This window comes from Legionella wadsworthii DSM 21896 = ATCC 33877 (assembly GCF_000701265.1).
Classification (GTDB): Bacteria; Pseudomonadota; Gammaproteobacteria; order Legionellales; family Legionellaceae; genus Legionella; species Legionella wadsworthii.
Genome location: NZ_KL370761.1, coordinates 57,672 through 115,342, shown reverse-complemented (window position 1 = coordinate 115,342; position 57,671 = coordinate 57,672). Strand labels below are relative to the sequence as shown.

The following is a 57,671-nucleotide window of genomic DNA, read 5'->3' as shown; positions in this document are numbered from 1 at the left end:
AGATCACATAACCATTTACCCAGGAAGTAATTTTGATTTGTTTATCAGAAAAGAAGAGTTTATTGCACCTAAAAATTGCATTGGAATGGTATATCGTCTAGAAACGGATAAGTTGAATGAGCAATCTATAGATCCTTTCATTAAAGTAGCTCAAAGGAAACGCGAAACGAAAGTAATTATTGTGGGAGGCGGAACATATCTTGATCTATACATCAATAAAGTAAAAGAGGCTCAAGTTGAAGAAAATTTTGAATTTACTGGTTATGTGGATTACACATCTTTGCCAGAACTATATTCCCGGATGGACTTATTTGTTGCCCCCGTTTGGAAAGAAAGCTTTGGACAAGTAAGCCCATTTGCAATGAACATGGGAATTCCAGTAGTTGGATATAATGTAGGTGGAATAGCTGAAATTTTAAATAATCATTCTGTTTTAGCCCCCCCTGGCGATTCAGAAAAACTGTCCGAAATAATTATTAACTTATTGAATGATCCTCAAGAATGTGCCGCCATTGGCAAAGAAAATCAAAAGCGCGCTCAAGAATTATTTTCCCTCGAATCCATGATAGGTGCATATAGGGAAGTTTATTCAGAATTAATTGGATAGAAAATGAAAATAGTTTTTTTTGTACACTGTTTTTTTCCAAATCATTTTTATGGTACGGAAACTTATACTCTAGAGTTGGCTAAAAATTATAAAATTATGGGTTTCGACGTGCATGTAGTATCTGGTATTTTTACAGGAGAAGCGGCTGCACCAGAGACAATCTCTCACTATACATTTCAAGATATACCTGTCACTATAATTGATAAAAATAAATTACCAAATTCTCGAGTAAAAGATACTTATTATCAGGTTGAAATGCGTCCCATTTTGGAGCAGGTTTTAAAAACTATAAAACCAGATATAGTACATGTAACCCATTTAATTAATCATACCGCTGCTCTATTGGAGGTAACTTCGGAGCTTGGGATTCCAACTTTTGCAACGTTCACAGATTTTTATGGTTTTTGTTTTAATAACAAGCTCGAAGCTTCAAATGGTAGTTTGTGCTCCGGTCCCTCACGGAGCCGCAATAATTGCATTGCATGTTACATAAAGGACGCGAATTACATAGAGAGTGATAATAAATTATTACAATGGCTGATAAAAAAGGGACAATTTCCTCGTGCAGCTCAATTATCAAATTTACTAAGAAAACATCCAAACCTACGTCATGGTTCATTTGATGGGTTAATTGAGGATCTAATACGTCGGCCTGATACGCTGTTGTCCTTGTATTCGACCTATAAAACTGTAATTGCTCCCACCCAATTTTTATATAGTGCCTACAAAAATAATGGTTTTTTAAATCCAATGCAAAAAATCTCATTTGGAGTAGATATAAACCGCAATTCTAAATCAGAAAAAGAAAAAGATACAAAACCTATTTTTGGTTATATTGGCCAAATAGCCCCTCACAAAGGAGTCGATATATTAATTAATGCATTTTGCAGGTTGCCCAGGGGGAGTGCTGAACTTCGAATCTATGGCCCAAAAGATCAGGACGCGGAATATATGGAGACGTTGTTTACTAAAGCGAAAGGACACAACATTCATTTTCTGGGTGTATTTGAAAAAAATAAAATGGAGGAAATTTTTAATCACTTGGATTTGTGCATTATCCCTTCTCGTTGGTATGAAAATAGTCCTTTAGTACTTTTAAACTCGCTCGCCACTCATACTCCTGTCGTTGTTTCCGATGTTGCAGGAATGACAGAATTTGTTGATGTAGGAACTAATGGATATGTCTTTGAACGGGGTAGTGTTGATGATTTAGAAAGAGTATTAAAAAAAATTATCAAGAATAAAGATAATTTAAAAGAGCTGTCACTAAAAACCAATTATTTTAACACAACAAAAGCTATGGCAGAAAAAACGATTGAGGTTTATGATGCAATTTTATGAAAAAATTAATTATTTCATATCATATTATCAAAATTTATAAATGAATTTTTCTGAAATTGCATAATTATATTGGAAAGGTTAATGTATTAAATACCATTTAAATAAGAATTCACAACAATGTAACGTCAACTTACTACAGATTTTTATTTGGTGTAAAAATCCATTAAAAGCTAGCTGACGAAAATCCATATTTAAATAATAGGGAAGTAGTACACGTATGATGTATTGAATTGTATAAGGATGTAAATGAGGAAAAAGATTAAGAAAGCAGTTATAAATTTTTCAAATTTCATGACAGCTCCAAAAAAAACGTTTCATCAAAAAAATGATTTTTTACCGGAAGAGTATCCGTGCGATTTTGATGAAGATTATTATTTAAAAATATATCCTCATATTGCAGTTGCTAAAATAGATCCTTATTTTCATTTTATAAATTATGGTAAAGCGGAAGGTAGGAGAGCAAGTCCTTATAATTTACATAAAAAGGTAGCCCCATTTTGCAATACAAGGGAAACAATTCTATTAGTTAGCCATGATGCATCTAGAACAGGAGCTCCAATTTTAGCTCTTAATATCGCACGAGAGTTAAAGAAAAAGTTCAACTTAGTTATCTTACTATTAAACGGCGGAGCACTTACTCCATTTTTTGAACAACTGAGTAATGCAATTATAAGTATTGATAATTCAATACTCTCTGATGCTATTTTCATCGATAATTTAGTAAATAACCTTATTGAAAAATATCCTATTAATTTTTCTATTGTAAATTCAATAGAATCATTCTGGGTATTGAAACCGTTAGCAAAGAGATTTATACCTAATGTGTTGCTTATTCATGAGTTCTCAGCATATACGCGACCTTATTATAAATTTTCAGAGGCCTTTCATTGGGCTGGAACAATAGTTTTTCCTGCTAAAATTGTCCAAGAGAATGCAATTAATGATTTGTCAAAGAATGTGATCCCATTAACATACGTTTTATCACAAGGTAAGTCTCATTTGCCTCTAGATAACGATTCGTTAAAACAGTGTAGTAAAGTGAAAGAATGGATTAAATTAATTAGTAAATATAGGAATGCATCAAAAACTTTTCTAATTTTAGGCGCTGGTGCAATACATTATCGTAAAGGAGTCGATTTATTTATAGCAACAGCAGCTGAGCTTAAGCGCAGTTATCCTGAATTTAATATTAAAATGATATGGGTGGGTGCCGGTTTTGATTTAGAAGGCGATGTTTCCTACTCATGTTATCTGGCGGAACAAATTGAACGATCTAACCTTGGTGATTCTTTTGAATTAATTGATGAACTATCCGATTTAGTTCCCTTATATCAACAAATAGATCTATTCTATTTATCTTCTCGTTTGGATCCATTACCGAATGTAGCTATTGATGTAATGATGTTGGGTAAGCCAGTTATTTGTTTTGATAAAGGAACAGGAATAGCTGAAATTTTGGCGCTAGATACCATAACTTCAGAATGTATTGTTTCTCATTTAAGCATTATAGAATCAACGCAAAAAATTATAAAATTTTATCAATCACCAGAATATTATTCCTTAGTTTCTTCGAAAATTAGAACATTAGCGCGAAAATATTTTAATATGGAGAATTATATATCATGTCTACTGAGTTTTTTGGGACGCCAAAAAAAATGCGCTCATCAAGAAGAACTGGATTGTCTTATTTTAGAATCATCCATTGATTTCAAAGAAGATTTTTTTGGAAATCCAAATTTCGAGAGGCGAGAGGCGATCCGCAAATATATAAGATCCTGGCATAGTAAGGTCAATTTATTAAGAAAACCGGCTCCTGGTTTTAATCCAAATATTTATGCTATTTATCATGGTTGTCGTAATGAATATGCGGAACCATTTGCTGATTATCTTTATTCTGAAAAACCAGAAGGGCCTTGGCAGGAAAAAATAATCTCGCCCAATAGTAATTTAGTACCTAATGATAAAGAACTACGATGTGCCCTTTATATTCCAGTTTTTTCTCTAAATTTTTTACATGAAATTTTAACTCGAATTCAAGAAAAAAAATCGTTTTTCAATGTTTATATTTCTACGAATAAATCATTATATAAAAAAATATTAAATGAATTATCCAATTTTAAACATATAAATTATAAATTAAAAATTTCATCAACAGAATCCGGCCCATTATTGAATGAATTCCAAACTGAGTTACAAAAATATGATGTTATGGGATATTTTTATATAAAAAAAAGTATTGAAACAAATATGTCATACCGCAAAATCTTTCTTTTCCATGTAGAAAATTTACTAGGCGGTCAGTATCAAATGATCGATTTCATTTTAAACGAGTTTAAAAACAATCCAAAACTTGGCTTAGTATTTGCCGATGACCCTAATTTATTAGATTGGGGAGATTGCAGCGCATTTGCAGAGGAAATAGCTCGACAATTGAAATTATCTAATTTGCCAGAGCATCATTTTAGTTTTCCTTCAGGAAATATATTTTGGGCGAGACCGGAAGCAATTAAACCACTGTTTGAAAAAAAATTTTATTTGGATTGGGAAACCCCTAAGGAGGCTTCTGTTTTGAATGCAATAGAAAGGTTAATTCCTTTCATTACTGCAAATCAGGGGTTTTCAAAAATGGTTACTCATATACCTGGACTAACACTTTAAAGTTAAAATTATAATGAAAATATCAAATCTAAATATTTTAGTTTTAGGCGGTAATGGGTTCATAGGCTCACACTTAGTAGATACCCTTGTCGAGCAAGGATGCTTTGTTAAAGTTTTTGACCGGTCGAATACAAATATCCAATCTAAGAACTATCAATTTATTAAAGGTGATTTTTTAAATGATACAGAGATAGCCGAAGCAATGCAGGGATGTGATATTTGTTTTCATCTAGTTTCTACGGTCTTGCCCAAGACTTCTAATTTAGATCCTCTATTCGATGTAGAAACTAATCTATTAGGAACAATTAGGTTATTAAAACATGCTGTAAATTTTGGAATTAAAAAGGTTATTTTCCTCTCATCAGGGGGTACAGTGTATGGAACTCCAATGCAGCTTCCCATTAATGAAAACCATGCAACAAATCCAATTTGTTCTTACGGTATAATAAAGCTTGCTATCGAAAAATATCTAAGTCTGTTTCACCAAATTTACAATTTGGAGTATTCCATTTTAAGGTTATCGAACCCATTTGGAGAAAAGCAGTCGATCAATTCAGCACAAGGAGCCGTAGCCGTTTTTTTAGGTAAAGCTTTGCGAAGAGAACCAATAGAAATTTGGGGTAATGGGTCCGTAATAAGAGATTACATACATATTTCTGATGTTGTTCTTGCTATGATCCAATCCATTTTTTATAAAGGAGAAGAACATATTTTTAATATAGGTTCAGGACAAGGGATTAGTTTAAATGAAGTCCTTCAGGAAATAGAAGTGGTTGTTGGATATGAATTAGAACGGAAATATACAGAAGGAAGAACCTTCGATGTGCCAGTAAGTATTCTTTCAATAGAGAGGGCAATGAAGGAATTAAATTGGAAACCTCGAGTCAAATTTTCTGAGGGATTAGAACGCATGATGAATTGGATTAAGAATTTACAACCATGTTGATATAACATCTTGTATAAAGATTATAAAACTAGGTCTATTTGCCATGAGTAAATCGGTTTTAGTAATTTTCTTAAGAGTTTATTGAATAAGCAATTGAAATATTCATCATAGGGAATTGAATTGTGTATCCTTCAAATAAAATTCATTCTGTATACAGGGCAGATATAGATGGTTTGCGTGCTGTTGCTGTTTTATGGGTAGTTGCGTTTCATGCATTTCCAGAAATATTCAAAGGTGGTTTTATTGGAGTAGATGTTTTTTTTGTAATATCAGGTTATTTAATTACTTCTATTATTTTTGAAAATCTTGATAGAGGGAGTTTCAGCTTTAAAGAATTTTATATAAGACGTATAAAACGTATATTTCCTGCATTAATTGTCGTCTTAGTTTCTTGTCTTATTTTTGGTTGGTTTGCATTATTACCAGATGAATACAAACAACTGGGGAAGCATATAGTTGGTAGTACCGGTTTCGTTCAAAATATAATTTTATGGGGTGAAGCAGGATACTTTGATAATTCAGCAGAAACAAAGCCATTGCTTCATATTTGGAGTTTAGGTGTAGAAGAGCAGTTTTATTTTGTTTGGCCCTTATTGATTTGGTTTGCATGGAAACAAAAGTTTAACTTGTTCTTAGTTACATTATGTTTAGCTCTTATATCATTTATTCTTAACGTTAGAGGGATAAATGATGATTTTGTTGTTTCCTTTTATTCCCCCCAAACACGATTTTGGGAATTGCTATCAGGTGGGTTACTTGCCTTGATTAATCGCTATAAGAGAGATAAATACCAAAAATTTGAAATAAAAATTGATACAGTTTTGTCACAAATTTTATATAGAGCTCATTTAAATGAGAAAGGAACATTTTTTATCAATTTTCTATCTATTTTTGGTTCTTTTATTTTAATTTATGGTTTTTGTGTCATTAGTAAAGATTCAAGTTTTCCTGGAAAATGGGCAGTTATCCCAGTTTTAGGTACAGTCCTTATTATTTATGCTGGGTCTAATTCATGGATTAATAGAGTAGTTTTATCCAACAATCTTTTAATATGGTTTGGATTAATTAGTTTCCCTTTATACTTATGGCATTGGCCAATCCTATCGTTCCTGAGAATTATTGAAAGTCAAACTCCAAGTTGGATTATTCGAATAGCTGCTGTAATTCTTTCTATTCTTCTTTCATGGATTACCTACAAACTAATTGAATGTCCCATACGATTTGGAGAGCGTGGTAGAGGTAAAGTGATAATTCTATTGCTCATAATGATCCTTATTGGATTTTTTGGATATCAAGATTATATAAGAGAAGGATTTGGATCTAGATTTTCTAACCTTGTGAAGGAACAGAGTCACAATCGAGACACTTTAAATCTTGCCTATGAAGAAGCTCTTAAAAACTGTAAAAAAATCTTTCCTCAATGGCAAACCATAACTGATAATCCCTGCTTACTGCAAAAAGAGGCACATAATTCAATTGCAATTATTGGTGACTCTCATGCAGGACAACTTTTTCCTGGTATGAGTAAATACCTTGATTACAAAAGCAGCAGTGTTGCAGTATTTTCTGCAAGCTGTGCAGCACCTCTACTGGGTGTTTCTTCAGGCATAAATTTAGCGAATACTTCAATTTTAAAAATACGTAAAGATGCATATAAACTGATTGATACTGCCTATAATTATATACTTAATGATCAGGAAATTAAGACAGTTATCCTGGCACATAATCCCACATGTTCGTATAATGATGCAGTAGACGTAGCAAATCCAGAAGATAAAGATTATCGTCATGTTCTAAGAGAGGGCATGAAAAGAACTTTTTCAAAGCTCATTAAATCTGGAAAAAAAATTCTTGTTCTGTTTGATAATCCTTCTATTAATTTTGATCCCAAGAAATGTCAGTGGCGTCCGTTAAGAATAACCAAAAACGACATCTGCTCTTTTTCTAGAAAGAGTTTTGACGACAATCCAGCATATGATAGTTATCGCTCTTTAGTTAAAGAAATTTTGAAAGATTTTCCACAAGTTAAAACATTCGATCTTTCTGAGTTACTCTGCGATAAAAAGAAATGTTATATAATAAAAAATAATCAAGTTATTTATGATGACTCAAATCATCTTAATAGCTATGGTTCAGAGTTTATAGCGCCTTATTTAATAATGGCTATGAACAAAATCTAAGAAATTTCAAAAAGAAAATGTTTTTAATTAATTATTTATTTATTAAATAAATTTCTTTTTACCCAACTCTAAAGGTTATAATTATTATTTTGTTAATGGATTCCTAAGAAAATTCTATTTATTAAATAGCTAATGCTTTTCTATAAACCTCTTCATATCTAAGAACCATATTTTCAAGACTAAATTTTTCAGCAGCTAATGGAACCCTCTTTAATAAAGAGTGATAATAATCGTGATTGTTGGCGAGTTTTGTCATTGATTCTGCTAATGCTTTTACAGGTATTTTCCAGTTTGTAAGATCAAATAATTCTCCAGCAAATCCCTCTTCAGTAAGAAGCATTTCCTCTATTTCTCCAATATTGCTTGCAAGGACCGGTTTGCCAGAAAATAAGCAATCGATTAAAACTAAAGGAAAGGACTCCCCTTTAAAGCGGGATGGGATGAGACCGAGATCGGAGGTTGCGAAATAATCCCTTACATTGGATTTGAATCCTAGAAAATGAATGAATTCAGAGGCATACCTGGTACGTAGGCGGTTGTATTCTCTCCCATTTCCCACAATTAAAAGCTGAATCTTACGATGGCTTCTTTTTCTCGCGAGCGCTACAGCGGCAATCGCTTCTGCCCAACCTTTTTCGGGAATGGCTCGGGATACCAAACAAATGAGGAAATCTTCTTCAGGTATTCCAAGTTCTGCCCGGGAAACTGGGTTAATTTCATGCACAGGTAAAGCATTGTCTATGCGAATCGATTTATCTTTCAATGAAGGAAGGGTTATGGGTGTGATATTTTTTTGTGCGGTATAAACAATTTGATCAATGTGCTTCTCTAGGTGAGCTAATACTTCAGGGAGATGACGCGGTTGTACCATTTCATACATTCCATGCATGGTGATGACTCTTCGTACATGGGGATGATCTACAGGAAAACCCAGATCCACAGAGGCATGATGAGAATGGACAAGCTCTATACCTAAATCCTCAATCAAATCGGCATTCAAGGTAATCTTATCCCTTTCGAGTACAGGGATTAATGGAGAAAGCATGTTGCGAACGCCTGATTCTGTTTTATCGCCGCACCAGTTAAGAAATGTCACAGCATGTCCTTTTAGCTTTAATTTATTCGCAAGAAAAATGGGAAATGTTTCCCCTCCGCCTGACGTTATTGCATAGGCAGCCATTAAAATATTAGATTTTCTGGTCGAGCATTCAGGCGTTATACGATCTAGATTATACAACTTCGAAAATTCATCTCGTGTACTGTTCCCTCTGTGTTCCTTCCAATGTTTATAAACTTCCATTGCTTGGTGTTGGAGCGCTTCATGGCTTACTTTGTAAAGTTGACACATGATTTGGCTTGTTATTTCTTGCTCACGATAATAAATATCCAATTGCTGGATTTTTGTTGCGGTGTTATTCGGGTGTTGACGATAAAAATTGGTTACATGAGGGCTATAAGCTACCAATCCACCCTGGATTAGTTTCAAATAAAAAATCCAATCCCCATATAATTTTAAAGTACTCCATAAATGTTCCAGTTGAGAATCAATTTTTTTAGGATTCCTAAAAAGGGCGCTGCTCACATTAGGAACAATATTCTTGATGGCCCAAGCATCATTCACTAATTTGTGGGCTGATTTTATCCAAGTATTTTTCCAATCTATTTTAAATGAGGATAGGTAATGCTCTGTAGTCCAGATTTTCTGAGGGGGTGAGCCTGTGACGAAGTCTGTCCTACAAAAAGCGAGCATGACTGCTTCATTGATAAAATATTTAACCAGCTCTTCAAGAAAATGGTCTGAGGAATAATCATCACTTTCTGCAATCCAAATGAAATCGCCTGTAGCTAATTCAATTCCTTTTTTCCATTGATGAAAGACACTCCCGGAATTTTTTTCATTGACATGATAGGTTGTATTTTGCGGAAAGCGGTGCAGGTAATCTTTTAAAATTTTATCGCTTTCATCCGTAGAACAGTCATCAAGTAATAAGACTTCGAAATTGGAATAGGTTTGAGAATATATTGAATCTAACCGGGCTTTTAAAAAAGGTGCATGGTTGTAATTGGGTACAATAATGGAAATTTTGGGTTTGAAATCTTGAGGTATTGCTCTAGGGATCTCGTAGATGCTCTGTGGTTCCGAAGCAATTTTCCCTTTAAATTTTCTCGAAATGTGATGAGCAATACTGGTAAATGGTTTTATAATTTGATGAATCATTATATATCTAGTGAATAAATATCCTGCCTAATATAGATCATTATTTATCAGAGAGATAGGAAAAGTAAATTACTTTTAAGGCTTATTTAATTCGTATCAAAAAGGTTTTAATGACACTTCATTTTGTTTATTATAATTATTGGTTTTTGGAGATTTTTCTACAGGGTAGTTCATGAATATAATAGACACAAAAATACCGGAAATAAAAATTATTGAACCACGTGTTTATGGTGATGATCGTGGTTTTTTTTACGAATCTTTTCAAGCAGTACGTTATAAAGAATTGATCGGCATCCACGATAATTTTGTTCAAGATAATTTATCACGCTCAAGTCGAGGTGTTTTACGGGGTTTGCATTATCAAAGCCAGCAAGTTCAAGGTAAATTAGTTACTGTTTTAGCTGGGGAGGTTTTTGACGTTGCGGTGGATATTCGAGTAGGTTCCCCTACCTTTGGCTCATGGGTCGGAGTCGTTCTTTCTGGAGAAAACAAGCGTCAAATTTGGATTCCCAAAGGTTTTGCTCATGGATTTTACGTGTTAAGCCCCACTGCTGATTTCTTTTATAAATGCACCGATTATTATCATCCTGAAAGTGAACTTTCCATTCATTATTTGGATCCCCAATTAGATATTGATTGGCCAATAGAAGAATCACTCCAACTATCGGAAAAAGATCAGCACGCAAGTCCTTTGGATGTAATCAACCCTCAATTTCTACCGAGATATCAATGAAAATTCTTGTAACAGGGGCTAAAGGCCAAGTTGGCTCTGAAATTACCAAACTCTTTTTTGTCGCAAATCATGAGGTTGTTGCCGTATCCAGAAAAGAACTGGATTGCTTTCATTTAGATAAAGTCCATGCCACATTAGAAAGAATCAATCCAGATTTGATTATTAATGCAGCTGCTTATACGGCAGTAGATAAGGCAGAAGATGAAGCCCAGCTTGTCCATGTGGTTAATACTGAATTTGTGCGGTATTTAGCTCAATATTGCAGCCTAAGGGAAATACCTTTAATTCACTTATCTACAGATTATGTTTTTGATGGGTTAAAAGAAGAATCATACACTGAAACAGATACGCCAAACCCTCAAGGAGTCTATGCGCAATCAAAGTTTGCTGGCGAGCAGGCCATCTTATCGCAGCTTAAGGAACATATCATTTTGCGTGTCAGTTGGGTCTTTGGAATATACGGCTCTAATTTTGTAAAGACAATTTTAAACTTAGCATCCACCAGAGAAGAGTTAAGAGTGGTTTCCGATCAGTGGGGTAAACCTACTGCTGCCCGGGATATTGCCAGAGCTCTTTTGAAAGTAGTAGAGAAGATGAGCCAGCCCGGTTTTTCAGAGTGGGGAATATATCACTATGCCGGTGAAGGGAAGACGAACTGGTATGAATTTGCCAAATTTTTTATTCAAAATGCAGAAGAAAAAGATGCTGTTTTGACTTTAAAAAATTTAATACCTATTAAGTCAGAAGAATATATAACTAAAGTGAATAGGCCCGCAAATTCAGTTCTCGATACCACTAAAATTCAAAAAATCTTGGGTATTCAACCCCATCACTGGAGAAATTATTTAGCAGAAGTTATAGATCAATTTATTCTACGGACTAGAGAAACAGCATCGGTATAGGCTTACAATTATCCCTTTTTTACGGATTTTGGGCATTTAGAAGCTGGCGGAACTCAAACTCAATTACGAGTTTCGCCTCATAATAGTAATATTTTAGAAATGTTTATTTGCTTGGAGTAAATCCAGCAAATAAGTTCCATAATTGTTTTTACTAAACTTATTCCCAATTTCTTCAAGTTTTTCTGGACTGATCCATTGGTTTTTATAAGCAATTTCTTCTAAACAAGCTATTTTTAACCCTTGCCGATGTTCAATAGTTTGGACAAAAGCCCCTGCCTCTAAAAGGCTTTCGTGAGTACCTGTATCGAGCCATGCGAAGCCACGTCCCAGCAGTTCAACGTGAAGGTTTGAGCATTCGAGATAGTACTGGTTAATACAAGAGATTTCTAATTCTCCACGATAGGATGGGCGTACTTGTTTGGCTATCTCTACCACTTGATTGTCATAAAAATAAAGCCCTGTTATGGCATACTGCGATTTAGGTTGTTTTGGTTTTTCTTCTATTGAAATTGCTTTCATTTGATCATCAAACGTGACAACCCCAAAACGCTCAGGATCTTTGACTTGATATGCGAAAATAGTGGCTCCATTTTGACGTGACACAGCTTCCTGAAGTTTTTTTATAAATCCATGTCCGTAAAAAATGTTATCCCCAAGTACCAAACAGACACGGTCCTGGCCTATGAATTCTTTTCCAATAACAAAGGCTTGGGCTAATCCATCAGGGCTAGGTTGTAAGGCATATTGTAAATTGATACCAAATTGTTCCCCGCCGCCCAAAAGACGTTGATATGCCGGACAATCTTCCGGGGTGGTAATGACAAGGATGTCGCGAATACCTGCCAACATCAAGACAGATAAGGAGTAATAAATCATTGGCTTATCATAAATAGGAAGTAATTGTTTTGATATGCCTTGTGTAATTGGGTAAAGACGTGTACCTGAGCCTCCTGCGAGCACAATTCCTTTCATGCGGATAATTCCTCTTCCTTAATTTTTTGCTTATGCATTTTATTTAAAATAATTTGGCACCAACTTTGATTCTGAAGATACCATTCCACTGTCTTTCTCATTCCTGATTCAAAAGTTTCTTTTGGTTTCCATCCTAATTCCCTTTGAATCTTTGTTGCATCGATTGCATAACGTTTGTCATGTCCAGGTCTATCTTTAATATGGGTAATTAAATCCCGATAAAAAGTAACGTGAGAGGGTTTTCCAGGGAATAAATCTTCTAATAAATCACAAACCGTGTAGGCTACCTCAATATTTTGTTTCTCATTATGACCCCCTATGTTATAGGTAGAGCCTACCTCTCCTTTTTTTAATACCAAATAAAGGGCATGAACATGATCATTAACATAGAGCCAATCTCGAATTTGTGTCCCATTTCCATATATGGGTAAGCTTTTTCCGGCAAGGGCATTATGAATTAGAACAGGGATTAATTTTTCAGGATATTGATAAGGACCATAGTTATTAGAGCAATTGGTGATTATCGTAGGCAATCCATAGGTTCTATGCCATGCTCTGACTAAATGATCAGAACTTGCCTTACTTGCGGAATAGGGTGAGCTCGGGGCATACGGAGTTTTTTCAGTAAAAAATTCATTTGTATTGTCCAGGTCCCCATAAACTTCATCGGTAGAGATATGATGAAAACGAAAGGTCTCTTTTTGCGCTGGGGATAAGGACTGCCAATAAACTCGTGCTGTCTCAAGTAAATTATAAGTACCCACAATATTGGTTTGGACAAAGTCAGCGGGTCCGTCTATAGATCGATCGACATGGCTTTCTGCTGCCAAATGCATGACTGCATCGGGTTGGAATGTAGAAAAAACGTGATTCAATTGATCATGAGACCGTATATCTACTTGTTGAAAAATATGACGCGGATTATTTGAAATACGATGAAGGGACTCTAAATTTCCTGCATAGGTCAGCTTGTCTACATTGATTACAGTATCTTCAGTATTCTCAATAATAAAGCGAACTAATGCGGAACCGATAAAGCCGGCACCCCCTGTAATTAAAATTTTCATATAAAAATTTATTTTCCTTTAAAAGTCCCTTATATGACTTAATATTTAATTTTATTAGTAGTCATTTTATATTTATCCTTTGAATTATTCTCAATGAAATAGACTCATGTCAAGAATAAATTGAATAGGTTTTAACTTAATTTTTTTGCGAAAAAGCTTATTTACAGAAAAAATCTCTGTCGCAAAACACCCTTGATGAACAATAATATTTTTAATTTAACAAGATAGGATTTAAAATGCACCTTTACCAGATTTAAAAAATCGCCTAATCTTAAGCCAAAAGAAAACTCCAAGGGTAATACAATCCCAAGTTTCAGTGTTTTAGGTTATCTATTTTAGGAGAGTCATTCATGCGTAAATTAGTACTCTGGGGACATAGTGTTGACGAATATCGTGAGATGTTTGATTTGTCTCAAGAGGATATGAATTCCCGAATTTTGGAATACGGATGCGGACCCAGTGCAGTAAACGCGCAACAGTTCCAGGAAGCACATGAAGCTGTAAGTTGTGATCCTTTATTCGTCTTGGATAAAGACACATTATCTTCCAAAGCAGTTATGATTTTTGCACAAATGGCAGAAGATGTTCGTCGTCACCAAGATCAATTTGATTTTGGTCGTAATGGAAGTCTGGAGCAATTACTTGAGCATCGGCGTCATGGAATGAAAAAGTTTTTTGAGGATTATGAACAAGGCAAAGCGGATGGGCGATATTATGGCGCAGCCGATTATCATTTACCTTATCCTGATTTTTCTTTTGACTTTGCATTGAGTGCGAACTATTTGTTTGCAGATTTAGAAGATCAAACAGTAGAATTCCATCTTAATGTCATTCGGGAGCTTGCAAGAGTTGCTAAAGAGGTTCGAATTTTTCCGTTAAATGATATGGAAGGAAAAACTTCTGAATTTTTAGGCCCTGTTTTACTTGAATTACAAAAAGAAGGTTTTGGTGTAGAGATTAGAGAAGTAGACTACCATCTACATAAGTCTGAAAACGCGATGCTGCGGGTATGGGCTCAAAAATGTGATCTTTAATCAAAAAAACCTGGGAAACCAAGTGCATTCAATAGCTTATTGACAGATTCCCAGGTAACAAGGTTTTTTATGTACTCAAAATTACGTCCTTTACTTTTTAGTATGAATCCTGAAAGTGCCCATGCTTTTAGTTTGTCTGCATTACATTACATCCCTCAGTTTTGTTTTAAAAAGATACAATCCAATCCAATTCACGTTTTAGGGCTCCAATTTCCCCATGTTGTGGGTTTGGCAGCAGGTTTGGATAAAAATGGCGAACATTTAGATGCCTTGGCAAAATTGGGTTTTTCGTTTATTGAGCTGGGTACGGTTACCCCAAGGCCACAGATAGGTAATCCAAAACCTCGATTATTTAGATTACCGGCAGCTGATGCCATTATTAATCGGATGGGATTTAATAACCAAGGCGTTGATGCCTTAGTCGCGCACGTAAAAAGAGCCCGTTACAAAGGTGTTTTGGGCATTAATATTGGCAAAAATAAAGAGACCCCATTAGAGAATGCAGCGGATGATTACATCCAATGCCTCAATAAAGTTTATGAATTTGCTTCTTATGTAACAATTAATATTTCCTCTCCAAACACACCTGATTTACGTCAATTGCAGCAAAAAGAATATTTTGCCAATTTATTGTCGCAAATTCAGACAGAACAAATTAAATTATCCGATCAATTTCAACGACATGTACCTTTAGTCGTTAAAATATCACCGGATGAAAATTCCGAAACCCTGAAGCAAATGACAGAAGTTATTTTAAATTATGGTATAGAAGGAATTATAGCGACGAATACTACCTGTTCTCGTCACGGTGTGGCTGAGTTACCTTCTGCTGATGAATCTGGTGGATTAAGTGGTAAACCGCTATGGGAATTATCAACTCAGTGTTTGCGCTTATTAAAGCGTTATGTCGGAAATGATGTCACTTTAATTGGGGTAGGAGGCATCGACAGCTGCAGCAGTGCCCGCGCAAAATTAAATGCAGGGGCTTCATTAATCCAGATATATACTGGGTTAATTTACCAAGGACCTCATTTGGTATATGAATTAGCTCAGGGATTAAATTAACGTATCAAGAATATTTAAATTACAAGGTTATAGGACCAATGAAGTGTGTCACCAAAAATCTTGCAGCTGAAATGGAGTCCTGCATTAAAAAAACGCATATTGCAGTCACTCAACAGTATTCTAATGGCAGCATCTTTGAGCTGAATGGAGGCGCGGCTTGTTTTTCAGGCTTTGATTCTTACCTGTCTCAGGTTGTAGGATGGGGATTTGCTACAAAAAACAAATACTTTAAATCAGAAATAGAAAGTATTGAACAATTTTACAAAAATTTGAATCATCCGCGTGTAGATATCGAATTATGTCCTTTTGTAGGAAATGATCTCACAGTATTTTTAAGTCAGCGCGGTTATAACATCAGTGAATTAAATAATGTTTCAATTCTTAATGTAAAAACATACCAAATTTTAGAATGTGTTACAGCACCTTTTACAATCAGGAAAATAAATCCAAGTGAAACAAGGGATTGGGCGAAAAAGGTAGCTCTTGGCTTCAATGCCCCTGAAGCAGAGGATCAGTTTTTTCGTTATGCTCAATCGAAAGGTATTATTGCTTACGCGGTTTATGATAAAAATACAATAGTAGCTGGAGCCACAGTTGCAATACATGGTGATTTCTGTGATTTAGGTGTTACCAGTACTTTACCTGCTTATCGTGGACAGGGAATACAAAAAAATTTATTAAAATCCCGATTAAATGACGTAAAGCATTATGGATTATCTTGGGCCATGGTTACTACAGAACCCGGAAGTATCTCTGATTGTAATGTACAAAAAGTAGGTTTTCATTGTGCTTATACCCGTATCAAAATGACCCTGGAATAAAAATGGAGCACCGAAAATAACTTTTTTCTGCATAAAGCGGTATAAAATGAACTCATATTGATTCTGTACTTGTTTTAAACTGTTCAATTTAGAAATATCATTTTAGCCTGGATGCCGCGCAGTGGCATCCGGATCTTGAGACGCCTGAATTCCACTTTCCACGAATATTAGCACTTCAAGGTAATTACAGTTACAATAACCCATTTTTCGAATGTACCATTTGAGTCATGACAAAGAATCTTTCTGTGAAAACCGGCATTTTATACAAACGTTTACTGGCTTATGTAAAACCATTTTGGCCTATATTGGCTTTAGGTATCTTTGCCAACATTTTGTACTCCCTTATAGACGCTGGCTTCACCTACATGATGCGTCCTTTTTTTGATAAAAGTTTTATCAATGTGGATATGAATTTTATAAAGAAAATTCCTTATATTGTGCTCATTGGGATTACTTTGAGAGGTCTTGTTAGTTCTTTGGGTAGCTATTGTATGACTTGGGTAGCGCGCTCTGTTGTCAAAGCACTCCGAGAAAAAGTTTTTAAACATATTCTTCATTTACCTGCAGATTTTTACGATGAGGCCACTTCAGGTCAAATGCTGTCTAAGATTCTTTATGATGTGGAGCAAGTGGCTCAAGTGAGTGCAGATGCTCTAACCGACATTGTTCAAAATACCTGTTTGATAATCGGTTTTCTTACGGTCATGATGGTGATTTGTTGGCAATTGTCGCTCATGTTTTTATTAACGATTCCCTTTGTTGGTTTTATTGTGAATTATACCAACAAACGTGTGCGTCGAATAAGTCATAAAGTACAAAAAACGATGGGTGAGGTTACTGAAATAGCCAGTGAGGCAATCGAAGGATATAAAGTTGTACGCATTTTCGGGGGGGTAGGTTATGAATCCGGAAAATTCAATCAAGCCATTGAGCATTCGCGTCAAAATGATATGAAAGTTGCTGCAAGTAAGGCGCTTAACGTATCCGGAGTGCAGATTGTCATTGCTATCGGGATTGCAGCAATCATTGCCGCAGCAATTCAACTGTCTACAGTAGTGATTATTTCTGCCGGATCTTTTTTAGCAATTATCGCGGCGATGATCCAATTAATAAAACCTATGAAAACTTTAACTACGCTTAATGCAGTAATTCAAAAGGGATTGGCTGGCGCCGAAAGTGTGTTCAATATGCTAGATATACCTATTGAACAAGGACAAGGGATGGTTTTATCACAAAGAGCAAAGGGTGCAATAGAATTTAAAAATGTATCGTATGCCTACAGGCAAGGCGAGTTGGTATTACATGATGTGAGTTTCACTGTTGAAGCAGGAAAAACGGTTGCCCTGGTAGGTCATTCTGGAAGTGGGAAAACAACTATAGCCAGTTTATTACCTCGTTTTTATGAAGTGAGTCAGGGAGTAATCACACTGGATAATATTCCTATCCATCAAATTGGCTTGGCCAGCTTACGTGAGCAAATGGCATTAGTCAGTCAAAATGTGACGCTTTTTAATGATTCATTGGCGAATAATATAGCCTATGGCCGTTCTGATGTAAGTCGTGAGCAAATTATTCAAGCTGCCAAGATGGCATTTGCTGATGAATTCATTAGCCGTTTACCCGGAGGTTATGATACCCGTGTTGGAGAGAATGGTGTTTTGCTCTCCGGAGGACAGCGGCAAAGAATCGCCATTGCACGTGCCATTTTGAAAGATGCACCGATTTTAATCCTAGATGAAGCAACTTCTGCCTTGGATAGCGAATCAGAGCGCTACATCCAAATTGCTTTAGAACAAATTATGAAAAACAGGACTACTTTAGTCATTGCACATCGCTTATCAACAATCAAACATGCGGATAAGATTATAGTAATGCAACAAGGTCGTATTGTGGAAGAAGGTACTCATCAGGAATTACTTGCTTCTCATGGATATTACGCTCAGCTCCAAGGAATACAGCACCCCGATAAAACTCATGAAGGTGTCGTCGCTTAATGTCTCCTTTTCTGGAAAAACTATGGTACGGGAACCATCCATTACGATGGGTATTACGTCCCTTATCCTGGGTTTATTCGGCCATCATTTCTGTCAGACGCTATCTCATACAACATTATAAGCAAGTGGATTGTCCTGTCCCTTTGATTGTTGTAGGAAATATTACAGTGGGTGGGGTAGGGAAGACTCCTTTGGTTATTGAATTGGCCAAAAGAATAAACCAGAAGGGAATAAAGGTAGGCATCGTAAGCCGTGGTTATGGAGCAAAAACGAAGCATTTTCCTTATGAAGTCCAAAAAAATGACTCTGCTCAAAAAGTGGGAGATGAACCTTTATTGTTGGCACAAAAAACGAAATGTCCCGTGGTTATTGCACCCAAACGAAATCATGCTGTAGATTATCTTTTAAAAAAGCATCAATGCGACATAATTATTAGCGATGATGGCTTACAGCATTACCGTATGGGTCGAGCTATAGAAATTGCGGTTATTGATGGAACTCGGGGATTAGGTAATAAGTTATGTTTACCCGCTGGGCCTCTTAGAGAATCCGCTAAGCGTCTCAAACAAGTGGATTTTGTTGTCGTCAATGAAGGTCAATGGGAAAACGCTTATCCAATGGTGTTAAAACCAGGGAAAATAAAAAAATTAAATACAGATGAAGAAATTGATTCCCACACTTTAAATGAAAAATGGGAGGCAATAGCGGCTATTGGGAATCCCCAACGTTTTTATTCCACTTTGTTGCAATTAGGGATAGAATTCAATACCTGTTCTTATCCTGATCATTATCAATTTAAGCCAGAAGATTTGAATTACTGTAAATCACCTATTATCATGACGGAAAAAGATGCAGTGAAATGTCGCTCGTTCAGTTCGGATTCCATGCATTATTTGCCCGTAGACGCTGTCTTGGATGATGCATTTTGGGAAGCATTATGGTTACATCAACAGTTAAAAGGTTATTGCTGATTATGTTTGCTAGGATTCGCTGTTTTTTATTTTTAATGTTATTCCACATAAGTTCGGGACTCTCCGCATCTGAAGCTGAATCAATATTGCAGCCGGTGCAAAGCATTGATCCTTCAGTTGGAAGCTGGACTTTTTCAGGCCTGGTGAAAAATGAAAGTGGAGATAAGTTCGGTTATTTTTTTGAAGTACAGCGTCAAGACTCCGAATTTCATACAAAAGCTGCTTTAATTGATGGAGAAAGCAATCAATTAATATTTTTCTATGAAGGAAAAGAAAAACTACAACAATCAACTACTCTTGATTGGCATGTGGGTTATTCCTTTATCCGTTTTAATCCCATTAATGACAGTTGGATTTTTGGTGTAAAGACAGCAGAAAAGAAAGGTTTTAATTTTAAAGTGGATATGCTGAAGCAAACCAATAATATGAATGATATGGTTTTGCGGCCGGGGATAAAATTCCAGGTATTGCAGACCAGCCAACTCAACGGTCATATCCTTACTGGGGATAAAGAACAATTCGTGACGGGCAATAAAGCCTGGTTTGGTAAATTGCTCTTAAATCATGATCAAAAAGAATCCCACGAAATCAGTACTACTTTTTGTCGGCTTAATGATGACAATGGATTTTACTCAGCAAACCTAAAAGAAAAGGATGCAACCAGTGCTGCAGTTGCAGGTTGGCTTGATCCCCTTGGCAATAAAGTTAAAATGTCACAATTTGTTTCAATGAAACCTTTAGAAAACGATCAGTGCATGCTCAGTATTGGCTGGCCTAAACTTAATCTAAAATTAATCAATACCTTAAAAAGCAATGATTCTTCTCCTCATACCTTGGCCGGATTTTCTAAAGAGGGGCGTGAGGGTTTTTGTTTTATGACCCAGGAGTCTTTTTTAAAAAATACTGAATTGGCTATGAATCCAGTAAATAAAAATGCTTGATGGGAGTGGACATGAGCGCGCAGCAGTACTCGTGATTTAGGATATCACAGTGATTGTTGGCGCTTCACATTATATACTGCAAGATACACTCAGAGTATCTTTCGAAGTTTCTTTTAATCCTGTTTTTGGTTGCCACAATGGCGCTTCTACCTGTTTAATCGGAGAGGATTGCATTATTGCTAATTTCCGTTCTACCTCAGGAGGCAAAGCGAGTTCGGACGGAACTGCTTTCTTGGAAGGTGTTCCTGTACTTAAAGCGGTCATCATCAATTTGGGTGAATGAAGCTGTGATTGCATGCGTTTGGATTGAGCTAAATGAGGATCTAATTGTTCCTCCAATTTTCGGGCTTTTACTGAATCAACATACCACATGGCATCAGCTAAAGCAGGAATTCTCATGTTGGGTTCACCGTTTACCCACCAGCCTAAATCAGACATCGCTTCGCGTAGCATATCTGCTTTTTTGTCCTTTTTATCCAGAGCATGGCGTAAGATAATCATTAATGCTTTCTCTGATTGATGGTATGGGATTTGAATTTCCTTATGTGAAGGCAAAAATCCAAACCAATCATTTTCCAATTTCTCATGATATTTTTTTCTAAAGCGCTCACATAATTCTTTAGCACTTTGTTCCTTGGGCGCTGCCAATTTATATTTTCCTAGAGCTTCTTTACTTTTATAAAATTCGGACATTAACAGCGCATGCATGGTTGCTGTTGGATGAACATCATCCCAAAACATATGCTTGGCACCAGGAGATGTTCCATTTGGATTTAATTTGTAATCTTTGCTTTGGATATAAGGTTGTCTGAGTTTGTCTTTATCGAAGTATATTGAGTATTCAGATTGCTCACCTTTCTTGTCAATATCCTCATAAATCTTACTAAAGACTGTATCGATTTTAAAAAGGTCGATAGAGCATGCTTGACCTTTCTCATGCAACCGGGCTGTGAGTTCTGTATATCTCGATTCTAATAAGTCATTATAATATTTTGATATTCGTTGCGCTTCTTTACGTTCTGTTTCTGATTTATTCTGAAAACGAGGTGTGAGTGATAAATCGGGCAAATTACATAGAACAATATTTGTATAGCCTTGTTTCATTAATTTTTCGATATTGGCTATGTTACTTTCAACCGCCTTTTTAGCTGCTGCTTCAGTGGGCTCTGAATTGGCCGTAATCAAATCATTTGCACCGGAAAAAATAGTGATGAGTGTTTTACTTCTATCTTTATAATCTTCTTGTTTCTCGACATCACTTAAGAATTGATCAACCTGCTTGGATAAGTGAGACACGATTAAGCGGGTAAAAAAAAGCTTGATTGCAGTGAATGGATGAAGTAAAGAAAGAAAAGTTGTCTTTCCACTATAATCATAGGATGTAGCGCCGCCTTGACTGTAATTTGAAAAGAAATTATGGCCGTTAAACTGTCCGGTTCGGCCATTATCAAGTGAGTAATAATCTTCAACATACTCACGATAGCGGGGATCCATTATGGCTTGATCGGAGATATCATCATACGATTCACGGCTAGGATTTGCATGAACAGCTTGTTTTTTAGTATGGATTGGTTTGGTGCTTGTTTTAGTTTGGCGCGCTAATGCGATGTTACTAGGATTTGGTGATGGAAACTCACCAAATACATGATCTATCTCAATCGTTTCTTCTCTTTTTTTACGGCGTACTCTGGTGATTTCGGCTCCTACTTCAGGACCTGTATAATTTCTTTGTCCTGCGTGAGAAAGAATATCATCGCCTATGTCGGCATTATCCAGATTATCTTTTGCAAATCGATGTTCAGAATCTTTCTTTATCTTTGAATCATTAATAAACTTGGTAATAAGATTCGCGCGAAGTACATCAGCCCAGGTATAACCATTGGTAAAGCGCTCTTTAGGTGATTTGTCTAAGCCTAACGCTTTATCCCAAAGTTTATTAATCCATCCTCCAAGAAATCTAAATTTTTCTCCCATATTTTTACCATCAGAGAGACTGTCTCCGAATATAACAAAGTGTGTTATCTCTTTTGGTTCTTCTGAAGTGGGATTAATTTTCCTGGATTGGATTTTGGCGTCTGTCATATAAAATAACTACATACTGACTAAATATTGTTATTTTATAATGAAAATATTAAGGTTTTATTAATCTTGAGAGGATATTGGTTTTTTTTAAACAGTTGGTGCGTCTTTTTCAGGAAGAAACTGAGATAATGCACTGGCTAAGATCAAGGCGGCTGGAATAATTAAAAGGGCCGTTTGATAATCCTGCAATGAATGTACATTTGATGTGCCTTTGAAGAAATCCAAAAGATAACCCACAATAGGTTGTAATAAAGGGGCTGTGACCATAGCCAAGGTATTGGTAAATCCAGTACATGCAGAGAGTGATTCCGGGGGCGCCAGTTCATTGGCAATGGTAAATGCAAGCATATAAGCACCGCAGCATAAACCAATTGCAAATAAAAGGATTCCCACGAGAATCAAATGATGTATCGGAAAATAAAGAATAAAAAGAAATAAGAGCGCGGTCGATAAACAGGAAATATGAATAAGCGGTTTGCGCTTAGGCAGGTTGATGGACAACCATCCATAGATTGGACAACTTAAACCTGCCCCTAATAAAACCATGGAAGTTAAAATACTGGCGCACTCTAATGAACATGATAACTTAAGCTGAAGGAATGGAACCGACCACATGGCTGCAAAAACAGTGATAACCGAAAATTCTAATCCCACAAAAAGTCCATTAAGCCATACTAATTTGTTTTTTAACATCATCAATAAATGCTTTTTATATTCCTGGTGGTTAGTAATAACCGGCTTATTGCTGGGAATAATCTTCGCGCATAAAAAAGCAATGAAAAGGCCGATCATTCCTGCTGCACTGAGAAAATAATGCCAGCTTATATGATTTATCTGGGATCCCATGCCAATCATGCTGACTACGGTAACTGTAAACCCCAGGGTTTCAGTAAGGCCAATCATAAAAGCATATTGCTTCATAGGATAGTGCTCACGCAATACTCGAGTCATGCCTACAAAGGCAAAAGAAGAACCGCCGCCAATTATCAATCGGCCTAGAAACAATACAAATAAGCTATAACCGGTAGCAAATAAAAAACAACCAAGTGCACATAACAAAGCATTTAGAGACAGAAGCGTGCGGGTATTGAATCGATCAAATAAAAGTCCGACCGGAATTTGCATGCTGGTATAGACGTAATAAAAAGCACTACTTAATAAACCCGCGGTTAGTGCAGAGAGCTGCTTCTCCTGCATGATTGCCCCAATAACAATTCCAGAAGACAATTGCAGGAAAAATTGAAATAACAAAAAGAATACGCCAACCAGCCATATTATGGTTCTTTTTGAGGCTTGAGAATCAGTTGAAGACAATAAATTCATTAATTCTATTTCGAGAAAAAGGCGAAATATATCGGATCGTAGCAAAAGTGTAAATTTATTTTATAAAATGGTAATTTATGAGAATCCCGTAGAATAGCATTTGAGCCTTGGAGCTCCAGAGCTTTACCCCTCTTTGAATATTTTAATTGAATCATGTAAACCATTTTTGTAGTGTCATTAAAGGAAATGAGTGATAAGCGCACCAACGCTGAATGATGCCATCATCTATCTCTGAAGTGATTCCGTGTACACCCGGAAACAGCTGCTCTTTTAGTAGTGTTAACGCAGCCAAATTGTGTATGTAGAATTCTGGATCAATGTATTTTATTGGCGTCGGGTCTTCCAATACAAAATTAACAGGCATTTTGTGGTTAAGAATCTCCTCATCGCTAAAATGAGTACCAAATTCATCATAGACTCCCAAGTTTGCTAAAATTTTTCCACTGAACCATGAATGAGGATAAGGGTCCATTATGTTTTTTTGACCAGTGGCCGTTACAATTACATTGGCATTGATTAATTCTCTTTCTAATTCTTTGAAATCATGAGGAGAAATCGTTTTGACCCCAAGCTTATTCGCCATCTGGCGTTGTTTTTCATTCGGTTCCACGACAGTGACTGGCACTGCATTTTGTTTACAAAAATAAGCGACGCCTCGTCCTATCTTTCCAAAACCAAAAACAACCCATGTTGTTTCCACTGGATTTATTCCTGTTATTTGAGCTATTGCGCTATGGCAGCTTTCTGCACATCCAAAAACTGTTTCGAGTTGCTTTGTTAAAGTGCGATCGACGCTAATTACAGGAAAATCCAGCTTTTGCTTCCGATAAAAGTGATCTCCCGAGCCAGTGAGCTCGATGGCGCCAAGCCGGGGGTTTCCAAGAAACTGATACAATTGAGCGCCACAATCAAAGTAAATATCAAAATTTTCTCCTATAAGTAATCGTGGGTCAGCAATATAACGAATTTTTGCTTCATACAAAAAAGCTTCAGCTCGGGGATGAGGATAACAGAAGCTGGTGGGATTGGTGACGGTAACATCAGCACCTGCCTCGATTAAGCAGGCTATTTTTAATAAAGTATTTGTGACTACAGGAACATGGTGAATGACTTTTAAGCCATTCAAAGGACGAATGACGCTCCATTCTGCAATTTGTTCATGCATAAAAGGAGCTTCTGTCTTAGGGTATATTTCAAAGATCTTTTTGAATGCGTCCTGCATAGGGAACAATAATTTGATGATTATGGCCTATCCTAACATATTTGTCCTTCAGAGTAATAACCATAATTTTGAAGGGAAATGCCGCAGTTTCCGAATGAAACACACTCATGGCACATACATTGAATCATGTTTATTTTTGAAAGAGGGGCTTCTCTCCGTTTGTAATTCAGAATCATAACAAAACCACTGGGTAAGCCACTGTATCAATCTTGGGATTAAATCTTGCTTTCTAGGGAAGAAAGTATAATGGCTTGAGCGATTTTGAGGACTTCTCATTTGTTGAAGATAGTTGAGTTCATCCTGGAATAAATCATTGGTGTTTGTTCGATCCTTGTGATTTATTTTTCCATTCAGTGTATCAACAAGTTTATCCAGCTCCGGGAGATATTCTACGGCGAAGTTTTTTTGAATCGCTGCTTTGAGGTAATTTTTAGCAGCATGCTCATCTTTCAGTTGGAGGTGGGCAACCAAATCCTTTTTTAATTGGTTCCCATCATGATTGATTAAAATTGCATATTCAATAAGATATATTTCTGTTTCCGATTGTGCAGATTCAATCAAATTTTTATAATGATTTGCCCGAATTTTTCCTCGATAATAATCAAAACAATAAGAAAAAATACTCAAGTGTTCATCGCGATTTTCTAAATAAACGGTTAACGCGTCAGTACAAGTTTTTTTCAAGCTTCCCAAATGTGTTGTCGAGATTTCAACTGAATGCGACGATAAGCGTCTTCCAACAGTGGATAACTGATTGCCTGTTTTAAACTCCAATCCCTGACTCTCTGATAGGGCAGATACCCCTGAAAGTGATAGAGTTACTGACTTCGATGAAGTTTTGGGGGGCGGTATTCTTGTGATAAAGGATTGAATTGGGGGTAAAACAAAACTGGAGGGCAGATTGGCCTGTTTTAAACTTTCTTCAAGTAGCTTAATCGTTTCAGTAAATTCCTTTTTTGTCTTTTCTTCTTGTTCTTCATAGGGTGTATCAAACTGTTTGAGCATACAGTAAAGCTTGAATTCTAATTGGCATGATTTTTTCAATCGAGGGTTTTCGATAAGTTTTTCAAAGAGGTCTAAGTGAGGTTCGGCCAAATAATCAGGGGAAATATCTTTTCCAGCCATGATCAGTTTCATTCGTGCCAGATGATTGATGATTTCAGGATTTTCAATCGGAAGTTCAAGATCGATACTTTGGGTACTCACAATTTTCTGACAGTCTTCAAATATTTTACCAAGTTCTTCCAAGGCTTTTTTAACGGAAATGGGATTGAAAGTGTAGCGGTAAATCTCATGATTCAAATCAAGCTGCTTTTGAATCATATTCAATTCAACTTGCTCAAGTGTTTTATGAATCAGTTCATGATAGGGGGCTGCTAATTGAAATAGGATATCGGTATTGGTTTCTTTTAAAAGATGAAAGAGTTGAGGACGAACATCTGTTTTCTCATAATGGGCTACCAAATTTTCCAAATAGCCCTGAATTATTTCTTCTCCATGCTCTTTAATTGGGTCTTGTAAATCCCCATCCAAATCTTCCCATTTTTTATTGACTATGAGATTAGCCAGTGTGGCCCACTCTTTTTGTTGTATCGCTTCATCTATCAATTTCTTTAAACTGTATTTTTTTTCAAATAAAGGCAAGACATTTGCAAAAAGGACTAAATTTTTTAAAAAAGTGATGATACTGACATCGGGGACTACCGGGAGCTCACTCTGGGTAAACAAAATATGAAATACTTTTTCATTTTTTTCTTTAATGGCACGTTTTAATAAGCTAAATCCTATTACGGTTTTTTGTAATTGATGATCCTTTTCTGGGTTCTTAATTGAACTCAATAAAGAGGTTCTTGGATTTGGAATTCGAGTTTTTAAAAATAAAGAGTACAATCTGCCATAGCCTTCTAGATAAGCTGTTTCATAAAGAGAAGAAGGGGGTTGATGATCAAACAGCGAATTGATGGCATCTCGTCGTTCTATTGGATTTAAACTAAAGTCTTTAGCAAGAAGCAAGTTGGCAATTTTTGCTTTCTTTTGAGTACAACTAAACAGAAACAACTCCTTGAAATCCAGTCTGAAGTCAAGGTTCGATTCGATAAATGCCTCTAAAACAGAGTCATTGTTTTTTTCTATTGCTTGTTTGAGTAATTCTAAAAGGGAGGGATTAAAATGAGTATCAGGGGTTATTTTTCCCGAGTTCAAAAATCGGACAACCAGGTTTTTGGCATTGTGAATTAAAGCCGAAGTAAAAATCTGTTCCGTTAATTTCTGGTCAATAGATATTTTTTCTTTATGGATTAAATAATCGACTGCTCTTAATAAATGGTTTTCTTCCAGGATGGAAACAAGCTTTTCCCTATCTTTTAATTTGGGAATCTGTTGCAACAGTATGATGATTCCATTTTCATTTTTGTCTTGAATTAACTCATTGAGGAGTGCATTAACTTCCTCTTCTTCCCAGTCCACTTTCACGCATAATACATTTGCTAAATTTAAATGTTTCCTTTTGAAACAATCTTTTATTATTTTTTTCTGAGCAGACACTTCAAGATTCAATGAAAAGGTATCAGGAGGAATTTTATGGGTATGTATCGCTCTATTCAGTTTGGTGAGTTGTACCGTGTTCGCGAGTGAATTATTGAGATAACTGTTAAAGAGCTTTGGTTCTTTCTGCAAACAGAGGGAGATTATTGGGCTAATATTCCATTTTAATCCGGATTCAAGTATCAGCTGTTTTATCTTGGGAGTCGCATGATCAAAACAGTTTTCAATAATTGAATAATCATTATAGTCATAACACAATTCAATCAAAGCACGAATATCTTGTGTATTGCGCAATACATTGAATTTTAGTTCGACTAAAGCAGACAAAATGGAGATGTCTTCTTCTACTATTGCTTTTCCATAAAGAAATTCTAATGTTTCTTGTTCAATAGGACTTTTTTTATGTTGAAGCTTTTCATGAAGAAATAAGCTCATTTCATTATTGCCATTCAATATGGCAACAGTAAGAGCACTTTTGATTAATTCGACAGGAATATTATCGTTCCATGCATTCTTGATAATATGATTCTTTCCAAGGAAAATGAGAGCGTTGAGAAGGGGGGTGGTTCCTAAGGGTGTTCTTAAATCAATGGCATTGTAGTTAAGACTGTCAACTAACTCCCAAACATTAGATTGTGTTTGTTCCGCGTATGCACGTGCACAAAATTCAAAAATAGTTTTGTCATGGCGTTCAAGGCAATGAGACAGCAAGTCTGGATCATGGTTATCCATAGTAAAACCATTCTCAAGAAGTCTTTTTAGAGTGGTCGCATCAATCTCTTGAATCAGATCTTTATTGATTATTGAGGGAAAATCTCGTGGGTTTATTGGTCTCGAATTTATCTCTTGAAGTAGTGGAGTTAAAACATGATGTTGATTAGCAAGTGCTGCAAAATGGATTTGTTCGATGATTTGTTCTGGTGTTAAATCATTTAAAAATTGTTCTATTGTAGTCCGTTTCACTTCCTGGTTGAGATAAGTCAAAATTTGTAAATGATTAAATGCTCTTTGAACTGGGTGATGTGGTAATAAGTTGAACTGCTCCAGAAGTTTTAAGAGTTTTGAAAAATTCGCTTTTTTCTTTAGTAACAATAAATAAGAGCTTATGGGGTTTTCAAAAATCTGTTGAAGTGTATTTTTTAGTTCAGTTTGTTCTTCAATAGAAGTGTAGGTTTGTAGATAGTGATCCATTAACTTTTCCGATTCTTTGTGACAACCGGAAGTTAATGTTGTTTGTATTCCTGCTAAAACTGCCTTTTTTAAAGTAGCTGATTTAGGTTGTTGTAATAAAAGATCGTTAAACTCTGGCCGGAAATATTCTTTTCCCAAAAGCTCATAATCAATTTCATTATGATCAAACAAGTATTTGAGCGTTTCTCTATCTCTTGCCATTGCTGCAAAGAAGCATGAACCCGCAGAAACTGGGTCGGCAAAGGCGATTTGATGTATTTCATCATGAGAAGGATAGGTTTCAGGGACTGAATTGGGATGGCTGAATGCGCGTAGAATCAAACCGAAAGAATTTTCTTTATATTCAAAGCAGTCCTTTATCTCTCTGATCAATTCTTCAACTGTTTCAAATTCTTGGGTTTCGGTGTTGTAGTTTGGATCATAAATCGTGTAAGAATATTTTCCGTTTTCAAATGATAGGGCGATCGCATGAGTTCTGCTGCAAATTAAATAAGATCTATTGTTCCTCCCTATTTTTTTAAAAATTTCAATCCAGTGCGCCTCACTCGTTGTAAGGCCTAAATTGAATTCACTTTGAATGGGTTTATTTTCAGCATCGAGATATTTTTCCACATCACTTTGCATCATTTCATAATTACTGTATCGCTCGACAAGGAATGCTTTTTGTATTTTGATAATAAAGCCTAGAATCGTGGGGGCTGTCCCAAAATGATGTGTTTTGGGTAAAGTAGCTAATTGATTCAATAAATAAAAGAACTGCTTTCGTTTGTTTTCAAGGGAATACTGAATATAGAGTGCAGCAAGTGCCGCACATATTCCTTTTTTGTTGAGAAGAACGTCAATAGTACCTTTTTGTTTTAAGCAAAGATTTACCGAGTTAATAATTTTGCCCTGATTCGGCATAGAAAACCCCTCTGTTTGGATGCAAAATTATAATTGTCACTTTAATTTAAATCAATTCACTTTGATTTATAATTTATCATTTGAAATCAAGTGTGTTCTCTGCTGAATACGAACGATTAGCAAGAGGATTATTTTATTCTTCTAAAAAAATTTCTTGTGCAGGAGGTCTTAAATTGTATTGAGAACTCATACAATGTCCATAAGCACCTACATTGGCAATTAATAAAACATCCCCCTCTTGAGTCTTTGGAAGATGGCGATCATAACCTAAGGTATCTCCTGATTCGCAGATTGGACCAACTACATGCGAAAACTGAAATTTTTTTGAATACAATTGACTCAGATTCGCAATATCATGATAAGCCCCATATAAAGCAGGCCTAATTAAGGAATTCATTCCGGTTTCAACTCCTATAAATGTTACATCGCCTTTTTCCTTCAATTGAGTAACCTTTGCTAAAAGGACACCACTTTCAGCAACAAGAAAACGACCAGGCTCCATCCAGAATACCAAATCAGGAAATTGGGTTTTCACCGCCAATAATTTATTATCTAATTGATGCAAATCCAAAGGTATTTGCCCTTGTTTTTCTACAATCCCTAAGCCGCCGCCTAAATTGATTAATTGAATGTGAGGGAATTTTTTAATAAGAGAGGTGAGTAGGATTGCAGTTTGCTCCCAAAGCTCGGGAGTAAGGATTCCACTTCCCGAATGAGCGTGTAAGCCAATGATTTTGATATTCTTTTCATCACACACTACTCTAAGGTGATCAATATCTTCTTGGGCAATACCAAACTTTGACTCATTTCCTCCAGTGACGACATGTTTGTGATGACCAGCTCCCGCTCCTGGATCAATTCGGACAATGATTTCTTTATTCTTAAATAATTCTGGCCAGCTGAGTAGAGGATATACATTATCAATGGTTACATAGCACCCAACATCTAGTGCAAACTGGTATTCTGTTTTTGACGCAAAATTAGGAGTAAAGAGCATTCTATGTTTATCTAAATGGGGAAAGAGGCCGATGATTCGTTTTAATTCTTGAAGGGAAACGCATTCGAAACCAATACCTTTTTTTTCCAATGCTTTGAGTATGAGCGGATGGGGATTGGCTTTCATCGCAAAAAACAATTGATCGATAGATTTTAAATTCAATAAGTGTTCAGCCTGGGATTGTTGAGTTGGGCCATGATATACATAACAAGGGGAGTGATTCTCCGCGATAGCTAGCAGTCGCCTACGTTCTATTTCCCACCAGGGTTTGTGATGAATTACGGAATTCTCCTTTTTTTGAGGATGATATACTTTTTCAATCTGAACGATAAAATTGTCTAAAACAGCACAATGCCCAATGAGATAATCATCCCGAATGGTACATAACTGTTCGAGTGCTTCAAAAAACTGATCCGTCTTATTTTCAAGGGTATAAAGTTCATATAATTCTTTCAAAATGTTATAAACTTCTGATTGGTTTAATTGAATATCCTTATGGGATTTTTGTTGTAGGCACGAGATGAGCGCATGGGTAATCCGGTAGTTATTTGACATTCTGAGCTCGTTTAATTGCTATCATATGTGAGTATAATTTACTGAATGTTTTAATTCAATTCAAGTTGGCAAAACTATGATTAATCGTGGTTTTGATGTTCCAAATTGATGCTTGCAATTTTATTAGTGCTCAAATAGTCTGTTAATAAGTAAATTTGAATCATAAGGATATGAAATGACACAAAATAAAATTGATGTAAATGATGCAGGGAAAACGGGTGCCTTACTTGCGCTTGGGAACACTGTTCTAGCCCCTCTTTACTGGGTAGATGCAAAGTTTGGATTAACCACAGCGATACTGGCTACAGGGGCTTTTTTATATGGCGCCCATGAAGTAGGTAAAAAAAGAAGACCGATTGAAAATAAAGTAAACAGTTTGAATTCTTTTTTTGGAAGTAAAACAGGTGATAAAAGTACTGAAGTGGAGAATGCAATAGCAAATATTGTCGTGGGTGGTTCCGCCATATTTGATGAGATTATGCCAAAAGATAATAAAGGTCCTTAGTGGGTTTTTTTATATTTTTTTCAAGGAAGTAAAAGATGCCAAAAGATCAAATGAGTCCCGAGAAAGTCCTCAAAACAGGTGCATTAATCAGCTTTGGAAATTTATTTATGTCACCTTTCTATTCCCGATTAGGTCCTCTTGCCTCCTTAACCCTTACTGCAGCAGCATTATTTGGATTACATGAAACAGGTAGAAAGCAGGCGGAAAATAGTTCTTTTGGTTTTTTTACGAAGTCAAACCCCAGGTTTTCCGATGTAAATACTTCAATAAAGCATGTAGTAGAAGGAGGGGCCACTACTTTTGATCGAGTTTTTCCTCCGGGTTAATCCAATATAGTCCGAATACGTGCCGCGAATGTCTTCATTCTAACAAAAGTGCGGTAAAATATCTTTCCCCAGGAGGAAAGGGGGTTTTAATTTTTAGAATAAATAGTATTTACGATTATCCCCTTTCCCAGGGGATAAGGTTAGAGAGAGTGGATTTATTGACTGCAGCAGCAAATGCAGCATTACGCAGGGGTTAACCCACTTTATGTATCTTCACCAACATGCCCACTAAAGCATTATCCAGATAATAAACGACATCACTTTTTAAACGTTGCTTTTGAGAAATAATAAAGGAGGATTGAGGGTTGCTGGGAGAGGATACCTGAAGCTCTGCTTCAAACGAATAATAAGTACTTTGCTTTACGTTCACGGTACCTTGCATTTGCCACCCATGTTGTTCCGCTAAAGGCAGTGCAACACTCGTTTGATTATTTGATGGCTGTTTCCATGAATAATGGCCGAGTACCTGGTAAGGTGATTTTCGGCTGAGTAGGTAGTATTCATCACGCAAACTGGATGAGGATGGTGGTAACAAATGATAGGGCTTTCCAGATTTATCTCCGTCCATTTTTAAAGATATTACATGAGTCGACATCGGTAGTAGAGGTGAGTCTATTGTTTTTCCCGTGTTTGCATTAGGATGAGCAAAGAGTATTAAATCAATTTGATAAGACGGTTGAGCAAAGGTAAGACAGGAATATAGGATTCCTAAAATTATTGTGATTAATCGTTCCATGGCAGTTTATTAATTATCATTATTTTAAGGGATTCCCATCTTTAATTGCACCCATGGTGCAATTACCTTCGATTTAATTTGGGCTTACTTGATTATACCTTTCCCATAAAATCACTCAACAACAATTTTAGGGAACTTGTCAGCATAATTAATTGGTTTTTTCGACAATTCAATCGAGCTTACCATCGCGGTTTTCAAGAGTGTATCGGATAAGGCACCTTGGGGTTGAATTGCTGTAGGTATCCCTTCATCGCAATTTTGTCGGATCCGTGCATCTAAAGGAAGCTGTCCCAATAATGGAATATGAGATTTCGTACATAATTTTTCTGCACCACCTGCACCAAAAATGGTTTCCTCATGCCCACATTGGCTACAAATATGGGTGGACATATTTTCGACAACACCCAGGACATCAATACCTGTTTTGGAGAACATTGCTAGTGCTTTTTGTGCATCAAGAGTCGCAACGCTTTGAGGCGTTGTCACTACTATTGCTGCAGTCAATGGAATTTTTTGTACTAAGGTTAATTGAATATCACCCGTGCCAGGGGGTAAATCAATAAATAAATAATCCAGCTCGTCCCAAAGAGTAATATCTAAAATTTGGATTAAAGATTTGGCAAGCATAGGTCCACGCCATATAAGTGCCTGGTCGCTATCAGTAAGGTAGCCTATAGACATTGTTTGAATACCATGAGCATTTGCAGGGATATAGCGTTCATCTTTAACTTGGATCGGATCAATTTCTCCTAGCATCAAGGGCATGCTGGGGCCATAGATATCAGCATCTAGAATACCCACTCTGGCACCGAGTTGCGCTAATGCCGCTGCCAAGTTGACAGTTACCGTAGACTTGCCCACACCGCCCTTACCTGAGGCAACAGCGATAGTATTTTTAACCCCCCGTAAACCTTTTCCAGTAAGTTGAGTCTTGTGGGGTTTTATTTTCTGGTTGATGTCAATGATAATTTCTTTATGCGTCATTTCAGATTGTAAGGCTTTGTATACCAGAGGTAGGTAATTTTTCTCAAGTAACTGAGAAGGGAATCCTGCCGTGAGCTTGATGATGAGTTGAGTAGGAGTGATATCCATCCTGCATTCTAAGTTCATTTCTTTGCCTGTTAGACCCAGGAATGGATCTTTGATGGAGCTTAAAATTTGGATTACTATATCTTCAATGGTCATAGAATGGCCTTAAATGCAAAAGAGGAATAATAGCGCAGAGCAACCGGATTTCCTAGTTTGATTTCTGCAATTAAACCGTTAATTCCGAGGGTTCATATTGCCAACTGACCCACGTATTATTTGGCAGATAATAAATACCGCAATAAATAGGAAGATGAACACGATTTACCAGATAAGATCCATATTCATTTAATTGTTGCTTATGTTTTCTCAACGAAATTTCATCTTCTTTTCCAGTTTTAAAGTCAATGATCCATCGCTTGTGCTGATCTTCAAAGGTTCGGTCAATAATTCGAGTGATGGGTCTATTTTGATATTGCACTAATAATTCATACTCATTTTGTTCCTGATCGTGAGGACCTATAATCCATAGTCCAATAGTATCTTCGAACATCCGAATAATTTGTTCTTGTATGCTAAGTAGCGCTGTTTGTAGCGTCTCATCATCAAAACCTAATTGGCGCAGCTCATAGCGAGCAATACTCCAGGGGACCTCAGCTACAGTTTTAGGATGGTTATCACAAATCCACTGTAATAACCGGTGCGTTACAATTCCTGTTACTCGGGGAATACTGTTTGTGAAAGAGGATTCTTTCAATGGAACAGCCACCGAAGAAAGAAGAAATTCTGGTTCTTTATTTAAATAAAATTCATTGGGCAAACGTACCAGCTTAGGGCAAGAGGATTGGGCATCTTCAATAGAAAGCAGGGATTCGTCTTCAGAAAATGTGACGTGTTTTAAAAGATTTCTAAAGGAAGTTCTTGAGGAGCGATCGGAATAATCCATCAAGTACAAACGCGATCTTGCCCGGGTTACTGCAACATAGAGTAGTCGTTGTGATTCATAATGGCTTTTTACCTCATCCAACTTGCTTAGATAATCATATAAGGCACAGTGTTCTTGATGTGCCGCATGGACTGGAGACATTAACAATAAATTGTGGTTATTTTGGGTGGGCAAATTGAGCCAACGCAGCATGGGGTTAGAACCGCGATTGGGCTGGGCCCCTAATCCAGGTAAAAATACGGTGTCGAATTCTAAACCTTTAGACTTATGAATAGTCATCACGTGCAAGCGTGATGGATTTGCTTGTTGGGAATAGAGTTTATTCAGTTCGGTGAGAAATACATTTATCTCTGGTAAACGGCCATCTTCCTCAAAACGATCCAGTAAAGTCCAGAATTGTTCCAGGTCCTGGAGTTGACTGTTGTTTAATATATTATCTATATGCAATTCTTTTAACGTATGGATTACCCATTCAGAAAGCCGTAGTTGATATCTATGAGTGAGCGATTTGTGCATCACTTTGATAAAAAAACTGGCTCGAAGCTTACCTTCTTCACTCAAAGCCTGTATTTTGTCTAAGTGCAGCAATGCAAAATAAATTGATTTTTTCTTATTAAATTGTGCAATTGCATGGATATCTTTTAAAACCAAACCACAATAGGGGCTGCGAAGTATTGCAAGCCATGAAAGCCGATTTGCTGGTTCTAATAATGCATGGGTGAGAGACCAAACATCACGCAGATGGTGCATATTGGTTAATAAAGTTATATCTGTGCCCTGATAAGGGATTTGATGCTGACGCAATAGACGAATAATTTCCCCTAACTGGGTTCTTGTGCGAACTAATATTGCCATTGTTTGCTGGGGATGAGCTTGCAATTCAAACTGAATGCTTTCTATGAGTTTTCTTGCTTCATCTTCTCGGCTTTTAAATTTTAATGCGTGAATTGCGCTGAATCCATCATCCTGAATGACATTGACGCTGGGATGGAACGAAACCGCTCCCGATTCCATATCAATTTGTTTTGGAAAAATAGCGGCAAACTGTTCATTGACCCAATTGACTACAGTATGTGATGAACGAAAGTTACAACTTAGTTGAAGCGGGAGTAATTTGACAGGACCTATACCCTGTTCTTTTGCGCGAAAAAATAGACCCACTTCCGCTTGTCTAAACCGATAAATGGATTGCATGGGATCGCCGACTATAAAAAGTGTTTTTCCATCCCCTTCCTGCCATCCACAAACTAGTTTAGCCAACAAGTCAAACTGTGCGATGGAGGTATCTTGAAATTCATCTACTAAAATATGTTTTAGGGTATGATCTAAATATAAAGCCAAATCAGTCGGATTTTCTGCTTCACCTAAAGCATTCAATGCCTGCATTGATATTGTAGTAAAGTCAACTTCATTCCGCTCACTAAATAAAAGATGTAAATGACTGACTAGAAGAGGAAGCATTAAAAAAAGAGCCTGCAGGATTTCCCATTGTTCCAGATCATATTCTGGTGCCGGTAAATTGCTTACTTGAATTAATGCATCCAGGAAATCTGGATATTCATTGAGTTCACTGAGTAATTCTTTACTCGCATTTTTAATTTTTTTATATTCATCTGGATGACAGGATGAACTCAGCAAGCCTACATGATGATCAAAACTTTTGCGAAGATTACCCCCACCTGTGAGTAACAGTTTACTTAGACCTAAAGCAATGACTTGATTGATTTGCTTAAAATCATTCCAATTTTTCAGACAATAGCGTGGTGATTCTGGATTATCTTCTAACGATGCAATTTCTCGTGCAGATCGAGTGAGTTCTTGAGCCAAATGGGTGGGCAGGCTTGTTATCAATCTTTTTAATTCATGCTTTTCTATAAATTGTAATGCTTGTTCAAAGGTCGATTTATCTTGAATTCTTGCTTGGAATAAGGGAGCTAGCCATTGATCCCTCTGCGAGAGGAGGGAGGTGAATAAATCAAGAAGCCGATCCTGACGATTATCCACGTGCAATAGAAGTTTTTTTATTGCATTTTGATATTCCGTGGTGTTTAAAGCATATTGAATACATTGTCGGCTGGCATGTAAATAATGACTTTGAGCCTTTTCAGTCACTGTTGAATAAGCAATTTGTTTTTCTAAAAGAGGAATTGCTTGATTGATACTCTGGCATAATGAGTCAATGGTAATGACTCTTAATCGATTAGGCTGCTGTAATAAATTCCACCCATAACGGGCATCGTGTTGCAGCGCCGCAAGAGCAAAATCAAAAGTCATTTGCTGATGGGGCGTGCTCCCTTTTTTATTGTTGGCTGCCTGATGTAATGCGGATACAATACGCTCCCGCATTTCGCTTGCTGCTTTACGAGTAAAAGTTAATGCGACAATTTGTTCTGGAGCTGTAACGGTGCTTAATAATCGCAAATACCGTTGCGTCAGAATTTCTGTTTTGCCTGACCCAGCAGGAGCTTGGACGATAAATGATAAGGAAGGATTTGTGGCTTGGCTTCTTTGATCACTGTCGACTAGCATTGGTATTTTTATTCCTTATTCAATAAATTGTAATGGATATTCGATTGAAATCAGTCTAGAAAGTCATTATTGGAGTGTCTCCCTTCTCCCTTAAGGAGAAGGAGAGGCTTAGTCTATAACAATTTCTTGTGCTGGCGGACGCAAGTTGTAATTGGAACTCATACACCGGCCGTAGGCGCCGGTATTGGCAATTAATATTACATCACCTTCTTCAGTCACCGGTAATAATCGATCATAACCCAAGGTATCACCTGACTCACAAATGGGTCCTACAATATGGGAAAATCCGGCTTTTTCTTCATGTAAACGGCTTAAATTGACAATTTCATGATACGCACCGTACAAAGAAGGGCGGATGAGTGAGTTCATTCCTGTTTCTATTCCGACAAATTTAACTTTTCCTTTCTCTTTACATTGAGTCACTTTAGCGAGAATGACCCCACTTTCGGCTACAAAAAAACGGCCTGGTTCAAGCCATATCTCAATGTGAGGGTAACGAGATTTTACAGCCATAAGTAATGCGTCCATATTGGCAAAATCGATAGGTTGTTGACCTGGTTTTTCTACAATACCTAATCCGCCTCCAAGATTAATTGATTTTACCTGGGGGAAATACTCTGCTAATGAGGCAAGCATTGAAGCAGTTTGTTGCCATAATTCCGGGGTAAGAATGCCGCTGCCAGAGTGTGCATGTAAACCGATGACTTGGATTTTATATTTTTTAGTGAGTGCCAACACTTGATCCATATCATTTTGAGTGATGCCGAATTTTGATTCGTTTCCTCCGGTTGAAACATGTTTATGGTGACCGGCACCTGTGCCGGGATCAATACGAATAATAACTTCCCGATTTTTAAACAAATCCGGCCAATGTTCGAGAGGATACAAACTATCTATCGTGACATAACATCCGATATTCAAAGCATACTCATATTCTGATCTCGGCGCAAAATTTGGAGTAAATAATATTCTTTTTCGATCAATATCTGGAAAAAGCTCCAGCACTTTATCCAGCTCTTGAATCGATACGCATTCAAAACCTATTCCTTCTTTTTCCATAGTGGTTAAAACGGAAGGATGAAAATTAGCCTTTATTGCATAGAACAATGCATCTATAGATTTTAGCGACAGTAATTGTTTGGCTCGTTCGACTTGAGTAGGATTATGATACACATAGCAAGGTGAATGAGTTGATGCGATTGTCAACAAACGATCACGCTCTTTTTCCCACCAGGGCACATTACGAACTACAGGTTTACCAAATTCTTCATGCCAACTTTTTGAGTAATAAAATATTTGGGGATTATTTTCAATGAGTAAATGATGCAGTTTTTGACATAATTGATTTGCTTGGGACTCATCGACAACGAAAGTGAGGTTCAAATCATTAGAAGCAAGGGACATTAAATAGACCTGTTTTGCTTCAAAAACCTCTAAAGCAGGCCCTAGCTGGGGCAGTACAGTACGAATATGATGCCCCACGAGACTAACCGCACTACAAGGTTCAATAAGTTTGGCGCGACCAAACTGATTCAATTCATCAAGTAAAGCATTAATTGCGGGCCTGTCATGTATTTTACTGTTGATGTCCAAAGACAGTGTGACATTAAACTCTGAGGAGGAGAGTAAATCCACTGAGAAGCCATGATGTTTGAACGCAGTAAAAACATCCGATAAAAAGCCTACTTGTTGCCACATGTGTAAGGTATCTATAGATATCAATAAGATACTGTTTTTAATTTGGATGGATTTAATCAAAGGTGCCGTTTCATCAATGTCTTTGGTGATGAGTGTTCCCGAATGCTCAGGCATTTGCGTATATTTAACTGACATAGGTATATTGGCGCGTCGAACAGGGGGAATACAGTTGGGATGCAATACTTTTGCACCCATTGTGGCAATTTCCTGGGCCTCATCATAATTTAATTTTTTCAATAAACGTGCTTGGGGTAGTTGATGAGGATTCGCTGTATAAATCCCAGGAACATCAGTCCAAATTTCACAAGATTGGGCTTGCAACTTCCCGGCGATTAGCGCAGCTGAAGTGTCTGATCCACCACGACCAAGTAAAACAGTTTCACCTTGAGGGTTTGCAGCAAAAAATCCCTGAGTAATAATGGCCTGGGCACCAGAGGATGCAAATTGTTCCACTAACTTGGGATCATATTCGCTGTCGCAACGTGCGGACAAATAATTTGCTGCAGTACCGTCAGGAAAAGGGGTGCTGTTTAAAATATCGCGGGCATCAAACCAGGCGCAACTAATTCCTTGTTTTTCGAGAAACGCATGTCCCAAGCGAGTCATCATCAGTTCACCCATACTTAAAACTTCTGCATGGGTTTTGGCTGGAGCCTGTTTTAATAAAGCAATACCAGTGAGCCATTGTTCTAACTGTAACAACTCTTTTGAGATGAGTTCGGGACTTACTTCCATTTGTTCTGCAAGAGAAAGATGTCCGTTACGAATATCGGTGAGAATACTTTGATGTTCGTTAATTAAAGCAGCTTCTATGGCTTTTTCTAACTTATTGGAAATTTGAGTTAATGCGGAACAAACAATAACAGGTTGTACGCCTGAATGGATGTGTTTTTTAGTAATAGAAACAATATTATTCCAGGTATTGCGAGTTGAAACGCTGGTACCACCAAATTTAGTGACTATTTGCTTCATGATTTCATTTCCGCACAAAATTAATACACATTAGCATGGACGAGAGTCAATGCACAAGCATTCAAAAATTTTATTCTTGATCCGTTCATTTAAATAAACATAAATTATCCATGATGAATTTTAATAAATCACTATGGATTAATATTCATTACTTATTGAAAGTAATAATAAAAAAGTATTTTTAAGGTGTTTTTAATGATTTGAAAACAGGGTACACTCGTTCTTTAATGGAGATTGTATTTAATGATAAAGGTATGATTTTAGAGGAGTATGGAGTGAAGAATATGCAAAAACCCTTAAGGACACTAGTGAATGCAGCTGTTATTAGTGTTTTGGCTACTGGTGTCGCTCATGCAGCGGGATTCTCCTTATATGGAGAAGGGGCAGGATACGCAGTAGGAAACTTTGCTGCAGGTTCTGCGGCAGAAGCAGCGGACGCATCTACAGGTTGGTATAACCCTGCGGGTCTAGCATTGCTTCATGAGCAACAACTCGTTTTTGGCGGGGTTGGTATATTTCCTACTCTTAAACTAGATGGATCAAGTACATTTTCAACTGCTACCGGTCTTCCACCACCATTCCCTTCTTCTGTGAATTATATCCAGGAATTTGAGGGAGTAGACGGCAGTTATAATGCTTTTGTTCCTTCATTCCATTATGCGCTTCCTTTGGGTAATCGTACTACTTTCGGTCTAAGCGTTACAGCGCCATTTGGGTTATCTACTGACTGGGCTCCGGATTCTCCTGTTCGCTATTCAGCCACATACACTGAAATCTTGACAATGGACGTATCACCAGAGTTAGGTACTCAACTCACAGAACATTTTGCATTAGGGGCAGGTCTTGATATTCAATGGTCTCGTGCTAAATTCAATCAAATCATAGGTGCACCTACTTTATTTACCACGCTTGATGAGAACCCTGCCAGTGTGGATACACTAAGCTATAACAAGGGCCAATCTTGGGGTTTGGGTTTTCATGTCGGTGTTTTAGGCATGTTCAATGATAACCACACACGTTTAGGGGTTAATTATCAGTCGAGAGTAAGACATGTTTTCTATGGACATAGTCGCTTAACGGGGATATTAGCAAATGACGATTTTAATCTGATCTTCCCTGTATTACCGCCTGAAGCATCCAGAACAAACAATGATTTATTTAGCAATCCTCAAGAATTCCCTGATGTACTTACTTTAAGTGCTTACCAGGATGTTACAGATAGGCTGGCTTTATTAGGTTCTGTTGTTTGGACTAACTGGAATGTGTTTAAGGTGATTCAATTGAATGATGTTGCGGTACCTAATATTGGGGCGCCACCATTATTTCCTGTAAATCAAGCTAATATTGAGTCAGCGGTACCTCAAAATTACCATGATTCTTGGCGTGTCGCTCTTGGTGCTAATTATTATGTCAATCCGAATTTAATGCTAAGAGTTGGAGGGGGCTATGATCAAACTCCTACCAATAATATCGATAGGAACGTACGTTTACCTGATTTGGATCGTTGGGCTATTGCTGTAGGTGCACATTATCAATGGAAGCCTTCTATTGGTATTGATGTAGGTTATACCCATCTTTTTGCTGGAAGCAAACCTAATGTCCATTCTGTCCAAGAGCTTTCGGCCACTTCTACTTATTTCGTGGATGTTGACGATGGTTATTTTGCAGCAGATTTAGTAGGTGCTCAATTGACATGGGTAATTGATAAAGTTCCTCCAGCACCATCAAAATAATTCCTTGAAAAAGAGAGATGACTAAAAAAGCCACTTAAAGTGGCTTTTTTGTTATCTGATAAATTGTATATAAAATTGTGTATCAGCCATTCTCATGTAGGCAGTGGTTTGCTGAACATGAGAATGTATCAGTGAATACAAAGAGGAGACTTACTGATGTAAACCTAGGTCATATTGCATACCCCAGGTCCCAGTATTATTATCCTTTATTAATGGTGGCTTCACCCAATCCATTGACAATGAGTGTATATCCGTTTCTAGATAAATATTTTGGAGTAATATCACCGGTATCTAGATCCATATGAACTTCACCTACTTCTATAGGATTAGCGGTATTTGTTGCCATTTTAATCACAGCAGTACATTGCCTGCCTGTGGTATGACCGTAACAAGCCATTTTTACCAGATTCCAATATACTTTTTGGGAGGAATTAGCGGCAGTTGGATACGCTGAAGGAACACCAGCTATGTATGCGTTTGATTCGACGGGCGTATTATTATGAGTAATTAAATAAACTGGGCTTGCAAAAGCTGTCAAAGCACTTAAACCTAAAGTAATTGCTGAAAAACCTTTAAATATTAAATTCATTATATCTTTCTCTCCATTTTAATTAAAAATTAATTGTGTTAATCAATTCATCACGATTTTTAAATTAACTGTCCTAAACCAATTGGATCGTCTACATTTTCAAAAATGCATCAAGAGTATATCGCAAATTAGTTTAGTGTCTATCACCAAAAGCCTCTAAACAAACAATAGATTCCTTCGGGTATCACCATTTATTTCCAAATAGGAAGAGGAATGGTTAGTTAGCATAATTTATTTTGATTCAATATGCGTGCTATATCTTTAGCGAAGTAAGAAATTATAAAATCTGCTCCAGCTCGTTTTATTGAGGTTAAACTCTCGATGATGACCTGATCTTCATGCAAAAGTCCTTTTTGGGCTGCTGTTTTAATCATGGAATATTCGCCACTGACTTGGTAAGCACAAAGAGGGACGTTAGGGAAATGTTGTTTTAGCCTTGCGATAATATCCAGGTAAAAACCAGCTGGTTTTACCATGATCATATCCGCTCCCTCCTCAAGATCCAATGCGGATTCTCTCAATGCCTCAGCACTGTTGGCAGGATCCATTTGGTAAGCTTTACGATTGCCAAATTGAGGCGCGCCTTGTGCTGCTTCTCTAAAGGGACCATACAAACAAGAACAATATTTGGCGCTGTAACTCAAAATGGGAATATGGTGAAATCCTTGGGAATCTAAAGCCTCACGGATTGCTTGCACCATGCCATCGGTCATGCCGCTGGGCGCTACCCAATCAGCACCTGCTTGAGCATGGCTTACCGCTTGTTTCCCGAGCAATGCCAAAGTTTTATCGGTATCAATTTTTTCCCCATTAAGAATGCCGCAGTGTCCATGATCGGTATACTCACAAAAACAGAGATCACTTATGATTAGAATGTCTTTATTTACAGCGCGAATTTGCTTGATTGCTTTTTGTACGATTCCTTCTTCGTTGAAGGATTCACTTCCGTAGGCATCTTTATGTTTCGGAATACCAAACAACAGTACCGCAGGAATACCTAAGGAACTAATTAATTCAATTTCTTGCGGGATGGAATTAAGACTTAATTGATATTGACCGGGCATGGCATTAATTTCCTGGGGCTCATGAATCAATTCGCTGATAAATAAAGGTGCAATGAATTGCTGAGGATGCAATCTTGTTTCCTTCATCAAAGCGCGAGACATTGCACCATTTCTTAAACGAGATAATCTTAGAGGGATGTTGTAATGAGTCATGAAATTATTCCTGTTACCCTGGTTTTTCAGTACGGCTTAGGGAGATCTTCTAGCTAAAAATCGGTAGTGTAACATAAAACCTTCAATTTAGATGAGTGTTGCTTTGAAGTCTCAAGAATAGCGCAATTTTGGATTCCTAAATGGATTTATCACTTCGTTTGATGGATGGATTCCCGCCTGCGCGGGAATGACAAAAAAAGAAAAAGAACTTTTAAAATTATTTTAATTTCTATTCTGTCATTCCAGAAGAAGATCATGTGCAATTTAATTGAGGACATCATCTGGGCAGTTCCGTTATCCATTAAAAAAATATTTATATAAATTAAAAGGATGGATAAATTTTGTTTAGAATTCAATTGTAAGTATGTCATTCCCGCGTAGGGCGGAATCCATATGGCAATCTAATTGAGGACTTGATTTGAGAAGTCCATTTCCCTTGGAATAACAGTTCCCGCGTAGCGGGAATCCATGCAGCAATTTGATTGGTGCCTTGTTAGGAAAGATAATCTCACGCGCATTATTGAACTTGTTTGTAAATTATTGAGAGGCAGTTTTCCTGGAGGTTTTTTTCTTCTTGGGTTTTTTATTAGAAGTATACATAAAATCAATAGCGCTGCTGTTATTACTATTACTGATTTGGATACTGAAAAAACGATTCAGTAGATATCTTAATGTCAGCATATTTGTATCGGTTTGTGACACGCCAATATTATAACTTAAATAGAGGCGCTTCGAGATGGATTTACCAACGACGACTGAGGTGGTTTCCGTTGAGGTATTGGTTGATTGATTGTAATTTGTATTGGTCTGTACATTGAAATCAATACCTGCAGTTTGCTTGAGCTGCTGTAAAAGCTGGAGGCTATTTGTATTGCTTCCCAAATTCATCGAAGAAATAGCAGCTAAAAGCAATTGTCCTCCAGCCTTGTTTGCTTGATTTGCAGGCCGACCTATAACGAGCATGGATAGGATATCGGCTTGAGAAAGTACTGCGGGATCTGAAAACAATTGGATTTTTGGATGCGTTAATCGTCCGCTTACTTCGACACCTAACGTTATCGTTTCACCAAAATTAAAATTTTGCACATTACTGCTATTAAAGTCCAAAAGTTGGGTTGAGCTTGAATAAGTAGTGTCTTTTTTAGCAATTTTTTTCGCAGCGCGAAGATTTATTCCTGGGTTATCTATTGGACCTTTAAAGATTAATTCTCCTTGTTTAATTTTTAAATCTAGTCCATAAGCTTTATAAGTTCCATCTCTAACTGTTAATTCGCCAAATGCATTCATTGAGCTTTGTTGTGATTTAATATGTAGTATGCCGTCAAGATATCCCTTCAGTCCTTTTACGTCTATTTGAACCTCTTTTCCCATTTCAAGTTTAATATCTATAGTTTGAGTGGCATCTACTGTAGGCGTGGCGGATTTAACTTTTTGTTGGTACACCACATCCTCTGGTAAGGAAATGCTATTATGGAATGTACGAGGTTTGATCTCTGCAAGGGGAATCAATATAGTACCTGAAAGAGATTGTACTTTCGGAGTTACTTGCAGTTTGAGTTTAGGAGTTACATGAACTTTATATTCACTGGTTTGAATTAATGGAAAATCTGTTCCTTCAAGTGTGAAATTTCCGGTAAATTGTGAGTCAAAATTGCCTTTTCCTGAAAGAGACAAATGATGGCCTGCTGACTCTGCTAAACCTAAGGCAACCCAGGAACTTTCTTTTCCGTACACATTAACTTCAATAGTATTGAAATCAAGTCCTATTTTGGGCAAAGAGAGGCTTGCTTTTTTCAACATGAAACGACTGTCCATTTTTCTATTCTTCAATGTTCCATGGATATTTAAAGAAGCCATCAGTTGGCCTTTGAGCTTTGTAATTTCAGGGCTTATTTTTTGTAAAAAATCAAGGGAATTCAATTCCAATAATAATTCTGAATTAATGGGCTGGTCATCCTGCAAACCTTTATCCAATGCAAAATGGGGTAATAAAAGTTCCACTTTTACATTTTTACTTTCATCTAGGATCAAATTTCCAGACCCCTTTAATTTTTCAGGGGTCAGCAATACTTGGATAGAACCTCCTTTAAATTGAAGGGGAGGGAGTTTGCTAGCGGGATCATGATAAAATCCGGGACTTACTTTTAATAATAAATTTCCTTGGTTTTTGGAGATAATCTCACCCTTTGCAGATAATTTGGTATAAAAACGGGTTTGCTGGGAAGGTCCCCCGTTTTGTGTTGGATTCAATTGGGTATCAAAAGTCCAGTTCCAGGGTGGGGAACCCTTGATTTTACCCTGCAGTAACCAACGCTCTTCTGGGGCTGTGGTAATTTGCGAGGACAAATTAAATTGCATGTTATGCAACACCCCTGTTGCTGTAATATTCCCTTTTTCACTATGAATATACTCCTCTGTTTTGAGATACCCTCTCAGGTTTTTCCATTGTGCTGTGATGAATTGATTATCCCACAAAGAGCGAGGTTGCCATTGCACATTCAATTGAGCAACTTTTAATTTAAGCGATTCATTATTGTATTCAATGCCTTTTAGGGTAAAGTGATCCAAGAAGCTGCCCTCAATCTGTTCGATTTTGAGAGTACCAGGCAAATAGAGGCGTGTTAATTGTATTAAGTTATTTAAGCCAGGTTGAGTCTCCAATAAATATAAAGCGATTCCCGCGAATAAAATGAGTAAAAAAGTGACTATATAAAGAGTTTTAATGAATACTTTAAGTATTTTTTTTAGAATTCTGATCATAGGTCAGGCCCCATACTGATCACCAGTCGGGGGCCACTACTGTCTCGCCACCAGCGGCTGTTGATTGCCTGCGCAAAACCTACTTTAATGGGACCTATTGGTGAGACCCACATCAACCCTCCGCCCACATCATAATAACTCTTTCGAGGTGTGGGATTGTAAACAGCTCCTGCATCATAAAATGCAATCAAGTACCAATTTTTTTTTGTTTCCTTTTGAACTTCAAAGCCTGCATAACTTATTACTCTGCCAGGACCTATTGAATTAAAGCTGTAAGCTTTTAAATTATCCGTTCCTCCTAAAAGCAATGCAAGTGAAACAGGTTCCTGATTAATATTATTAATGGCTGTAAATCCTTGAATGGCATGTCCATAGAGACGTAAACGAAGGGGTTCTATGCGCACAGCCGCTTTTATATCTAAAGATGCTTGTGCAATATTGATAGTAGATAACAGTGCTTGGCTTGCAGCAAGCGCATTAAAGGTGATGTTGTATCCACTAGGTGAAAATAGAATATCTTTAGTTTTGCTCAACGTGAAACTTGTCTTGGGGTAGAGCAAAAATTGTTGGGTATTATCCTGGAATGCATAATGGAATCCTTCATAAAGAGAATTGAGGGATAAAATTCGTTGATAATTGGTTTCTCGATGTTGCTGGGCCAATGAAATGAGATAAGAGTTACTGTACCCAGCTGCGTAGTTTAAATTAGAGAAATTTCCGGTAACAGAGTATTGATCGTGGATGGGATCTTTCCCTGGAATTATATACTGGCCTTGCACGGAGTTTTGAACAAAAGAACCTTGGGCCATAAGATTAAATTTATGTCCTTTCCGATTCACTGGTATGACGTGTAATTCAGCTCGACCACGAACTCCAGTATCAGTTCCGTACCCCGCACCAAGGGTATAGGAGTATTTCGATACAGGCTCTGTATAGATTTGAACTGGTACGGTGGGATTGTCTGTAATTTGTGGTTTCACAAGAACTGAACTAAAGTATCCACTACTCGATAAATCATTATTTAACTGAAGTATTTTATCTCCAGAATAAACTTGTCCTGGATGAAAAGGTACAAACCGGTGGAGAAGTTCGGGATTGATATACGTGGGATTAAATTGTATTTGTCCAAAATAATACAAAGGTCCCGTATCCAGAATCAAAACAATTTCCGCAGTATATTTTTCCTCATTGATTAAAATTTCACTTCTTTTAAAACCTGCATGCATGTAACCTTGATTTTCTGCTGTATTAATGAGTTTGGATTTGGTTTGCTCGTATTGATCTGTAAATAGGGCTGCTCCTGGTTTCAAGGGCATATTTTTTATCACGTCACGCAAAACAGGATTTTGTGCTCCCTCACCAATAATATCTATCTTAATTTGAGAAATTAAAATTTGGGGGCCAGCATGGATATGAATAACCAACTGTTGTGAATTTGGTTGTTGCAGGATTACTTCCGCTTTAAAATAGCCATAAGGTTTGATTGCTTGAACCACCTGCTCCTGCAATTCTTCCATACTGAACTGAGAAAGAGGCTTTATTTTTTGTAATTCACTGAAACGTTTTTCGACATTTGCTTCTACTTTCCCAGAAACCCCATTAATTGTAATGGATGTTGTCTCATTCTTTTGAGCATATAATTCAAAGCAAGTCACGAAAAGTATCAAGTAAATGAGTTTTTTTACCATAATCTTAATACATGTATCACTAAAAAATTTCCCTCGTGCATAGAAAACACTTTATGAATATACACTTAAACGAGGGCCAGGGCTAGTAATCATAAAGGCGACATCAATTTACACTCTTGTTTCTATTGATGTATATGTAGAATTTGCTGCCAAAATTTGTTTAAAAAAAGCCACTATAGTTGTTTAAATGTACTTAATGATAATTTTTCCAAAAAAATTATTCCAAATAAAATTTTTTTATATCAGAAGCAGCAGAAATTCTATTGCTCCTTACTCCTCGCGAAGCAATTCATTCTCTATTTGTTCCATTTTTTTGAACCGATAAATCAAATCAAGTGCTTCTCTAGCTGTTAAGTGATCGGGATCAATTCGGGATAATTCGCGTGAAATAGGAGATAGAGCATCACTTGTCATGGGTGGCTTTTGAACTACTGGCTTTGATTGATTTTGAATTAGATTTAAATGAGCATGAGCAATTTTTAATACATCCGAAGGTATCCCTGCAAGCTCAGCTACTTCCAAGCCGTAACTGCGGTTTGCTGGTCCTGGTTCAACTCGATATAAAAAGATAATTCGACCAGTTTCTAATGAGGCTTGTAAATGAACGTTCCGAATACAGCTCCATTCTTGAGGAAGTTTCGTCAATTCAAAGTAATGGGTGGAAAATAGTGTAAAGGCTTTCACGGTAGTAGCAAGATAAGTACAGGTAGCATAAGCTAAGGCCATCCCATCATAGGTACTGGTACCTCGGCCAATTTCATCAATCAACACCAGGCTATCCTGCGTTGCTTGCCTCAATATCTGTGCTGTTTCCGTCATTTCAACCATAAAAGTTGAGCGTCCAGATGCTAAATCATCGCTGGCGCCTATGCGGGTAAAAATTCTATCGATGGGCCCTAATGTCACAGAGTTAGCGGGAACAAAACTACCCACATGCGCGAGGAGTACAATTAAAGCGGTTTGCCGCATGTATGTCGATTTACCGCCCATATTTGGGCCCGTTATCAGTAAAATGTTTTGGGAAGGTTTTAGATGTAAATCATTGGCCACAAAACGTTCTTGCAATAAATTTTCAATCACTGGATGCCGTCCGGCCTCTATAAATATTTGTGAATCGGGAACAAAGTCAGGCGCACACCAATTTAAATGTTGCGCTCGTTCCGCTAGGGTATTTAAAACATCTAACTGCGCCAAAGCTTGTGCTATTTGCGTTAACTCTTTTATATATTGCTGTAGTTCGATCAACAAGTTTTCGTACAGCCATTTTTCACGGGCTAAAGCTTTAACTTGAGCGGAAAGTACCTTTTCTTCAAATTGCTTCAATTCGGGTGTGATATAACGTTCTACATTTTTTAAAGTTTGTTTCCTATGATAATAAGCAGGTGCTTTTTCTGCTTGAGATTTAGAGAGTTCTATAAAAAAACCCTGGACATTATTGAAACCGAATTTCAGAGTAGAAAGACCTGTTTTTTGTTTTTCTTCTTGTTCTAAATCCATCAGTTTATCGTTCGCCTGAGTACTGAGCATTCTTAACTCATCAAGTTCTTCATCAAAACCGGAGGCAATGACACCACCGTCCCGAATCAATACAGGTGGGTTTTCTATAAGAGCTGAAGAGAGTAAATGATGTAGTTCAGCTAAAGGGTTCATGTGACTTTTTAATTGTCCAAAAAGTTGGCTCTCATTCTGTTCTAAAACGGCTTTGAGTTCAGGAAGAATTCCTAACGTATGATTTAACGCAATCAAATCACGGGGTCGAGCCGACTTTAATGCAATACGTGAGACAATCCTTTCTACATCACAAATCTGTTGCAACAGTTCCTGAAAGATGAAATGCTGCTGGCGTTGAATAATTTCCATTACTGCATTCTGCCGTTCTTTTATGGTGTGATGATGTTTTAGTGGCCGTCCCAACCATCTTTTGAGTAAGCGGCTTCCCATGCTACAGGCAGTTTTATCCATAAGGGAGAGCAAGCTATTTTCCTGGCTGCCGCTCATATTTTCAAATAATTCCAAATGTTTTTGTGTTGAAGCATCTAATTGTAAATAATCGTGGGTATGCTCAAGAGTCATTGACGTAAGGTGAGGGAGCGCTTGTTTCTGAGTTGATTGTAAGTAGATTAACAATGCACCTGCTGCAACAACAGATGTGGGATGATTTTGTACACCAAACAAAGCAAGATCACTTACAGCAAATTGCTCACATAAAATTTTGTTCGCGTGCTCAAAACTAAACTCCCATCCCGGCCTTAATTTAATTGGAAAATTATCACAACATTCTTCAAGATGGGAATCAACTTCCAAGAGCAATTCTGCGGGTTGTAGTCTGGTCAGTTCTGCCTTAAGCTGGTTTGATTCACTTAATTCCATTAAACTAAAGCGACCGCTACTTAACTCAACCCATGCCAAGCCAATTTTTTGTTTTTGACTATGGATTGCCAACAATAAATTTTCTTTTTTTGCATCTAACAGGGCTTCATCAGTCACTGTTCCTGGCGTTATAATTCGAGTGACTTCACGTGCTACAGGCCCTTTACTCGTTGCGGGGTCACCTATTTGTTCACAAATGGCTACTGATTCGCCCTTTTTGATTAACCTTGCCAAATAATTTTCCACCGCATGGTAGGGTACACCGGCCATAGGAATCGGTTTATCTGCAGATTGGCCACGATGGGTTAAAGTAAGATCGAGAAGCTGAGATGCTCGTTTGGCATCATCAAAAAATAATTCATAAAAATCACCCATACGATAGAACAATAACATGTCCGGGTATTCCGATTTAATCCGTAAATATTGCTGCATCATGGGTGTATGGGACATGGTCTTTAGAAAATAGTTTGAGATAAAATTGCGGCAATTCTAACAAAATTAGTCTCATTTACAATCCTGCAATTTATGGCTTTATGAGCTCCTGGTATCCATGATTAGATTTTAAAATAAAGGGCGAGAAAGCTTTTTAAAATATTTATATTTAATGAATTCCCTTTCGAAAACCATAGGATTTTTTGTACAGAAATGAGACGTATTTCACGAAGAAATAAACCTGGATTCAGGGATGGAATCTAAGATATTATCAATGAATCCAAACAGACAGCAAAGGAAATGCTATGTTAACCCCTAAGGATGTAAAAACAGTTGAGGCCGCAAAACAAATCGTCGAAGAGCGCAATTTATCCCATGTCAAAGTCGGTTTATTTGATATGGATGGAGTCATGCTGGGCAAATATATGAGCCGCAATAAATTTTTTTCAGCTTTAGAGAATGGTTTTTCATTTTGTGATGTGATCCTGGGATGGGACTCCAAAGACAAACTTTATGATAATGGAAAATATACGGGTTGGCATACGGGGTATCCTGATACTTCAGTACGTATTATTCCAGATACTTGCCGCGATCTTTTTTTTGAAGAAAATCAACTTTTATTTATGGCTGAATTTGCCGGGGGTGCTGAATCATTATGTCCCAGAGCTCTTCTTCGCCGCATTGTTGATAAAGCCAGTTCGATGGGATTTGATGTGTATGCGGCATTGGAGTATGAATTTTTCATGTTTGATGAAACTCCTGATTCTGTGCGTTCCAAAGGATTTCGAGATTTAAAGCCCATGACTCCAGATTTCTTTGGTTATTCCATGATACGCAATACAGTTCACGCGGATTTATATCATCAAATATTGAATATGAGTGAAATCATGGATTTTCCTATTGAAGGTTTGCATGCAGAAACTGGCCCTGGAGTGATAGAGGCAGCAATCGCCGTAGATAGAGCAGTAGAGGCAGGAGATAAGGCAGCACTGTTTAAAACATTTATGAAGGTTTTGGCACAACGTAATCAGCTGATGGCAACGTTTATGGCGAAATGGTCACCGGACTATCCGGGTCAAAGCGGCCACATCCATCTCTCCTTGAGAAATAAAAATAGCTCAAATGGCGCTTTTTATGATCCCTCCAGGGAATATAATATGAGTCAGATTCAGCGTCATTTTGTGGCAGGTCAACAAAAACTTATGCCTGAATTTTTGGCCATGGTTTCCCCCACTGTCAACAGTTTTTCCCGCCTGATCCCAGGATTTTGGGCTCCTACCGATGCCACTTGGGGTGTAGAAAATCGGACTACTGCATTACGCGTAATACCTGGAAGTGATAAATCACAGCGTGTTGAGTATCGTTTGGGATCGGCTGATTCAAATCCTTATTTGGCTTTAGCGGCAGCATTAGGTTCAGGTTTGTATGGAATAGAACATAAGCTTGAGCCTTATCCGGAAATTAAAGGGAATTCTTATGATCAATCCCATGAAGAATCACTTGCTCTGCCGCGTACTCTTTGGGAAGCTGCCCATCGTCTTAAAGAGTCGAAGGCAGCCCGTTATTTATTTGGGGATCCTTTTGTGGATCATTTTGCAGCATCCCGTGAATGGGAAGAGCGAGAATTTCGCAAGCACATAACCGACTGGGAACTAGATCGATATTTTGAAATCATATAAATGGATTTATTTATTATGAACGACACGTTAAAAACTTATTCGCCAATAGACAATTCGGTATATGTTGAGCGGGCATTTGCCAACGAAGATGACATACAATTTGCTCTGGAGCTTGCATTAGGTGCAAAAAACCTATGGGCAGCTACCAGCCTTAATGAACGTGCCAAATTCTGTACCGCTGCAATTAATTTTTTAGTAGAAAAGCAAGAAGAAATTGCGAAAGAAATTTGCTGGCAAATGGGTAGGCCTATCCGGTATGCCCAGGGGGAAATTCAAGGTTTGGAAGAGCGGGCTCGTTATATGATTGCGGCAGCAAATGCTGCCCTTGCGCCAATTAACCTACCTGAAAAAACTGGGTTCCTTCGTTACATAAATCGGGAACCCTTGGGTTTATCCTTCATCATCGCGCCCTGGAATTATCCCTATCTGACTGCGGTTAATGCAATCATTCCGGCAATTATGGCTGGAAATGTCGTTTTACTAAAACATTCAGTACAAACGCCACTTGTAGCTGAGCGGTTTGCTCAGGCATTTACAGAGGCGAAGTTACCATCTGGAGTATTCCAGTATTTGCATCTTACGCATGCAGATACTGAAAAAGTATTGCGCCATTCGGCCATTAACCATGTTGCTTTTACAGGTTCTGTTGCCGGGGGAACAATGGTAGAAAAAATAACAGCTGGACGATTTTTGAATGTTGGACTTGAACTCGGAGGCAAAGATCCAGCATATGTGCGTTTTGATGCAGATATAGACAGCGCGGTAGCTACCTTAATGGATGGAGCGTTTTTTAATTCAGGCCAATCCTGTTGCGGTATCGAGCGTATCTATGTTCATAAAAAAATTTATGAAGAATTTGTACATAAGACAATAGCTTTGGTGAATCAGTACAGATTAGGGCGTCCTGATGATCCGGAAACGACTTTAGGACCACTTGTTCGTCCTTCAGCGGCTGATTTTGTTCGTATACAGATTAACGAAGCGTTGGCACAGGGAGCTATAGCACATATTGATCCTCAAAATTTTCCCATGGATCAACCCGGATCTGCTTATATGGCACCGCAGATTTTAACCAATGTGAACCATTCAATGCGTATCATGACCGAGGAGACATTTGGACCTGTAGTGGGTCTTATGCCTGTGGATTGCGATGAGGAAGCGATTGCACTTATGAACGACAGTGAGTATGGGTTAACAGCAGCTGTTTTTACAAAAAACTACGATGAGGGAATGGTTATTGGCGAGAAATTACAAACTGGAACTTTTTTTATTAATCGTTGTGATTATCTCGATCCTGCTTTGGCTTGGACGGGTGTTAAAAATTCTGGACGGGGATGTACGCTTTCGTCAATAGGCTATGAGGTCTTCACTAGACCTAAATCTTTTCACATCAAAATGAACAATTAAAAAAGGAACCTTAAATGAGTACTTTTTTGCTGAATGCCAATTGGAATTTTCCGACTTCAATCAAGGTAGGAGCGGGACGTGTTCAAGAATTAACAGATACATGCAATACACTGGGATTTAAATCGCCCTTACTCGTTACGGATATGAATCTTGCAACATTACCTATCATCGACACCATCATGACACATTGCAGGAATGGAGGTCTATCCATTCATTTATACGCTGCCATAAAAGCGAATCCTACTGAGGAAAATGTTATGGAAGGTGTTCATGCCTTCAGGAAAGGTCAACATGATTGCATTATCGCATTTGGAGGCGGATCAGCCTTGGACGCTGGTAAAGCCATTGCTTTAATGGCCGGGCAACAAGGTTCCTTATGGGATTTTGAAGATCAGGGGGATAATTGGCGACGAGTCAATGCAAAGGGTATTGCTGGAATTATCGCGATACCCACTACGGCAGGTACAGGGTCTGAGGTTGGACGTGCCTCCGTGATTACTGATCCACAACTAAAACGTAAAAAGATTATATTTCATCCTAAAATGATGCCCACAACCGTAATTTTAGATCCTGAACTCATGGTTGGTTTACCCCCAAATATTACAGCAGCAACGGGAATGGATGCTTTGTCGCATTGCTTGGAAGCTTATTCTGCACCCGGATACCATCCGATGGCAGAGGGAATTGCCATCGAAGGGATACGTCTAATAAAAGAACATTTACCTCGTGTCTATCAAAATGGTAATGATTTAGCCTCAAGAACTCAAATGCTGGTGGCTTCCTTAATGGGGGCAACAGCTTTTCAACGTGGGTTAGGGGCTATGCATGCACTGGCTCATCCGTTAGGTGCGCTTTATGATGCCCATCATGGCCGATTAAATGCAATATTAATGCCTTATGTACTGCAGGCGAATCGTTCTATAATTGAATCCAGAATAGAGCGATTGGCTATCTATTTGGAAATCAATAATGGTTTTGACGGATTTCTTGACTGGATTTTGCAATTACGTGGCGAATTAGGGATAGAGCACAGTTTGCAAGAGATTGGCATTGATGATCAGTTAGCAAACCGTATTGCTTCTATGGCGACTGAAGACCCTTCTGCCCAAAGCAATCCAATTCTTTTCAATGACAGAGAATATAAAAATATTCTTTTATCTGCCATTCGCGGAGACACTCTGCAACTTTCCAAGGCAGAAATGGTTCGGCTGGAAGAATCTCCCTGAGGGTAAATAATGAAAATTGGAGTTTTGTTGTGTGATGAAGTAGATGATGAATTAATCAGGACACATGGTAAGTATCAAGATATGTACGTTAAATTGTTGCAGCAGGTGGACCCTGATTTACAATTTTTAGTTTATGAAGTTCGATCCGGAGAATTTCCTGCTTATATGGATGCCGCGGACGCTTATGTGATAACGGGTAGCCGCTATGGAGTCAATGATGACTTGCCTTGGATCGCGGCTCTTGAAAAATGGGTTCGGGATATACATACGCATGAAAAAAAGATGATAGGGATTTGTTTTGGACATCAACTTATTGCCAAAGCATTAGGGGGTAATGTGAGTAAATCTCCCAAAGGCTGGGGATTGGGAATTTCAGTAAACAAAATGTCTCAACAAAAACCCTGGATGCGCCCGCATCTGAAAAATTTGAATTTAATAGTGAGTCACCAGGATCAAGTTGTAGACTTACCTGAATACGCAGAGGTTTTAGCTAGCAGTGATTTTTGCCCTTTTTATATGCTGCAGATTAAGGATAATCTTTTTACTGTTCAAGGACATCCTGAATACACTAAAGGTTATTCCCAGGCTTTAATGGAGTTGCGCAAAAATAAATTAGGCGAAGCAACAGTAGAGAAGGGGTTAAAATCTCTGCAACAACATTGTGATGGTGCAGTATTTGCCCGATGGATTGTTAATTTTTTAAATTTTTAATATGATTGAGCTCTTCCTTTGATTTTTTTAGTGAAATATCAATAGGTCATGGTTGTATCTAAATTTATTTGCTAGAATCTAGAGGGATTTAAAAAAATATTAAACTTATAGGGAGAATGAAATGAAGCGTATCGCCTTAATAGCAACAGCTTGTTGTTTTGCATTTGCAGTAACCGCTTGTGATAATCAGCCAGCTAAGCCTGCTGCAACAACAACAACTGAAACCACAAACACAACTACTCAACCAGCACCTGCTCAACCTGCTGGAAACCAAAATCAAAATCACTAAGATTTTAACCTGGGTGAAGGCTTAGGCCATAACCCAGGATAATTGGTTTTTTCCATGAGTTCTTTTAATCCCATAATTAATGAAATCTCAATCCTTCTAAAGAATTTAAATTGGCAATTAGTAACCGCTGAATCATGTACCGGAGGGCTCCTTGCAAGTTACCTCACTGAAATTCCTGGAAGTTCAAGTTGGTTTGAGCGCGGCTTTGTTACATACAGCAATTTGGCAAAAGAAGAGTTATTGTCGGTACCTAAACACTTAATTGATCAATTTGGCGCTGTGAGTGAACCTGTTGCCGAAGCTATGGCAAAGGGAGCATTACAGAATAGTGCAGGGCACATTGCTGTATCGGTAACTGGGATTGCTGGCCCCGATGGCGGTAGCATTGAGAAACCAGTGGGAACTGTGTACTTAGGTTGGGCGGCTCAGGGTAAAAATTGTAAAGTAACAAGAAAACAGTTCACTGGAGATCGACAAACCATACGCTTGGCAGCGTGCCAGGAAGCACTATCCGGTATCCTTTCATTTATTACCCGCTGATCAGATACATCCTCAAATTCGAACAAATTATTTCTTTTTTAACCATAAATGTCCAGCATATCATGAGCGCAGCGAAAGTTTCACACTGCTAACCCTTTTCGCCTTGTTTTGAAAGAGGGATTCCCGCGAAAGAGTGAATCTATCTATTTCTTAATTCATCGTTTAACTTGAGAGGGATTCCTGGCTGCATGAGAATGTAGGAGTTATTGTCATTCCCGCGCAGGCGGGAATCCATCCATTGAGTTACTCATCACTTGATTGAAAGAGGGATCTCGCCAGTGCGGTAATGACAGAGATTCATTTAGAGTGTATGACTCTTCTGAAACGCTCTATTTTAATTGAGCGATAGATGTTAAATCATTAGCTACAGTAGACACCTTTTTTTTAAATTCCTGTTGCGCGCGGCCTGCGAAACCAATTTGGGCTTCCTCTGCTGTAGGAAAAAAAAGATGCTTCGCTGCGTTCGCAACATTGATGACGACACGTTCTGCATATAATGTAGTAGTGATTACTTTCGGGATAAATTCATCATTTTTACTTTGCATTCATATTCTCTTTGATAAGTGTTTAAATATGTTACCAATAATATAAAAAATGATCAATTGAAATTGAAGTTGCTATGAGATATCTATAACTAATCCTAGGTGGGTATGGATTCTGTAGGCCATGGCTAACCTTTAATTATATTTTCATGCTCATTTAAGTACACCCAATATTGGATGAAAAAAACTCTTTTAATCCTGATGAATTCAATTTGCTGCTTATTCTTATCTGTGTGATAATTTTAGCCTTGCAAACTATCTGGAAAATATTATGGAAGAAAACAAACAAAAAGCATTATCAGCAGCCCTCTCGCAAATTGAACGTCAATTTGGAAAGGGATCGGTGATGCGTATGGGCGACAGTAATGTTTCCCGAGATATAGAAGCCATTTCAACAGGTTCTTTAGGATTGGATATCGCATTGGGAATTGGGGGCTTACCCAAAGGACGTATCGTTGAAATTTATGGACCAGAATCTTCTGG

General features: G+C 37.5%; 40 protein-coding genes and 1 pseudogene (2 of these 41 cut by a window edge). 23 read left to right on the top strand and 18 right to left on the bottom strand.

What is annotated here, in order from left to right; all coding sequences use genetic code 11:
• The 5 genes from BU07_RS0114935 to BU07_RS0114915 all read left to right on the top strand — a co-directional run.
• Positions 1 to 607 carry the end of a glycosyltransferase gene (locus tag BU07_RS0114935; protein WP_162173983.1) on the top strand. The gene continues 1,898 nt to the left of window position 1, outside the view, so 607 of the gene's 2,505 nt are visible here — the last part of the coding sequence; its start codon lies beyond the left edge, outside the window; the stop codon is at positions 605 to 607.
• A 3-nt stretch (positions 608 to 610) separates the two neighbouring features.
• Entirely contained in the window at positions 611 to 1,948 is a 1,338-nt protein-coding gene (locus BU07_RS0114930) for a glycosyltransferase family 4 protein (RefSeq protein ID WP_031567429.1), read from the top strand.
• Between the two features lie 246 nt (positions 1,949 to 2,194).
• Positions 2,195 to 4,606: a rhamnan synthesis F family protein gene (locus tag BU07_RS0114925; protein ID WP_031567427.1), complete on the top strand. Its 2,412-nt coding sequence runs from the start codon at positions 2,195 to 2,197 to the stop codon at positions 4,604 to 4,606.
• 13 nt (positions 4,607 to 4,619) lie between these two features.
• On the top strand, positions 4,620 to 5,552 hold the full coding sequence (locus tag BU07_RS0114920; RefSeq protein ID WP_031567425.1) for an NAD-dependent epimerase/dehydratase family protein: 933 nt from the start codon (positions 4,620 to 4,622) through the stop codon (positions 5,550 to 5,552).
• A 122-nt stretch (positions 5,553 to 5,674) separates the two neighbouring features.
• Positions 5,675 to 7,732, top strand: coding sequence for an acyltransferase family protein (locus BU07_RS0114915; protein ID WP_162173982.1), 2,058 nt, complete (start codon positions 5,675 to 5,677; stop codon positions 7,730 to 7,732).
• A gap of 121 nt (positions 7,733 to 7,853) precedes the next feature.
• Here BU07_RS0114915 and BU07_RS17065 read toward each other — a convergent pair whose 3' ends face one another.
• On the bottom strand, positions 7,854 to 9,950 hold the full coding sequence (locus BU07_RS17065) for a glycosyltransferase (RefSeq protein ID WP_051635614.1): 2,097 nt from the start codon (positions 9,948 to 9,950) through the stop codon (positions 7,854 to 7,856).
• Positions 9,951 to 10,122: 172 nt separating this feature from the next.
• Here BU07_RS17065 and rfbC point away from each other — a divergent pair, with 172 nt between their 5' ends.
• Together rfbC and rfbD are read left to right on the top strand one after the other, a co-directional pair.
• Entirely contained in the window at positions 10,123 to 10,683 is a 561-nt protein-coding gene (rfbC, locus tag BU07_RS0114905) for a dTDP-4-dehydrorhamnose 3,5-epimerase (protein ID WP_031567420.1), read from the top strand.
• The gene (rfbD, locus tag BU07_RS0114900) at positions 10,680 to 11,585 is read left to right on the top strand and encodes a dTDP-4-dehydrorhamnose reductase (RefSeq protein WP_031567418.1); all 906 of its coding nucleotides are present in this window, start codon (positions 10,680 to 10,682) and stop codon (positions 11,583 to 11,585) included. The genes rfbC and rfbD overlap by 4 nt, the downstream gene beginning before the upstream one ends.
• 93 nt (positions 11,586 to 11,678) lie before the next feature.
• Here the strand turns inward: rfbD and rfbA are convergent, their stop codons facing one another.
• Both rfbA and rfbB read right to left on the bottom strand, forming a co-directional pair.
• Positions 11,679 to 12,557, bottom strand: a complete 879-nt coding sequence (rfbA, locus tag BU07_RS0114895; RefSeq protein ID WP_031567416.1) for a glucose-1-phosphate thymidylyltransferase RfbA — start codon at positions 12,555 to 12,557, stop codon at positions 11,679 to 11,681.
• A complete protein-coding gene (gene rfbB / locus BU07_RS0114890; protein ID WP_031567415.1) occupies positions 12,554 to 13,624 on the bottom strand; it encodes a dTDP-glucose 4,6-dehydratase in 1,071 nt (356 codons plus the stop codon). The genes rfbA and rfbB overlap by 4 nt, the downstream gene beginning before the upstream one ends.
• A 350-nt stretch (positions 13,625 to 13,974) precedes the next feature.
• Here rfbB and BU07_RS0114885 point away from each other — a divergent pair, with 350 nt between their 5' ends.
• From BU07_RS0114885 to BU07_RS0114860, 6 genes are all read left to right on the top strand, one after another.
• Positions 13,975 to 14,658 carry a hypothetical protein gene (locus BU07_RS0114885; protein ID WP_031567413.1) on the top strand — a complete coding sequence of 228 codons (684 nt, stop codon included), beginning with the start codon at positions 13,975 to 13,977 and terminating at the stop codon, positions 14,656 to 14,658.
• A gap of 69 nt (positions 14,659 to 14,727) precedes the next feature.
• Complete coding sequence (locus BU07_RS0114880; protein WP_031567411.1) at positions 14,728 to 15,723, top strand: quinone-dependent dihydroorotate dehydrogenase; 996 nt, start codon at positions 14,728 to 14,730, stop codon at positions 15,721 to 15,723.
• A 38-nt stretch (positions 15,724 to 15,761) separates the two neighbouring features.
• A complete protein-coding gene (locus BU07_RS0114875; protein ID WP_031567409.1) occupies positions 15,762 to 16,544 on the top strand; it encodes a GNAT family N-acetyltransferase in 783 nt (260 codons plus the stop codon).
• 227 nt (positions 16,545 to 16,771) lie between these two features.
• Complete coding sequence (gene msbA / locus BU07_RS0114870) at positions 16,772 to 18,538, top strand: lipid A export permease/ATP-binding protein MsbA (protein ID WP_031567408.1); 1,767 nt, start codon at positions 16,772 to 16,774, stop codon at positions 18,536 to 18,538.
• Positions 18,538 to 19,509, top strand: coding sequence for a tetraacyldisaccharide 4'-kinase (gene lpxK, locus BU07_RS0114865; protein ID WP_031567406.1), 972 nt, complete (start codon positions 18,538 to 18,540; stop codon positions 19,507 to 19,509). Before msbA ends, lpxK begins: the two co-directional genes overlap by 1 nt.
• Before the next feature lie 2 nt (positions 19,510 to 19,511).
• Positions 19,512 to 20,450, top strand: coding sequence for a hypothetical protein (locus BU07_RS0114860; RefSeq protein WP_031567404.1), 939 nt, complete (start codon positions 19,512 to 19,514; stop codon positions 20,448 to 20,450).
• Between the two features lie 69 nt (positions 20,451 to 20,519).
• Here the strand turns inward: BU07_RS0114860 and BU07_RS0114855 are convergent, their stop codons facing one another.
• From BU07_RS0114855 to lysA, 5 genes and pseudogenes are all read right to left on the bottom strand, one after another.
• A complete protein-coding gene (locus BU07_RS0114855) occupies positions 20,520 to 22,532 on the bottom strand; it encodes an SGNH/GDSL hydrolase family protein (protein WP_051635613.1) in 2,013 nt (670 codons plus the stop codon).
• A gap of 87 nt (positions 22,533 to 22,619) precedes the next feature.
• Entirely contained in the window at positions 22,620 to 23,855 is a 1,236-nt protein-coding gene (locus BU07_RS0114850) for an MFS transporter (protein ID WP_084157915.1), read from the bottom strand.
• A 151-nt stretch (positions 23,856 to 24,006) separates the two neighbouring features.
• Entirely contained in the window at positions 24,007 to 25,077 is a 1,071-nt protein-coding gene (locus BU07_RS0114845; RefSeq protein ID WP_031567398.1) for a Rossmann-fold NAD(P)-binding domain-containing protein, read from the bottom strand.
• Between the two features lie 105 nt (positions 25,078 to 25,182).
• Positions 25,183 to 29,715 (bottom strand): hypothetical protein, encoded by a 4,533-nt coding sequence (locus tag BU07_RS0114835; RefSeq protein WP_084157913.1) that lies wholly within the window; start codon positions 29,713 to 29,715, stop codon positions 25,183 to 25,185.
• Between the two features lie 133 nt (positions 29,716 to 29,848).
• Positions 29,849 to 30,979 (bottom strand): annotated as a pseudogene (gene lysA, locus BU07_RS0114830) (diaminopimelate decarboxylase); the annotation flags it as partial.
• Between the two features lie 463 nt (positions 30,980 to 31,442).
• On the opposite strand from lysA, the gene BU07_RS0114825 reads away from it, so the two are divergent.
• Entirely contained in the window at positions 31,443 to 31,772 is a 330-nt protein-coding gene (locus BU07_RS0114825; protein ID WP_031567392.1) for a hypothetical protein, read from the top strand.
• A 35-nt stretch (positions 31,773 to 31,807) separates the two neighbouring features.
• Complete coding sequence (locus BU07_RS0114820) at positions 31,808 to 32,098, top strand: hypothetical protein (RefSeq protein WP_031567389.1); 291 nt, start codon at positions 31,808 to 31,810, stop codon at positions 32,096 to 32,098.
• 193 nt (positions 32,099 to 32,291) lie between these two features.
• On the opposite strand, the gene BU07_RS0114815 is transcribed toward BU07_RS0114820, so the two are convergent.
• The 4 genes from BU07_RS0114815 to BU07_RS0114800 form a co-directional block, all read right to left on the bottom strand.
• Positions 32,292 to 32,834 (bottom strand): CsiV family protein, encoded by a 543-nt coding sequence (locus tag BU07_RS0114815; protein WP_031567388.1) that lies wholly within the window; start codon positions 32,832 to 32,834, stop codon positions 32,292 to 32,294.
• Positions 32,835 to 32,945: 111 nt separating this feature from the next.
• Positions 32,946 to 34,019: an iron-sulfur cluster carrier protein ApbC gene (gene apbC, locus BU07_RS0114810; protein WP_031567384.1), complete on the bottom strand. Its 1,074-nt coding sequence runs from the start codon at positions 34,017 to 34,019 to the stop codon at positions 32,946 to 32,948.
• 70 nt (positions 34,020 to 34,089) lie between these two features.
• The gene (locus tag BU07_RS0114805) at positions 34,090 to 37,335 is read right to left on the bottom strand and encodes a UvrD-helicase domain-containing protein (RefSeq protein WP_031567382.1); all 3,246 of its coding nucleotides are present in this window, start codon (positions 37,333 to 37,335) and stop codon (positions 34,090 to 34,092) included.
• Positions 37,336 to 37,443: 108 nt separating this feature from the next.
• A complete protein-coding gene (locus BU07_RS0114800) occupies positions 37,444 to 40,005 on the bottom strand; it encodes a bifunctional aspartate kinase/diaminopimelate decarboxylase (protein ID WP_031567380.1) in 2,562 nt (853 codons plus the stop codon).
• A gap of 275 nt (positions 40,006 to 40,280) precedes the next feature.
• Here BU07_RS0114800 and BU07_RS0114795 point away from each other — a divergent pair, with 275 nt between their 5' ends.
• The gene (locus BU07_RS0114795) at positions 40,281 to 41,738 is read left to right on the top strand and encodes an OmpP1/FadL family transporter (protein WP_031567378.1); all 1,458 of its coding nucleotides are present in this window, start codon (positions 40,281 to 40,283) and stop codon (positions 41,736 to 41,738) included.
• Between the two features lie 199 nt (positions 41,739 to 41,937).
• On the opposite strand, the gene BU07_RS0114790 is transcribed toward BU07_RS0114795, so the two are convergent.
• The 5 genes from BU07_RS0114790 to mutS form a co-directional block, all read right to left on the bottom strand.
• Positions 41,938 to 42,327, bottom strand: a complete 390-nt coding sequence (locus BU07_RS0114790; RefSeq protein WP_031567376.1) for a hypothetical protein — start codon at positions 42,325 to 42,327, stop codon at positions 41,938 to 41,940.
• 221 nt (positions 42,328 to 42,548) lie between these two features.
• Positions 42,549 to 43,544 (bottom strand): porphobilinogen synthase, encoded by a 996-nt coding sequence (gene hemB / locus BU07_RS0114785; protein ID WP_031567374.1) that lies wholly within the window; start codon positions 43,542 to 43,544, stop codon positions 42,549 to 42,551.
• A 537-nt stretch (positions 43,545 to 44,081) separates the two neighbouring features.
• Positions 44,082 to 46,304 carry a translocation/assembly module TamB domain-containing protein gene (locus BU07_RS0114780; protein ID WP_031567372.1) on the bottom strand — a complete coding sequence of 741 codons (2,223 nt, stop codon included), beginning with the start codon at positions 46,302 to 46,304 and terminating at the stop codon, positions 44,082 to 44,084.
• A complete protein-coding gene (locus tag BU07_RS0114775) occupies positions 46,301 to 47,959 on the bottom strand; it encodes an autotransporter assembly complex protein TamA (protein ID WP_428829206.1) in 1,659 nt (552 codons plus the stop codon). Before BU07_RS0114775 ends, BU07_RS0114780 begins: the two co-directional genes overlap by 4 nt.
• Before the next feature lie 303 nt (positions 47,960 to 48,262).
• Positions 48,263 to 50,797: a DNA mismatch repair protein MutS gene (gene mutS / locus BU07_RS0114770; protein ID WP_031567369.1), complete on the bottom strand. Its 2,535-nt coding sequence runs from the start codon at positions 50,795 to 50,797 to the stop codon at positions 48,263 to 48,265.
• Between the two features lie 302 nt (positions 50,798 to 51,099).
• Between mutS and BU07_RS0114765 the strand changes: the two genes are divergently transcribed.
• The 6 genes from BU07_RS0114765 to BU07_RS0114740 all read left to right on the top strand — a co-directional run bounded on the left by BU07_RS0114765 (position 51,100) and on the right by BU07_RS0114740 (position 56,646).
• On the top strand, positions 51,100 to 52,473 hold the full coding sequence (locus BU07_RS0114765; protein ID WP_031567367.1) for a glutamine synthetase family protein: 1,374 nt from the start codon (positions 51,100 to 51,102) through the stop codon (positions 52,471 to 52,473).
• Between the two features lie 15 nt (positions 52,474 to 52,488).
• Entirely contained in the window at positions 52,489 to 53,880 is a 1,392-nt protein-coding gene (locus tag BU07_RS0114760; protein WP_031567365.1) for an aldehyde dehydrogenase family protein, read from the top strand.
• A 14-nt stretch (positions 53,881 to 53,894) separates the two neighbouring features.
• A complete protein-coding gene (locus BU07_RS0114755; RefSeq protein ID WP_031567363.1) occupies positions 53,895 to 55,106 on the top strand; it encodes an iron-containing alcohol dehydrogenase in 1,212 nt (403 codons plus the stop codon).
• A gap of 9 nt (positions 55,107 to 55,115) precedes the next feature.
• Positions 55,116 to 55,817 carry a glutamine amidotransferase-related protein gene (locus tag BU07_RS0114750; RefSeq protein ID WP_031567361.1) on the top strand — a complete coding sequence of 234 codons (702 nt, stop codon included), beginning with the start codon at positions 55,116 to 55,118 and terminating at the stop codon, positions 55,815 to 55,817.
• A gap of 121 nt (positions 55,818 to 55,938) precedes the next feature.
• Positions 55,939 to 56,106, top strand: a complete 168-nt coding sequence (locus BU07_RS17565; RefSeq protein WP_165482418.1) for a hypothetical protein — start codon at positions 55,939 to 55,941, stop codon at positions 56,104 to 56,106.
• A 54-nt stretch (positions 56,107 to 56,160) separates the two neighbouring features.
• A complete protein-coding gene (locus BU07_RS0114740; protein WP_031567359.1) occupies positions 56,161 to 56,646 on the top strand; it encodes a CinA family protein in 486 nt (161 codons plus the stop codon).
• 329 nt (positions 56,647 to 56,975) lie between these two features.
• Here BU07_RS0114740 and BU07_RS0114735 read toward each other — a convergent pair whose 3' ends face one another.
• The gene (locus BU07_RS0114735) at positions 56,976 to 57,191 is read right to left on the bottom strand and encodes a protein-tyrosine phosphatase family protein (RefSeq protein ID WP_031567357.1); all 216 of its coding nucleotides are present in this window, start codon (positions 57,189 to 57,191) and stop codon (positions 56,976 to 56,978) included.
• A gap of 268 nt (positions 57,192 to 57,459) precedes the next feature.
• Here BU07_RS0114735 and recA point away from each other — a divergent pair, with 268 nt between their 5' ends.
• On the top strand, positions 57,460 to 57,671 hold the 5' end (the start) of the coding sequence (gene recA / locus BU07_RS0114730) for a recombinase RecA (RefSeq protein ID WP_031567355.1). The gene runs 835 nt beyond the window's last position; only the first 212 of its 1,047 coding nucleotides appear in the window; it begins with the start codon at positions 57,460 to 57,462; the stop codon falls past the right edge of the window.

Excerpts from the sequence above, each read along its gene's own strand:
- BU07_RS0114930 (WP_031567429.1), top strand. The coding sequence starts at position 611 with ATGAAAATAGTTTTTTTTGTACACTGTTTTTTTCCAAATCATTTTTAT.
- BU07_RS0114925 (WP_031567427.1), top strand. The coding sequence starts at position 2,195 with ATGAGGAAAAAGATTAAGAAAGCAGTTATAAATTTTTCAAATTTCATG.
- BU07_RS0114920 (WP_031567425.1), top strand. The coding sequence starts at position 4,620 with ATGAAAATATCAAATCTAAATATTTTAGTTTTAGGCGGTAATGGGTTC.
- BU07_RS17065 (WP_051635614.1), bottom strand. The coding sequence starts at position 9,950 with ATGATTCATCAAATTATAAAACCATTTACCAGTATTGCTCATCACATT.
- rfbC (WP_031567420.1), top strand. The coding sequence starts at position 10,123 with ATGAATATAATAGACACAAAAATACCGGAAATAAAAATTATTGAACCA.
- rfbD (WP_031567418.1), top strand. The coding sequence starts at position 10,680 with ATGAAAATTCTTGTAACAGGGGCTAAAGGCCAAGTTGGCTCTGAAATT.
- rfbA (WP_031567416.1), bottom strand. The coding sequence starts at position 12,557 with ATGAAAGGAATTGTGCTCGCAGGAGGCTCAGGTACACGTCTTTACCCA.
- rfbB (WP_031567415.1), bottom strand. The coding sequence starts at position 13,624 with ATGAAAATTTTAATTACAGGGGGTGCCGGCTTTATCGGTTCCGCATTA.
- BU07_RS0114885 (WP_031567413.1), top strand. The coding sequence starts at position 13,975 with ATGCGTAAATTAGTACTCTGGGGACATAGTGTTGACGAATATCGTGAG.
- BU07_RS0114880 (WP_031567411.1), top strand. The coding sequence starts at position 14,728 with ATGTACTCAAAATTACGTCCTTTACTTTTTAGTATGAATCCTGAAAGT.
- BU07_RS0114875 (WP_031567409.1), top strand. The coding sequence starts at position 15,762 with ATGAAGTGTGTCACCAAAAATCTTGCAGCTGAAATGGAGTCCTGCATT.
- msbA (WP_031567408.1), top strand. The coding sequence starts at position 16,772 with ATGACAAAGAATCTTTCTGTGAAAACCGGCATTTTATACAAACGTTTA.
- lpxK (WP_031567406.1), top strand. The coding sequence starts at position 18,538 with ATGTCTCCTTTTCTGGAAAAACTATGGTACGGGAACCATCCATTACGA.
- BU07_RS0114860 (WP_031567404.1), top strand. The coding sequence starts at position 19,512 with ATGTTTGCTAGGATTCGCTGTTTTTTATTTTTAATGTTATTCCACATA.
- BU07_RS0114855 (WP_051635613.1), bottom strand. The coding sequence starts at position 22,532 with ATGACAGACGCCAAAATCCAATCCAGGAAAATTAATCCCACTTCAGAA.
- BU07_RS0114850 (WP_084157915.1), bottom strand. The coding sequence starts at position 23,855 with ATGAATTTATTGTCTTCAACTGATTCTCAAGCCTCAAAAAGAACCATA.
- BU07_RS0114845 (WP_031567398.1), bottom strand. The coding sequence starts at position 25,077 with ATGCAGGACGCATTCAAAAAGATCTTTGAAATATACCCTAAGACAGAA.
- BU07_RS0114835 (WP_084157913.1), bottom strand. The coding sequence starts at position 29,715 with ATGCCGAATCAGGGCAAAATTATTAACTCGGTAAATCTTTGCTTAAAA.
- BU07_RS0114825 (WP_031567392.1), top strand. The coding sequence starts at position 31,443 with ATGACACAAAATAAAATTGATGTAAATGATGCAGGGAAAACGGGTGCC.
- BU07_RS0114820 (WP_031567389.1), top strand. The coding sequence starts at position 31,808 with ATGCCAAAAGATCAAATGAGTCCCGAGAAAGTCCTCAAAACAGGTGCA.
- BU07_RS0114815 (WP_031567388.1), bottom strand. The coding sequence starts at position 32,834 with ATGGAACGATTAATCACAATAATTTTAGGAATCCTATATTCCTGTCTT.
- apbC (WP_031567384.1), bottom strand. The coding sequence starts at position 34,019 with ATGACCATTGAAGATATAGTAATCCAAATTTTAAGCTCCATCAAAGAT.
- BU07_RS0114805 (WP_031567382.1), bottom strand. The coding sequence starts at position 37,335 with ATGCTAGTCGACAGTGATCAAAGAAGCCAAGCCACAAATCCTTCCTTA.
- BU07_RS0114800 (WP_031567380.1), bottom strand. The coding sequence starts at position 40,005 with ATGAAGCAAATAGTCACTAAATTTGGTGGTACCAGCGTTTCAACTCGC.
- BU07_RS0114790 (WP_031567376.1), bottom strand. The coding sequence starts at position 42,327 with ATGAATTTAATATTTAAAGGTTTTTCAGCAATTACTTTAGGTTTAAGT.
- hemB (WP_031567374.1), bottom strand. The coding sequence starts at position 43,544 with ATGACTCATTACAACATCCCTCTAAGATTATCTCGTTTAAGAAATGGT.
- BU07_RS0114780 (WP_031567372.1), bottom strand. The coding sequence starts at position 46,304 with ATGATCAGAATTCTAAAAAAAATACTTAAAGTATTCATTAAAACTCTT.
- mutS (WP_031567369.1), bottom strand. The coding sequence starts at position 50,797 with ATGATGCAGCAATATTTACGGATTAAATCGGAATACCCGGACATGTTA.
- BU07_RS0114765 (WP_031567367.1), top strand. The coding sequence starts at position 51,100 with ATGTTAACCCCTAAGGATGTAAAAACAGTTGAGGCCGCAAAACAAATC.
- BU07_RS0114760 (WP_031567365.1), top strand. The coding sequence starts at position 52,489 with ATGAACGACACGTTAAAAACTTATTCGCCAATAGACAATTCGGTATAT.
- BU07_RS0114755 (WP_031567363.1), top strand. The coding sequence starts at position 53,895 with ATGAGTACTTTTTTGCTGAATGCCAATTGGAATTTTCCGACTTCAATC.
- BU07_RS0114750 (WP_031567361.1), top strand. The coding sequence starts at position 55,116 with ATGAAAATTGGAGTTTTGTTGTGTGATGAAGTAGATGATGAATTAATC.
- BU07_RS17565 (WP_165482418.1), top strand. The coding sequence starts at position 55,939 with ATGAAGCGTATCGCCTTAATAGCAACAGCTTGTTGTTTTGCATTTGCA.
- BU07_RS0114740 (WP_031567359.1), top strand. The coding sequence starts at position 56,161 with ATGAGTTCTTTTAATCCCATAATTAATGAAATCTCAATCCTTCTAAAG.
- BU07_RS0114735 (WP_031567357.1), bottom strand. The coding sequence starts at position 57,191 with ATGCAAAGTAAAAATGATGAATTTATCCCGAAAGTAATCACTACTACA.